A 42,750-nucleotide genomic window follows, 5' to 3' on the forward strand; every position below is an offset into this window, starting at 1 on the left:
AACGAAGCCCACCGTAGGCGTAGCCAACACGTCTTGCCACCATCGAACCTGTGATTTGACAACAAAGAGACTTATTTATCGGCGTTTCCGCTGTTGAGAACCCCTATATCTTTTCGATAACGGTTTGGAAATCGAGCCCTTGTGAGACTTTCCTTGGGCCTTTCTGCGTTCTTGCTGAGCCTTTGCTTTGTCGCGGGCGCTGCGCTTCTCAGCCGTGTTGCGGGAGGAATTCCGCGTCCTTCCCTTTGCCACCCCGACGAAATCCTGAATCTCGTCACCATCATCAGCCCGGCGCCACACCAAAGCGATTTCTGTGCGCACAACGGAAGAGTCCTCTAGCCCAAGTGCGACTACCTGCTTCTTGCTCAGCACCTTCAGCAGTGGTCGAGGCGCGATAGCCACGCCCACGTTGGCTGCCACGACCTGGAGGGCGGTGCGCAGGGCTGGAACGTCGACGCTGCCGTCCCGCGCAATCCGGTAGTTCACGATCTCTTCGGCAACATCCGCTGGCGCAATGTCCTCCCCCACCTCCGCATAGACCGAGTCTTTCGGCACCGCAATACCAGGCGCCTCCTCATAAAGACGAACCACATGGAAGCTGTCATCAACCCGCGAATCTGGCAGGCGGGTGAGTGCGAGGTCTGCCTCATGCGCGAGAAGAACCGCCAGCGCATCATCGGCGTCGATGGTCACCAGGGACTCGGGGGAATGCGAGTCACGGTAGCGGCGAAACCACTTACCGGGTTCTGTACCAGTGGAAAAGACAAGGCGGAGCATGCACCTCATACTACGGTGCTGCTAGCGTGGTGAGCGTGACTGATACCCCGAATAAGGAAACCCACAACAACGAAACCCATCAGCCTTCCGGTACCGCCATGCGCGCACAAACCGCAGCCAAGAAGCTGGGCATCTACCTGCCGGCCACCCCGGAGGAGTTTCGAGCCAACGCAGTAACCCACGCGCAACTGCGCGACTTGCAGGAGAATCCGCCGGAATGGCTGGCTAACCTGCGTCGAGAAGGCCCCCACCCGCGCCCAGTGGTGGCACAAAAGCTGGGAATCTCCGTGACCGCGCTGAAGAAGAACGAGATGGACCGTCCTCTCACCACCGCGGAAATTAAAGAACTCCTCAGCGCGATGCCCGAGTGGCTCGAAGCCGCTCGGAAAGCTCACGCTGAGGAGCGCTCGAATGAGCTCTCCCAAGAAGAGTCAGGAGAGCGCGGGAAAGCTTAGACCAGCTTCCAATCCTCAAGACCGTCGTAGAGCGGGAAGTCTGCGGCGACCTTCTCCACGCGAGCGCGCAGCTTGGCGACGTCCGCGTTCTTACCGTTTGCTAGTGCAGTACCGATGACATCGGCCACCTCGGTGAAGGCCGCCGCGTCGAGGCCGCGGGTAGCCAAGGCCGGGGTACCGATGCGCAGACCAGAGGTAACCATCGGCGGGCGCGGATCATTCGGAACCGCATTGCGGTTCACGGTGATGCCGACCTCGTGGAGAAGGTCCTCCGCCTGCTGGCCATCGAGCTCGGAGTTACGCAGGTCCGCCAGCACGAGGTGCACGTCGGTACCACCGGTGAGGACGTCGACACCTGCCTTGGTGCAATCCTCAGCGGTCAGGCGCTCAGCCAAAATGCGAGCACCTTCCAGGGTGCGCTCCTGACGCTCCTTAAATTCCTCGGTAGCCGCAATCTTGAGGGCGATAGCCTTTGCCGCGATGACGTGCATGAGCGGTCCGCCCTGCTGGCCCGGGAAGACGTTGGAGTTGATCTTCTTGGCAAAGTCCTGCTTGGCCAAGATGAGGCCAGAGCGCGGGCCACCAAGCGTCTTGTGCACGGTGGAGGACACAACATCGGAGTGCGGCACCGGGGAGGGGTGCAGACCGGCGGCCACGAGGCCCGCGAAGTGCGCCATATCCGTCCACAGGTACGCGCCGACCTCATCGGCGATGGAGCGGAAAGCCTCGAAGTCGATGGTGCGTGGGTAGGCGGACCAACCAGCAATGATCACCTGCGGCTTTTCTGCCAGAGCTTGTTCGCGCACCTTATCCATGTCGAGGCGCATGGTCTCCGGGTCAACCTCGTACGCGGCAACGTCGTAAAGCTTGCCGGAGAAATTCAGCTTCATACCGTGGGTCAGGTGACCGCCATGCGCCAAGGATAGGCCCATGATCTTGTCACCTGGCTGGATCAGCGAAGCCAGCACAGCAGCGTTGGCCTGGGCACCGGAGTGCGGCTGGACGTTGGCAAAATCAGCGCCAAACAGCGCCTTGGCGCGATCGCGAGCCAGATCCTCCACGACGTCGACGTGCTCGCAGCCGCCGTAGTAGCGGCGTCCCGGGTAGCCCTCTGCGTACTTGTTGGTGAGAACAGAACCCTGTGCCTGTAGAACCGCGCGGGGGACGAAGTTCTCCGAGGCAATCATCTCGAGGGTATCGCGCTGACGAGCAATCTCACCGGAGATAGCATCGAAGACCTCGGGGTCAAGATCGCGCATCTCCTGGTAGCGCACGTCTGAATTGTTCGTAGTCGTCATGAAAGCGTGGTGTCCCTTCCTAAAGATGGTCAAGATCGCCGGCAGTGCCCGCTCGCAGCACAACACCACCGGCTTGAGAAATCGCCGAAGCTAGTTCTACATCCTAACGCCCGCATCCCCCGCGCGGGGGCCTCTAGGAATCTTTTCATTCGGGGCAATTGCACTAGGCGCCCGATGCAGTGCGACAATAGTCGGCATGGCGCGAATGACCGATGCGAGCCCGTACCTCGATTTTGACCGTGATACGTGGCGTGCCCTACGTAAATCCATGCCACAGGTGCTCACGGCAAACGAGGTGGAAAAACTCCGCGGCATTGGTGACCGCATCGACCTCACCGAGGTAGCAGAGGTGTACCTCCCCCTTTCGCGTCTCATTCACATGCAGGTGGAGGCCCGCCAAAAGCTCACCGCAGCCACGGAGGCCTTCTTGGGTAACCCACCGACGCACGTGCCCTTCGTCATCGGCGTCGCTGGTTCCGTTGCCGTGGGCAAGTCCACGACAGCACGCCTGCTCCAAGTGCTCCTTGAACGCTGGGATTCCCACCCGAAGGTCGACTTGGTGACCACGGACGGCTTCCTCTACCCCACCGCCTACCTTAAAGAACACGGGCTAATGCAGCGCAAGGGCTACCCGGAGTCCTATGACCGCCGCGCACTGATGCGTTTTGTTACCGACGTTAAATCGGGCAAACCCCTAGTCACGGCCCCGCTCTACTCGCACGTGTCCTATGACATCGTCCCCGGGGAATTTCAGGAGGTTCGCCAGCCGGACATCCTCATCTTGGAGGGCCTCAACGTCCTACAAACCGGTCCGACCCTCATGGTCTCCGACCTGTTCGACTTCTCTGTTTATGTGGACGCCCGAGTCGACGACATTGAAAAGTGGTACATTGACCGCTTCCTCAAGCTCCGGCACACCGCTTTCCGCGAGCCGGGTGCGCACTTCGCCTCCTTCGCGGACATGACGGATGAGGAAGCCTACGTGCAGGCCCGAGAAATCTGGCAGTCCATCAACCTGCCCAACCTTATTGAAAATATTTTGCCCACCCGAGTGCGTGCTTCCTTGGTTCTACGCAAGGGCTCACACCATTTGGTGGAGCAAGTGCGGATGCGCAAGCTCTAGGCGGGCATTATCGGGCTAGCGCCCAAAACGGCGTGAGCGCTGCGAATAATCGCGCAAAGCGCGCAAGAAATCTACCCGGCGGAATGCGGGCCAATACGTATCCGTAAACCAAATTTCTGAATAAGCAGCCTGCCACAGAAGAAAGCCGGAAAGACGCTGTTCACCGGAGGTGCGGATCACGAGATCTGGGTCCGGCAAACCTTTGGTGTAGAGGTTGCCCGTGATGGCCTCTGCCGTCACGTTCTCCGCAATCTCCTCAGCGCTCAATCCCTTTTCGGCTTCGCTACGAATGAGACTCTGCACGGCATCAACGATTTCTTGACGCCCGCCGTAGCCCACCGCGATGTTAACGATGACGCCCTGGTGATCTTCTGTGGCTTCAGCAGCGCACTGCATTTTGGCGGTAACCTGTTCAGGAAGCAGATCTAGGTGTCCCACGAGACGGATTTGGCAATCCAAATCGCCCTGGGAAAGGTGCGTGACAACATCAGAAATGATGTCAAAAAGCAGCTGCACTTCCTGCTCGCTGCGCTTCAAATTTTCCGTCGACAACAGGTAAATAGTGACGACCTCAATGTCAGTGCCTTGGCACCAAGAGATCATCTCACTAATTTTCCGCGCTCCCTGGCGGTGACCGTGGCTAATATCCGTAAAGCCCGCCTCGCGCGCCCAGCGGCGATTGCCATCCGCCATGATTGCCACGTGGCGTGGCTGCGGTTTGTTCTTAATCTCACGCGTTAGACGCGCCTCATACAGGGGATATAGGAGCTGGCTTAGGAACTTCACGGTGGGGAAACGTCCTCTGCGTTAAAAGATGGACTTCTTACTGTTATCGAGGATGCCGGCTTCCTTCATAGCCGCATCGACCGCCTCATCATCGAAAGGATCAATGCCGTGATCCTGCGCGAACATGGTACGGCGGCGGAAACGCGAGTAGCGGCGGTGAAAATTCCAGCCTGCGAAGAGGACGGCAACGCCCATCAGGGCAAGGATGAGCAAACCGATGGGCGAGGCCTTACCGAACTCTGGTCCTACCGGCCCGCTTTGGCTCCCCTGGGCGAGCAGGGCGACGTCATGCGCTGCGAAGTACAAAGCGTTCATGTTTTAAGCCTCCCCTACTTCCGGGATTCCCGCAAATAAATCATCCTCCGGCAGCGCCGTCGAAACGCGGGTCTTAGCCAGCTCAAATTCCTCCGTAGGCCAGTGCTCCTGCTGCACGGACACCGGAGTCGCAAGAAAGGCACCGGCCGGATCAATTTGGGTGGCGTGTGCGCGGAGAGCGTCCTCCCGATTTTGGAAGTAGTCCGCGCACTCTACCTGCGTGGTCACTCGCGCCATGATGTCACCGAAAGCGGTATCCCACCGCGCAAGCATCGGCTCATAAGGGCTCACCTTTCCTTCCTTCACAAGGAGGTCGTGGAAAATCTTCATCCTTTGATAGACAAAGCCGTGCGTGTAGTAGAGCTTCAGCGGCTCCCACGGCTCCCCCAATTCTGGGTGGTACGCGGAATCGCCCGCCTTGTCCCACGCCAACATAGACGCTCGGTAGACCATGAGATGATCCGGGTGTGGGTAGCCGCCGTTCTCGTCATAGGTAATGATGACGTGGGGGCGGAAGTCACGGATAATCTCCACCAGCTCTTGGGCTACCTCATCATCTTTCTTGAGAGCAAAGCAGCCCTCGGGGAGCAGGTCCTTAATATTAGGCGCAAGCGGGTTGCCGGGAAGGCCCGAATCCACGTGCCCAAGCCAGCGGTGTTGCACGCCCAAAGCGGCGGCCGCTTCCGCCATTTCCTCTCGACGAATACTGCCCATATTCTCAAGGACGCCAGGGCGGTCCATGGCCGGGTTGATAATATCCCCACGCTCACCACCGGTACAGGTGACGACGAGGACCTCCGCCCCTTCCGCAGCATATTTCGCGGTTGTCGCCGCACCCTTCGAGGATTCGTCGTCAGGGTGCGCGTGAATAGCCAACAGGCGCTTTGTACTCACTGGGTGCTACATCTCCCTAGATTGCTTCTTTAAACAGACGCCCAGTCTAGTGGATAGTAGCTTCGCGGCGACCGTTGGATAGAATCAGACTCATGTCTGACGCCCAACCCGCTTCTCGCTCCGCACGTTCACAGTCTCGATACGGTTCCAAGACACGCACCCCGCGTACAGGAGGTTCCTGGACCAATCGGGCACTGGTGCTGGTGTTTTTGGCCATGTTTGTCGCGGCCATCGTCTTTGGCGTTCAGTACTTCCGCAGCCAGCAGAAGGTCAACGCAGATATATCCTATGTCACACACGAGATCCTCTCCGATGACTCCATGCGCATTTGGGTAGACATCACACGCAACCGCGTTGAAGAACCTGCTTATTGCATCGTGCAGGCTTTTGACTACTCCAAAGCGGAGGTCGGCCGCCGCGAAATTGCCGTGCCGGCCGGCGGCGAGTCTGCCCAGCGCGTCGCAGTGGACATCCCCACCAACCACCCGGCTGTCGCCGGTGGCGTCTACGGTTGTTCTGGAAATATTCCTTCTTATCTCGATACCAGCGCAATGGATACAGCGGGTGAGGCAACCGACAACTAAAAGCCCAGCTGTGCTAGTATGTTGAGCGTTCTGAATGGGCCGCGCCACCTGCACTTTTGCGCCCGTTCTTTGAGAAATAAAAGTGTTCATTAGAAACCGTATACGGAAGGTTGCACTATGGCTGAGCAGCAGAAGCAATACATCACCCCGGAAACCAAGGCCAAGCTCGAGGCCGAGCTGCAGGCCCTGATTGACCACCGCCCGGTCGTCGCCGCGGAAATTAATGAGCGCCGCGAGGAGGGTGACCTTAAGGAGAACGCGGGTTACGACGCCGCACGCGAGATGCAGGACCAGGAAGAGGCCCGCATCAAGCAGATCTCCGAGGTTCTGGCTAACTCCACCACCGAGCGCACCGCCGTCCAGGAGGGCGTTGCCCACATCGGTTCGGTGGTCCACGTTTACTACAACGGTGACGAAGAGGACCGCGAGACCTTCCTCATTGGTACCCGCGCTGCTGCTTCCGACAACAAGGACTTGGAGACCTACTCTGAGCAGTCCCCGCTGGGCGCTGCCCTTCTGGGTGCTGCCGAGGGCGAGACCCGCGAGTACACCGCGCCGAATGGCAAGACCTTGTCGGTGACCGTGGTCTCCGCTGCACCTTATGATTCCGCAAAGGCCGCAACTCCGCGCAAGTCCTAATTTATACTGCTCTTAGGTCACCGTTTTTCTGAGAAAGAGTTTTATCCCCATGAAGAAGTTCACTCGTTTCGCTGCTGCTGGTCTGGTTGTCTCTGCTGGTCTTACCCTTGCTGCTTGCCACCCGCCGAGCGAGCAGGATTCCACTGAAAAGGTCGACACCGGTGCTACCTTCACCGGTGAGGCCCCGGGAGCCGGCGCAGCCGAATCCTCCGAGTCTGCAGATGCCACCGACGTCGTTGGCACCGAAGCTGCCACCGAGACCGCAGTAGCTCCGGCTGAATACACCACTGCCCCGGTTCAGCAGTAAGCTCAACGGCATCTTAAAGCGAGAGCGGCGCCCCGAATAATCCGGCGCCGCTTTTAGCTTTTTGAGGGCACTTCCCCTCCACCGCCTTGCACCTAGTTTTCTTCGCGAGCCCAATCCCCAATAACCCCTGGCAGCACCGCAGGGGCTTCGCCTAATAGGTCGCGGCGGTTGGGATCGCGCTCTACCTGCGTGATAACGGATTTGATTCGCCGTTCACCATCGCCACCACGTACCATCCCACCCATCAACGGCATCATGCGCATCCCCGCACCACGGGCATTGCCAACACCCGGCTTCGCACCGTGCGCTCCGCCGGCAGCACCCACGACACCACCGGCGTTGCCGACGGCACCAGGACCGGCCACGCCGCCCATGCCACCCACACCAACGGCACCACTGCCTGCATTACCGCCCAGGAGGCCACTGCCGCTTAGCGACGCCCGCCCCTCCCGCTGCTGACCAGCCCCTGTTACGGCCCCGGGAAGTCCACCAAGTACCGGATGCGTTCCAGTCTGCGGCCCGCCAAAGGAGGAATTCAAGCCGCCCACGCCCGCCGCGGAAGTGGTTGGATTCGCTGATGCCTCCGGCAAACGACCATTGAGTCCCGCAATTCCTCCGGGAAGCTGGTTGCCACGTCCATCAGCGAGACCGACCGATCCCAACCCATTGAGACCACTCGCCGCATAAGGCGCACCGCCCGGGGCAGTCGTGGCTCCTGCCATCGTGCCGTGAACTGGGTTAAGAGCCCCGATTCCCGCACTAGCGGCCGACGTGTTTACCTCGGCTGCATTGATGGGTGCCAGCGCCTCACCAAAGCCTAGGTCGTTGAGGATACTGCGCCCACGATTATGTAAATCACCATGAAGCTTCGCGATATCCTCAGCGCCCATCCCGACGCTTTCAAGCCCTTGGATCTGGCCATTGGCGACATTGAAAGACCCAGGCCCCACAGCACCACTCTCGATTGCTTCAGCAATCTTTTCGGGCCAGGCAACCCCATCTGTGTTGTACCGGTTTCCGTCGCCCGCGACGGCTCCAAAGTGAGTGCTGGTGTCCCCACCGCCGCTGGGCGGTGCCGCATCCATGAGTGCATGCTGATACGGCATAGCCGAAATCACTTGCTGCTGCAGAACACCCTGCATATAGGTCAATGCTGCTTTTTCAGCAGCAGCGCGTGCAACAGGATCTGGAATTGCGGCCACCTCGAATGCCAGGGCAATGGCCTCGGGTTGAACGTTCACTAGCTGCGCTTGGAAGCCAAAAAGCTTCTGCTGCATGACATTTGCGTTGGCGATGAAGTGCGTTCCTGCCTGTGCGACCTCACGAATTTTTTGTGCCGCTCGTGTAGTAGCTTCGCTGTCATTCTCCGATTCTAAGGACGCGGCTGAGCGCTCAAGCCCAGCGACGATATCAGCGACTTCCCCACTTAGCGCTCCCCACCGCGCATTCGCTTCGGACACATCCCAGAAGCGAGTGCTGAACAGATTCGATGCCAGGCCCATAATGGACGCGCCGGTGTCCACGATCGGAACAGTAAACCCAAACGGACTATAGCCCGGATCCGGTTGCGAGACTATCGGCATCGACGCTGCACCGCCTCCCCCGCCAGCATCAGCGACATCCAGCCCCCGGCTGGTAAGTATGTCTTGTGATTCAAAGCTTGCTAGCTCTGTTTGAAGAGCTTCCCCGAGCCAAGAAACCTGCCCCCTAAATCCTTCCAAAGAATTCCGCGCGGACCCAGGGTCCGTTGCCAGCACACGCTGGTGGATTGCACCAACTTCACTTAGGCCGGTAACCGTGGAGAAGCCTCCATCGAGAGGGCTGTTTGCTCCAGTAGAAGCGTGTTGGAGTCTTTTTCCTAGTTCCGCTACGCGAGATATTTCAAGTGCAAGCGCGCTTTGATTGATGATCATTTCCCGAGCCCCTTTTTTTCCAAACCAGTTCTAATAGTAGTTTTCTTGACTGTTCACATTTTTCTGCCATAGAAACCTCGGAAGCTAGCTCCGTCCATGCAATCGAAACGACGCCACGGATGGTTTCAACATAAGAAGTGCAGGTTAAGCCCCTCATGAATGTGTCTTCCACGGTGTAGACATCTCCCTCTGCGTCATCCATCGGCTGAATAGCCTGAGGATAGATCGCACGAATGCTGTCCAGTCTCTCATCCTGGCTACCCAACGCTACGGCAGCCTCCCTACCGTTACCTAGGTTTTTGGAGAAGAAGCAGCTTCTGTACCCTGTCTGTCTTTCCGGTGCCGAAGTCATATACAGCTTCAGATTCGAAAAGGTTTCGGTAGGTATTTCAGTACATGGATCAAACACTTGGAATCCCGGCACCGTACGATCAAATTCACCAAGTGGCGGCAGCACCCCATCTCCCGCACGAGGCTCGCCGCGTGAAGCCTGCAACTCCCGCGACCTCGTGGCGGTGGCATCAGCGACCCCCGAGTCCCCTGAGCCACCGCCGGTGTTATCGCCAGGCACATTGTGAAAGTCCCCCGGATTATCACCATGGTCGCGAGCACCTAGACCTAGCGGAGATGCACAGTTTGACAGCACCCCGATACAAACTGCCACCAGCACTAGGCCCCCGATTCGCTTCATGGTTTCCTTTCAACCAATTTTCCTGACCATCAGAAGCCCCTCGCTGAAGCTGAAAGCTTCGAGCGGCTTCTGCGACCAGAATGCATGAGAACTATCAAGATGTCGCGCCAGAGCCAAATAAGATTCATGCAATATTTCCCGACAGAACACCCATTCGACGACATTAATAGAACTTTTATAAATAATCGCTGGTCGTAGCCTGTAAGAAATTTGGACGCCAGCAGTGATCTACATGTGACCGAGCTGCCGATTATAACCAAGTGGGGGTCCCCTAATTACAACACTGTTAACTTTTGGGTGTCGTTTTTCCAATCGGAAAGCAGGAAGCCAACCACCTCAGATGATCCCACTAGACAACATCTCAAGCTCCGCTTAAAAGCCCAGCTAGTTCTATCGACACGCAAGGAAATGGCAATGGCACAGCACCGCGACACTGCGGTTTAGCAACAGTCACACCATTGCCAGCAGACGAGCGGCAACCCACATAACCCCTGATTGACTTCTCTCAAGCTTCGATAAATCGAACATTTCGCCCATAGCCACCAGGAGAACCTTTGGCTTCACAAGCATAACTACGTGGATGGCCATCCACGTAGCGCGGGGAAAATGACTAACGCACCGAGCGGAAACAATACACAATCACACACGGGACTTTAGGAACATTCGTGCTAACAGCTGGCCAGCTTCGACGGTTTTAGCACTGACGCGAAAGAAAGAACGCTCCGCCTATAGCCGGCGCTGTGCCCAATAGAAGGTTCGCGGCTCAGAAAAGAAACCGGTGGCCGGAACCACAAAGATTGTGGTGCCGGCCACCGGTTCGCAATAGCGTTATGAGACTGATTAGTCCCTAAAGTAGCTCAGCAGACGGAGAATCTCGGTGTAGAGCCAGACCAAGGTCACAGCCAGACCAAGAGCGATACCCCAGGCGTACTGAGCCGGAGCGCCCTGACGGATAAGGCGATCAGCTTGGTCAAAGTCCGTCATGAAGGACAGCGAAGCCAAGACGATGCAGACAAGGGAGAAGATGATGGCGAGCATGCCGCCATCACGCAGCGGGTTGAAGCCGAAGAAAATAGCACCCAGCATGTTACCCAGCGCCAACACTGCCACACCGGCAATAAGGCCGAACATAATCTTGTTGAACTTCGGGGTGACCTTGACCGCACCGGTCTTGTAGACCATCAGCATGCCGATGAATACACCTACAGTGCCCATGATGGCCTGCCCGATAAGCGCCATACCATCGGAGTTACCGAAGGATACGCCGGCGAACATGAGCGAGAAGCCGCCCACGAAAAGGCCCTCAAACACGGCGTAAATCAACGTCGCCGCAGCGGAACCAAACTTCTTGCCAAACGTTGAGACGAGAACAGTAATGAAACCGCCCAGCGCACCAACCAGGGTAAGAATCATCGCAATGCCCGGGTTAATCAACTCACCAATGGCGAAGTTAAGTACGGCCATAACGATGATGACGCCAAGAGTAATACCAGTCTTGGTCACGACATCATCAACCGTCAGCGGACGATCGGCGCTACGGTTTCCTTGGTTAAACGGATTGTCGCTCTGACCGTAGGGGTTAACCTGGGTCTGGCTTTGGCTGGACGAGAGGGAACTCATGACGGGGTTGCTAGAACGCACGCGAATCCCGATTCCTTTCACAGTCGTTCTCTAAAAAGCGGCCACTCGGGGCCGCCTTGTCTTTCACTTCACTAGGATCAACGCTCCCCATTGCTAGGAAGTTCCCAAAATCCCAAAATTCGCAAAATTATCCATGCTTAACAGGGAATCGTCGACAAGCACTGCTCTTCCCCGCAACAACTGTTCTGATTAGATAGAGAGTTTTTTGGGTTTTCAACCTCCACCCCTTGATTGGACCATCGTTTCCGCTGGTCATGGTGCCCCCAGTGGGACTCGAACCCACACTGAATCGATTTTAAGTCGACTGCCTCTGCCGATTGGGCTATGGGGGCCAAACCGTGCCCACTTATCTTAGGGCACGGATAGTCATGAACTGAAAATAGGGTCGGCTTCTGCGTAGCCTTCCGGCCTTAGCCCGCTAATTTTGCTGCAAGGCCAGTAATGATGCCATCGAGGATGTCTTTCTCACTGATGAAGAAAGAACGTGCCTCGCTATTGCGTTCAATCATCGTCATGATGCCCTCGACTGCCACGCATCCACCGCCAATGACATCCGCGCGTCCAGGGTGGATGACGGGGTTGAGAGCGCGAACATCCGAAGGCAGACCAATCATCTGTCGGGTGAGCACCCGCAGGGCGTCGAAACGCAGCTCGGAGCCATGAATGGAATCGGCATCGTAGCGCTCCATTCCCTGGGCCAGCGCGGAAAGAGTCGTAAACGTACCGGCGCAGCCAACGAAGGTCAGGGCTTTATCGATAGGAACGATCTTCTCGACTTCGGCCATGCGCTCAGCCACATAATCCGTAGCGATCTCAATTTCCGCTTCGGTGGGCGGATCATTGCGCATGATGCGCTCGGTAAGACGCACACATCCCATTTGTGCCGAATGGGAGCCGAGAATCTCACCGTCGATGGTGCCAACGACGAACTCCGTCGAACCACCACCCAAATCGATAACGCAATATGGGCCCTCTTCAGAATGCAGGTCCCCCACCGCGCCGGTAAAGGACAGCAGTGCTTCCTCCTCGCCGGAGATAACCTCCGCACGAGCACCAGGCTGGACTTGACCGAGCAGTTCTTCAGTCATGTCAAAGAATTCGCGGTGATTTTTGGCATCGCGGGTGGCTGAGGTGGCCACCATCCGCACGCGCTCAACCTTCTCAAACTTCATCTGTTTGACGTAGCCCTCGAGCGCCGCGCGGGTCCGCGCAAGGGCCTCTGGTTCAAACTCGCCGGTGGCGTCGACGCCCTGTCCGAGACGAACGATCTCCATCGTGCGGGAGATATCGCGGATCTTTCCATCTTCCTGAATCTCACTGATAAGCAGGCGGATGGAGTTGGTTCCGCAGTCGACAGCAGCGACGCGTGTCATAAGGCTAGCCTTTCTCTTAACCGGCGTTAGAAAAATCGAACTGGGCCATATCAATGCCCAGGTCCCCCACGGTGGGCCAATCCTCTGGGATGGCGCTTCCTCGAAGTTTACCGTGTTCTGCGGCCATCGCTACGGCTTCGGTGCCGAAACGTACGCGGCCTGGCCCCTCCGCCAGGGCGTACGCAATGAGGACGTGAAGGCACTTCACGCGCTCAGGCATGCCACCACCGGAAAAGTCAGTACCTAGGTCTTCCATGGCGTTGCGGGTTGCCAGGTAGTGTTCATGCGCGGCTTGATAATCCTTCTGCAGGTCCTCGTCCTCTGCAAGGCGCTGCTCCATCCATTTCATGACATGGGCAACCTCAAGGCGCGATGCCTCAGCAGTCAAGCGCGGATCGGTGAGGTAATAAAGGGTGGGAAACGGGGTGCCGTCGGGAAGCTTAGGCGCGGTCTTAATCACCGCCGGGGCTCCGTCCGGAGTGCGGTATGCAATGTCCACGACGCCGCGTGGGGTGCGGCCCAGTTGTTCGCGGACGACTTCAAGATCAGTATCGGTCACGGTCATAGGAACCATTGTGACACGGAGGAATGGTTGAGTCCTATTCAGCAGGGGCCTGCGGTTGATTCTCTGCTTCTTCCGCTACAGAATCCCACAACACCGCGTACCACTCGCGGTCATCGGTATCCTCGCGGCGCTCCGAGGTTACCGTGTCACCCGAGTCCATGCGCGGATCCATAATGCGGAAGGCCGTTTCACCCTCATCCATCACACCGAACCGGCGACGCGCCTCTTGCTTGACGTACTCCTCCGAGTTGTACTTATCAATCTCGGTGAGGAGCTCATCCTTATGGGCCTGCTTGGCGGCAATAGAGCTTTCTAGGCGGGCAATTTCTGACTGGCCGTGGTAGTAATTGCGCAGCGGGACAGCAATGGATAACAAGACTACGAGAATAACGGCAATGATCACACCGACGCCCAGAATGTCCAGGCCTTTAGGCTGGACCGGGGTCTTCTTCCGCTTGGTGCGCTGCGCATCGCGGGCACGCGTGTGTACCGGAACGGTGTTCCGGCGCTTCGTACGAGGAGAAATAGTGCGTGCCATCGGGAAGCCATTGTATCCCGGACCGGCCCCAGTGCTGTGCGGCGCGCGTCGTGTCTCAGAAATAACACGTGTCACAGAAGTTCAAATTCCGTTCCGGTACGTGCTCCGCGTCAACTTGGGCTCTGCAGCTACCCTCCCAACGCAAAAGGTGCCACAGTTTCCTGTGACACCTTCTGAACTAGCGCTAGCTCAGCGGACAGTCCGAGAAGACTGCCACTAGAAGCTAGTGGCAAACTTAGCCCTGGAAGCGCGGAAATGCGGAGCGGCCGGCGTAAACAGCGGCATCGCCCAGCTCCTGCTCAATACGCAGCAGCTGGTTGTACTTGGCTACGCGCTCAGAGCGGGCCGGAGCACCCGTCTTGATCTGGCCACAGTTCAGGGCGACTGCGAGGTCAGCAATGGTGGTGTCCTCGGTCTCACCGGAGCGGTGGGACATCATGGTGCGGTAGCCGTTGCGGTGAGCCAGCTCGACGGCATCAAAGGTCTCGGTCAGGGTACCAATCTGGTTGACCTTGACCAGCAGAGCGTTAGCAGCCTTCTTGTCGATACCCTCCTGGAGGCGTGCCGGGTTGGTGACGAAGAAATCATCGCCGACGATCTGAACCTTGTCACCGATAGTCTCGGTGAGCTTCGTGTAGCCCTCCCAGTCATCTTCCTGCAGCGGGTCCTCAATGGACACGATCGGGTACTTAGCAACGAGCTCCTCGTAAACCTTGGCCATCTCCTCAGCAGTGTGCTCGCCGCCCTCGAAGTGGTACTTACCGTCCTTGAAGAACTCGGAGGAAGCAACGTCTAGTGCCAGAGCAACGTCCTTGCCCGGCTCGAAGCCAGCCTTCTTGATTGCGTCAACGATGAGGTCGAGCGCTGCCTTGGTGGACTCGACAGACGGAGCGAAGCCACCCTCGTCACCCAGACCGGTGGACAGGCCCTTGTCCTTGATGACGTTCTTGAGTGCGTGGTAAACCTCAGTGCCCTGACGCAGCGCCTCGGAGAAGGACTCTGCGCCAATCGGAGCGATCATAAACTCCTGGACGTCCACGCCGGAGTCAGCGTGGGAGCCACCGTTGAGAATGTTCATCATAGGAACGGGCAGGACGTGGGCGTTCGGGCCACCGACGTAACGGTAGAGCGGCAGGCCAGCGGACTCGGCAGCGGCCTTAGCTGCTGCGATGGAAACGCCCAGGATGGCGTTGGCGCCGAGGCGAGACTTGTTCTCAGTGCCGTCCAGCTTGATCAGGGCCTGGTCAATGAGACGCTGGTCATCGGCCTCGAAGCCGGCAAGTTCATCAGCGATCTCTTCGTTGACGTTCTCAACGGCCTTAAGAACGCCCTTGCCCAAGTAGCGGTCACCACCGTCGCGCAACTCGTGAGCCTCGTGAACACCGGTGGAAGCGCCAGACGGAACGCCGGCGACACCGCGTGCGCCATCGTCGAGGAAGACTTCAGCCTCAACGGTGGGGTTGCCGCGGGAATCAAGAATTTCGCGTGCCATTACGTGGATGATGTCAGCCATGCTGCTTTCACTCCTATAGAGCCAAATTGATCTTGGTTTGTGTTCTGGGAGGTGCTCCCAAACCACCTGCAGCCAATTGTTCCAGAAAACTTCGGAACGTGTCGGGCTTAAACGGACAACGTGACAAAGATCTAGGAAGAGACTAGGACGTCGCAGGCTGTTCAATGGCGTAGGAATTCGCCGCTGCCGCCACTTTACGCAGGTAGTCCTCCGATTGGTTGTAGTTGAGGACGGCTGAGCGCCAGCCTTCCGGCGTGGAAAGGTCCCTATCCCCAAAACACAACAATGCGGCGGCACCTAGCGCAGCATCATCAATCTGGTTGGGATCAGCCACCCCATCGCCATTGGCATCACGACCTAAATGCTCCCACGAAGAAGCGATAAATTGCATCGGTCCGACGGCGCGATCAAAGTCGGTATCGCCGTCAATCACGCCGCCATCACTATCCGGAACCATGGTGGTGTTGTTCGTACCATCGAGAGGTATACCCACGATGGGTGGGTCGGGGTAGCCGTTCTCATCGAGTGTAGAACGGTGAAAGAGGTTGCCGTTATAGGTCCCGTGACGGCTTTCAACCCAACCGATCCCCGCAAGGGTATTCCAGCGCAGATTACAGTTCGGCCAGGACTCCCGCGCAATCAACTCCGCATTGCCATAGGCCCGCAAGGCTTGATCGGGGATGCTGGTGGCATCAGCAAGCTGGTCGGACCACCACGTCAATTTATCCGCCGTGCGCCCCGGACCGTCGACATCAATATTGGGCACTTCTGCCCCGCCGACCGGTGGAAGATCCTCTGGGACAGGGGAAAGCTGCCGGAACGGGGATGGCTTATCCAGGAAGGAAAGACTCCAGGCCACCAGGGAAATGATCAGAATGATGGCTAAGACAATTCCAAGGCCACAGCCCCCGATCCTCCTAAGCCCCTGCGTCATAAAAGTGAATCCTACAGCCCGTTGCGCGAAGGGGGTCTAGCGACACAGAGGGCGCAACGAGGCGACTATATAGGCACGACCTACGAAATTTGCGAAACAAAAGTTATGTCAAAATGTTCCCACGCGTAACATTCTGCGCTACACTGCAGCGTTGAACAGAGAGCCGAGGCCCCGCTGGTGCTCCACGTTCTATCACTGTCCGTTCTAGAAACGTGCTTTTCTCTTAGTCAAGGAGTTCCATGTCCATCCGTCGTATCCTCGCTACTGCTTCCGCCATTGTTACTCTGGGTGCCATCGCACCCGCTACCGCCTCCGCCGCTTCCCTCACTGAGCTGGGCGGCTTCCTTTCCCAGGGCATCCAGTCCGCTGACTGCAACGCCCTGCGCAGCACCCTCACACTCATCGATCGAAGCACTGAAGTCGAGCTTCTGACTCCGGATACCACCCGCAACCAGCTTTCGAAGAACCTCACTGCACTGGGCACCACCGAGGAACTCGGCCCGCTGGCCTTTGCCGCGGTGAAGTACGCCGGCCAGACCGCTGACCGCGCTCTCGAGTGCAAGATTGTCAAGGAAGACACCATCGCCACCGGCGGCACGGGTCTATCCTCCAAGATTGCTGACTATGCTCCCCTGCTATCTTCCATGATCCAGAAGGACTAGTCCTTCTTTTCTCGGGCCTTACCTTCAGCCCACAGGCGCTCCTGTTCCTCTACCCCCACGATGTCCTCTGAGCCATCAAAAAGGTAGGGCGCGCGGGAGCGCATTTTGTTGACGAAAGACATCGCAACATCATCAAGGTTGAAGGCCCCACGGCGTGCCGCGATTTCGGCGTGGAAGAGGATCTGCAGGAAGACATCGCCCAATTCCTTAAGCAGCTCAGCATCCGAAACATGTTCCCGCACTGCCTCTGCAAACTCAGCGGACTCTTCCTCCATATATGGCAGCAGGGTCTCGTGGGTTTGATCGCGCTCCCACTCCCCTATGCGCCGCGCGCGCATCATCACCTCGCGCGCCTGCCACATCGGATCCTCCAAGGAAGGAGCGAGGATGAGCTCCGCGTGGGCGTCGATAAGCGCGCGCACCTGCGGATGGGAGGGGTCCGTGCTCACCACAACACCGTGGCCTGCAGGATCCTCACCGCTCAGTAACTGGTCGAAGTCCCAGCGAACTTTCACAGGAACTTCATCGGTAAAAACAACAGGTCCCTGCAGTTTTCCAACGGCCTCCATGGGTATTAGGGTGGGCCAGCGCGGATCTAACAACAGGACAGTCATAAGCAACGAGTATAGGTCCCGGGCCCTATGAACATTCGCTGCAGTTGCACAAAATCCCGCCTAAAGGGGTATTTTTAACCAATGACCACTTCCAATCTCACCGAATCGCCGCGCACGCACTCCGTGACGCTGTGGACGCTCGTCGCGCTCATCATCGGTTCCACGGTGGGCGCCGGTATCTTCTCTCTTCCTCAAAACATCGCCTCCGTGGCCGGCCCTGGTGCCATGCTCATCGGCTGGCTCATCGCTGGCGTGGGCATGCTCTCTGTTGCCTTCGTTTTTCAGATCCTGGCTCACCGCAAGCCACATCTCGACTCCGGCGTGTACTCCTATGTCCGTGCCGGCTTGGGTGATTTCATCGGCTTTACCTCTGGTTGGGGCTACTGGCTCGGCTCCGTGATGGCGCAGGTGGGCTACGCCACCCTATTTTTCAACACCATCGGCCACTACGTCCCTTTCTTTGACGCCGACCACCGCTGGGTTTCTGCCATCGCAGTGTCTTTGTTGTCCTGGGGTATCTTTGCTGTTCTCGCACGCGGGATTAAGCAGGCGGCCATCATGAACATGGTGACGTCCGTAGCCAAGATTGTGCCCATCCTGGCCTTCATCATCATCCTCGCTTTCGTGGGTTTCAGCTGGGACAAGTTCACCTTGGATATCTGGGGCAAGACTTCCGATAAGTCCCTCTTCGAGCAGGTACAGGGCATCATGCTCTTTACCGTGTGGGTCTTCATCGGTGTGGAGGGTGCATCCGTGTACTCGAAGCAGGCCCGCACCCGTTCCGACGTCGGCCGTGCCACCGTCATCGGCTTCATCAGCGTCTTGGCGCTGCTGGTCTCCGTGTCCACGCTGAGCTTCGGTGTACTCACCCAGGAGGAGCTCGCCGCGCTGCCGGATAACTCGATGGCCTCCGTGCTCACCGCCGCCGTAGGTGAATGGGGTGGTGCGCTCATCTCGCTTGGTCTGTGCCTTTCTGTGCTTGGTGCCTACGTGTCCTGGCAGATGCTGTGCGCGGAGCCGATCGTCATGATGGCTGTCGATGGCCTTCTCCCCCGCAAGATCGGCACCGTGAACATTGCCGGCGCGCCATGGGTAGCGCAGCTGATTTCCACGCTGACGATTCAGCTCTTCGTCATTATCTTTTTCCTCAACGAGACCTCTTATAACGCCATGGTGCAGCTAGCTACAATCATGTACCTGCTGCCCTACATCTTCTCCTCGCTGTACCTAGTTCTCTTGGCCGTGCGCGGCAAGGGCCTAACGCACCCACATGCCGGGGTGCGTTTCGACATCTCGGGCCCGGAGGTGAGCCGCCGCGAAAATCGCCGACACTTTTTCATCGGCTTGGTCGCCTTCATCTACTCACTGTGGCTCATCTACGCTGCTGACCCGGTCTACGTGCTGCTTGGTGCACTGGCCGTGGTCCCCAGCATGATTCCTTACGTGGCTACCCGCCTGTACAAGAAGGAACGCGTATTCAACACTTTTGAGTGGTTCGTGGTGGCACTGGTGATTATCGGCGCGGTGGCCGCGGTGTGGGGCTTGGGCACCGGCCGTTTGGTGCTTTAGAAGGCCTCGGGTTCCGAGCGATGTGACAGTACTGCATACGCGATGCAGCTGGTCAGCCAGAGCACGTGGCCGATGGCGCTGATAACGAGGAAAATGCCGCCGGTAATTTCGGCCGCTTCCTCGTTGCCGGACCACCACGTCGGCACGGTGGCTGGCCCAATATCCCCGAAATCGGGCAGGTTGGCATTGCCCACAATGAAGCCGATAAACAGCAATGCCATTGACACCCACGCCCACTCCAACCGGCTTGGGTAATCAGCGCGGATAAATAGCGGGAGTAACCCGAGCAACACCCAAATGCCAACTAGGAAGATCCCAAACATCACCAACATGAAGGTGAGCCAGCCGCCATTCTCACCGCTGAACTTGATAACCAGGGAGACGGGGATACTGAACAACGCCGCGAACATCCACACCACCATCATGATGATTCGGGGATTAGCTCTACTCGGCCCACTGTGGTTGTTCGCGGCGTTCATTATTTTTCTCCTACGCTAATGACGTTCTTTTTAGTCTTAGCACCGCTGACGTCAACGCGCTCGAGTTCGAACATCGATGCCAAGAAATCCGCCATCCACTGCAGGAGTTCAATGTCTCGCAGCTTGGGGTCAGTGACATTGCGGCCGGCCTTGGGGAAGTTGAGCTGGATGGCCTTGGCCGCCGCGCGGTAATTGGAGCCCGGGAAGAGGCGTTTGAGGCGTACCTGTTTGGAATCCGCCAGCTCCACCGGGTGAACCTTGATGCGGGTGCCCTGCACGGTAATATCGCTGACCCCGGCCCGGCGGGCCTGGTGGCGCAGGCGCGCTACCGCGAGAAGGCGTTCCACAGGCTCCGGGACAGGCCCGTAACGGTCCTGCATTTCTTCCACCACGTGTGCCAGGTCCGCGTTGTCCTTGGACGTTGCAAGCTTGCGGTAAACCTCCAGGCGCAGCCGCTCGGAGTTGATATAGGACTCCGGAATATGTGCGTCCACCGGCAGGTCGATGCGGATTTCCTTTGGCCCTTCGTCCGTGACCACGGGGGTCTCACCGCGGGCAAGCGCTTTGAAGGTCTCTACGGCCTCGCCGACGAGGCGCACGTAGAGATCGAAGCCCACGCCGGCGATGTGGCCGGACTGCTCGGCGCCCAGCACGTTGCCGGCACCGCGCATCTCAAGGTCCTTCATAGCCACGGCCATGCCCGCGCCCAGATCGTTGTTCTGGGCGATGGTGGCCAGACGGTCATAGGAAGTCTCCGTCAGCGTGGCGCCCTTCGGGTAGAGGAAGTAGGCGTAGCCGCGCTCGCGGGAGCGGCCCACGCGCCCGCGCAACTGGTGCAGCTGGGATAGACCCATGTGGTGAGCGTTTTCCACGATGAGGGTATTCGCATTAGCGATGTCCAGGCCGGTTTCCACGATGGTGGTACACACCAGGACGTCGAATTCGCGGTCCCAGAAACCTTGGACGGTGCGCTCAAGCACGTCCTCGTTCATCTGGCCATGCGCGACGACGATGCGCGCCTCCGGCACTAGGTCCCGCAGTTCGCGGGCTTTCTTTTCGATGTCAGCGACTTTGTTGTGGATGAAGAAGACTTGGCCGTCGCGCAGCAGCTCACGGCGGATAGCCGCGGCCACCTGCTTATCCTCGTACGCACCCACATAGGTCAGGACCGGGTGACGGTCCTCCGGTGGGGTCAAAATCGTAGACATTTCACGGATGCCCGCCATGGACATCTCCAAGGTGCGCGGAATCGGGGTCGCGGACATGGTGAGCACGTCCACGCTGGCCTTCAGCGCCTTGATGTGCTCCTTGTGCTCCACGCCAAAGCGCTGCTCCTCATCCACCACAATGAGGCCTAGGTTCTTCCAGTGCACGCCTGTTTGCAGCAGGCGGTGTGTGCCGATGACGATATCCACGGAACCATCCGCCAAACCGGCGAGAATCTCCTTGGACTCTTTGGCCGAAGTAAAGCGCGAGAGCACCTCGATATCCACTGGGAAGCCCTGCATGCGCTCGCGGAAGGTATCGGCGTGCTGTTGCGCCAGCAGGGTCGTGGGCACAAGGACCGCCACCTGCTTGCCATCTTGCACCGCCTTGAAGGCTGCGCGCACTGCCACCTCGGTCTTGCCATAGCCCACATCACCGACGACCACGCGGTCCATCGGCACCGTGGATTCCATGTCTTCCTTGACGGCATCGATGGCCAGCATTTGGTCTTCCGTCTCGATGAAGGGGAAGTTATCCTCCATCTCCGCCTGCCACGGGGTATCGGGCCCAAACTGGTGGCCCGGTGCTGCCTGGCGCTTGGCATAAAGCTCCACCAGCTCACCGGCGATCTCGCGCACCGCGGCGCGCGCCTTCTTCTTGGTGTTCTTCCAATCCGAGCCGCCCATCTTGGACAGCGTCGGTGCCTCACCGCCGGTGTATTTGCTTAGCAGGTCCAGCGAATCCATGGGTACCCACAGCTGGTCGGCAGGCTGCCCGCGCTTGGATGCCGCATACTCCAGCACGATGTACTCGCGGCGGGAGGTCTCATCACCGGATTGGACGGTGCGCTCGGCCATCTTGAGGAATTTACCGATTCCATGGGTCTCATGCACCACGTAGTCGCCCTGCTTCAAGGCGAGGGGATCCACGCGGTTGCGGCGCTTTGCTGGGCGACGCTTCGCCCCCGCAATATCGCCCACACGGTTACCCGTGAGATCCGTTTCCGTGATGACGACCAACGGCAACACCTCAGCGTCCTTGAGCTTACGCACCTTCGGGAACACCAGACCCGCATGGGACAAGGCCTGGTAGAGGGTGACCTCACCAGGGCTCGGCTCCCACCCAGGAGTGGCCACCTTGGTGGGAATGCCCTTTTCCGCGAAGCGCTCCACCATGCGTTTGATCGCACCCTGCGCAGGGGCAATGAAGGCGGCACGTCCGCCGGCGGTGGTGTGCGCCAGAAGCTGCGCCATCATGGCATCAATCTCTGGGATATCACCACGCGGAGTAGGTCCGGGCTCAAAGTCCAGTGGCAGGGTCTCCGATTCGGCGGCGGCGAACATCCCCGGCGGGGCAAAAGTCCACAGCGGGGACTCGATACTCCGGCACGTCGCCTCCAACGACTCATAGGAGCGGTAACTCGACGCCGAGGTGTCCAAGCCCTCGGCCGCCAGTGGACCATCCGCGCCCATCGCAGCAGCCTCCCAGCCGGCAGCCAAGAACTCCGCATCGGTGGATTCCAGGTCTGCAATGCGGGTGCGGATCTTTTCCGGTGCCACGAGCAACACATGGGTGCCTGCTGCAAGGAGCTCGGGGAGGGTGACGAAGGGCTCGGCGGCAAGCACCGCCAGCACAGCTTCCATACCTTCAGCCGGGATGTGCTCCCCTACTTTGGTCAACAGTTCTGCCAGCGCCGCATTGCCGCCGAACTTCTGCGCCAACTCGCGGGCACGTGCGGCGACCTCATTAGTGATCGGCAGCTCCCGGGCGGGATAGATGGCAACCTCGCCGACCTCAATCTCCGGGATGGCGCGCTGGTCCGCCACGGAGAATTGGCGAATATCCGTAATCTCATCGCCCCAGAACTCCACACGCACCGGGTAATCCGAGGTGGTGGGGAAAACATCGAGAATTCCGCCGCGCGTGGCGTATTCACCGCGCTTGGCCACCATATCCACGTGCTTATAGGCGCGAAACTCCAGCTCCGACAGGATATCAGAAAGCTCGTGCTCATCTTCTTCCTTCAGGAAGATGGGTGCACGCCCCTCCACCTTGCTCAGGATGGGCTGGCAATACCCGCGGGCAGAGGTCACCACCACCTGGGCTTTGCCCGCCCCCACCAGGTCGAGCACACGCGCGCGCTTGCCGACGATATCCGGGGCCGGCGACAACCTCTCATGTGGAAGCGTCTCCCAGGCTGGGAAGTAGGCGACCTTATCCCCCAGCATGGCCGTCAGCTCCGCGGTGAGGTCCTCCGCCTCACGCCCGGAGGCAGTCACCACCAGCACCGGCGCATGGTGTGCCAGCGTACCGATCGCCCACGGGCGCGCCTGGTCAATGCCAGTAATGTGCAATGAGGCTTCCCCCACTTGGGAGGCGAGGCCTTTAAGTTTCGGATCTGAGGCGGCTACCTTGAGCAGCCCGCCCAGCATCGGCGTTGCCACCTACTTAGCTCCCTTCAACTTCGGTGCTGCTTCCATGCCGGAAAGACCATTCCAGCACAAGTTAACGATGTGTGCTGCGACGGTCTCCCGCGAAGGCTCGCGCACGTCCAGCCACCACTGTGCCGTGGTGGCCACCATGCCGACGAGCGCCTGGCCGTAGAGCACTGCCAGCTCGGGGTCGAGACCACGGTGTTCGAAGGCCTCACCGAGGATGTGCGCAATCTGATTTACCGCCGTGTTCAACAGCGTGGAGAAACTACGCTCCTCCCCTGGCTTGGAGTCACGCACGAGGATCAAGAAACCATCGGTCTCCTCCTCCACGTAGGTCAGCAAGGCGACGACCCCCTGCTCGATGCGCTCGCGCCACGACCCTGTCTGCAGTGAATCCGTCACAACCTTCTCTAACGCGACAAGCTCGCGGTCGATGACGACAGCATAGAGGCCTTCCTTGCCTCCAAAGTGCTCATAGACCACCGGCTTGGACACACCAGCGCGTGCTGCAATGTCCTCAACGCTGGCGCCTTCGAAGCCACGTTCTGCGAAGGCCGCACGTCCTATGGAGATCAACTGCTCACGGCGCTCACGCCCGGTCATCCTTTGTCGAACCATGCCTTCTACTGTATCTCCCCCACTGGACATGGCCCGCACCAGCTAAAAGTCGGCCGTTAACCGCGCGCCCAAAAGTCTCGGGCACCTGTTTAGGTTTGGCCCACACCTGTCATGTAATATGTCCTCCAGCGCTCATAATATGTGCGCAGTTTCCCCATGGTGTAATCGGCAACACTACGGTTTTTGGTACCGTCATTCTAGGTTCGAGTCCTGGTGGGGAAGCTATTTTCGTTTTCTGCGCCCCCGTCGAAAGCCCCTAGTTTCAGCCCTCCGCGCAATCGATGCCACCTGGGCTGCGGTGTAGTTCAAGGGAGCAATACCGGCTCGCGGAAGCACCCACCCGCGCCAATACGCCATCACTGCTAGGCCAAAGCCCACGAAGGGCGAGATGATCATACCGAGGGCAAACTTATCGAAGTGGGCGAAGGACGCCATCACGATTCCGGTGAGCACAGCCGGCACGGCATAGAGCGGGCTACCGCCAAAGACCGAGGGAATCTGACCGGAAGCAACATCGCGCACCATACCGCCGCCCACGGCGGTCAGAACGCCTAAGAAAACGCAGGCGATAAACGGCATACCGTAGGCCAGAGCCTTCACGCAGCCAGTCGTGCACCACACCCCCAAGATGACGGCATCCGCATGCTCAAGAAAGATTTCCCAGGCCTTGCCTTTCAGGTCCGTCAAGAAGGCAATGAGCGCACCCACACACGCCAGAGTGAGATACCACGGATCAGAGATAGCGGCCGCCGGACCGTGCGAGATCAGCATGTCACGAATCATGCCGCCCGCCAGCGCCGAAAAGAGCGCCAGAAAGACGAAACCAATGATGTCGAATTCCCTACGGCGTGCAATCGTGCCGCCAATAATGCCGTTAAGCACCACACCGATGAGGTCAAAGACTTGGTATAGGGAATGGATGAGCGGGTCGACGTCCTGAATCACAGATACTGACCATAGCGCACTGCTCACATATTGATGGTGGATTTGTTTCAGTTCACACTATCGCCAGGCTCGTGTCGTCCCAGAGCGCCCTACTCGTCCCCCTCTTGGTGGCCGCTATTCCCAAAAGTGCAGACGTGGAAGTGCAGACATGCAGGGCGGAATCAAGCGGTGGATGCGCCACGCTTGAATAGTTCGTTAAGTATTTCACGTGGGGTTGCGCCGCCGAGGATTTGTCGGGGTGTTTCGTTGAGCTCATTTTGTACCCACGCGACATGTTCGGGTGTGACGGTGGCAAAGTCGGTGCCTTTTTGTAGAACCGGCCCCTCTTCCTTCTGTGGTGCTCACTGCTGTCTTGATAGTAGAAACGCAGTGCAGTGGGTTTACACTGTTAAGAATTTGTTCACTCTCTTCTCTCGAGGTAAGTCATGTCTCCTAACGATGCACAGCAACAGCCACAACAGGTACTAGGACAAAATCCTTTTTCCAACACACCACAGCCAGTTGATTCGAGCACGGCAGCCCAGCCGAAGACCCCCAAACCTGCATGGTGGATAGTTCCAGCCGCTGCCCTAGTCGGTGTAGCACTTGGTGCAGGAGCCACCTACGCATTCACTGGATCTAAAGAGGAACAGGTTTCCGCAGCCTCTGTAGAGCCAGCCTCTTCACAATCCGGAGAAGCGAACGATGCCGACACCTCAAATACACAGGAAGACAGCACCACTGGAGGCACCCTCGACGAACTCCCCAAGCTCGGCGAACCAGCCATGAGCGGAAACGAAAAAGTCATCATTGACTCCGTCGAGTTCGCTCCCAACGTTGAACTGAGAACTAAAGAATTCAATCCGGGTGCACCTGATACCGCCATGGAAGCTCCTAAGAACGAGGGTGCAAAATTCGTCATCGTTTCCGGAACGGTCTTCAATGAAGGGAAAACCCCATTCGACGCCGATTTCAGTATGTTCGCTTGGATCGCTGACCAGGAAGGTCGAATGTACACCCCGCTCGATGACCATTGGCGCGTTCAAGCCAACCGGGATGTGCAGAACAATTCCATCGGCCCCGGATTCTCCACGCCATATACCTGGGTATTCGAGGTTCCCGACGACTTCACACCCGTAGCTTTTGCATACGACGACAGGGCTGACAACGTGAGTGGAAACAAGCTTGCCTCCATCGACGTACGCAGCTAGTGCGCAAGTATACGAAACCGGGCCTCTGATATTAGCCAGATTTTTCCATCCGCTGAGGCTTAATTTGGTTCTTGGTTAGGCCTTCGCCTCCGGCGTCGCATAGGGGCTGCGGGAGGAGTCCACCACCTGGCCCGCGTGAGCAGAGTGCGCGGTGGCGGTTTGGTCGAAAACTAAGGCGGCGGGCTTCACGCGCACGTCGGGCTTTTCACCTTTGTTGACCATGACGTACTGCCCCATCATTCCCTCGTCCTCATGCAACAGCATGTGGCAGTGGTACATGTACGGGATGGTCTTATCCGGGAAATGGCCAAACTCCACCAGCAGGCGTGCGGTCACCTTCGGCGGAAGGTTGACAATGTCTTTCCACCCAGAATTGAAGACATCCATCTTCTCATCGCCGTCCCAGTCCAGAACCTTGAAGCGGGCGTTGTGGATGTGGAAGTTGTGCGGCCAATCAGAGTTCTCATTGGTCACGGTCCAGATCTCCGGGGCATCGTGGTCGATGACGGTATCCACGCGTGCCATGTCCATCTGCTCACCGTTGATCATGAAGGTGTTGAGCACGAACTCACGCTCTTCAAGGCCCTGCGTGGACGGGGTCTTCGCCGCAGCGGGGTCAAGCGTTGCCGGCAGGGCGGGGGCTTCGGGCGCGGACTCTTCCGGCCCGGAAATGGTGAGCAGGTCGAAGGAATCTTGGAAGCCGAAGTCAGCCGCATCCTTGTCTTTGGGCACCCCGAAGTTATCCTTGCGCGGCACCGAGCGCAGCTGCACTTCTTTGCTGGGCTCCAGGTCCACGATAATTTCGGCGCGCTCGCCGGGGCCGAGGAAGAGGGAGTCGACTTCCACGGGGGCGTCGAGAAGCCCCGTGTCCGTGGCGATGATGTGGAAGGGGCCGTTTGTAAGCTCCAGTGTGTAGAAGCGCATCGAAGCGCCGTTGAGCAGGCGCAGGCGGACCCGGCGCGTGGTGGCGTCGAAGCGCGCATTGGTGATGCCGTTGACCAGAGGCGTGGTACCCAGAAGGCCCAGGGTGTTATCGCTCTTTTCATCAATCTGGCCGTCATCGGTGAACTTGGCATCCATGATGACTACCGGGATGTCATCGACACCGTAGTCCTGTGGAATGTCGAGGTCATCGGCAACATCATCGTCGATAAGGAACATGCCCGCCAACCCGCGGTAGGCATGCGTGGCCGTGGCCATGTGCGGGTGCGGGTGGTACCACAGCGTGGCCGCGGGTTGGATGATCTCCCACTCGGGCTTCCAGGTCTTGCCCACCTCAATCGGCGAGTGCGGGCCGCCATCCGAGTAGGCTGGCAGCTTCATGCCATGCCAGTGCACCGTGGTCATTTCAATAAGGTCGTTGGTGATCTCCGCGCGGACTTTTTCACCGCGACGGGCGCGCAGCGTGGGCCCCAGGAAGGCGCCGTTGAAGCCCCACGTCCGCGTGCGGTCGTTGCCGAGGAGGATCTCCGAGTAGCCATCTTGGGCGGTGAGCTTGAATACGCGTGTGCCGTCGACAACCTCTCCTTCCTCCACGGGCGGGATGGGCAGAGCGCGCGGCTCGCCGTCGTAGCCCAGCGGCTCCGGCTGATTCTTCGATCCCGAGGTGGAACAGGCGCTCAGCCCCATCACGGCGGCACCGGCGACAGTGAGCACGGAACCCTGGACGAACATACGGCGGGATACTGTAGGGCGAGCGGAGATAGACATGCCTCCCAGGATAGAGATCAGGTGAACCTTAGGACCCAGATAAGGCCGAGCCGGGCTTAAGATCACAGTCATGGCTTCGCGTTCTGCATCTCCCCACGGCTCCTCACCCTCCAACGAGTCCGCCAATGCCCGCCGCTTCGTCTGGTCGAACGGCCTGCAGGGCGTGGGCGATCAATTGCTCTCTGGAAAGACAGTCCTGCCCTGGCTGTTCAGTGTGGCCGGGGTCCCAGGCTTCTTCACCGGCCTGCTGGTGCCCTTGCGCGAGTCCGGTTCCATGCTCCCCCAAGCCGCCTGGACTCCGTGGGTGCTCACCCACCCAGCTCGCAAGCGCCTGTGGGTGCTGGGCTCGGTGGGCCAGGGTCTGTGCGCGGCGATCATCGCGGCGGCTGCCGTGCTTGTCGAAGGCCCCCTCCTCGGCCTCATCGTCTGCCTCGCCCTTGCGGCGCTTGCCGTACTCCGCGCGCTGTGTTCGCTGACCGGCAAGGACGTGCAAGGCCGCACCATCTCCAAGGGGCACCGCGGAGTGGTGACCGGTCACGCTACACAGCTCGGCGGCGCAGTCACCCTTATTACTGGCGTCATCCTCGCTGTACTAGGTGAGCTCCCGCGCTGGGGTTTGGCGGCGTTGCTGGCCATCGGCGCAGCCACGTGGTTCCTGGCGGCAGCGGTCTTTCGCGGCATCGAGGAGCCGGTGCCAGAAAACTCCGGCCGGGAAGGTATGAACCGCAGCTGGTGGAAGGATACCTGGCAGCTATACACCCAGGATGCGCGCTTCCGCAGCTTCGTCAACGTTCGCGCCCTGCTGCTGGTGTCTGCCCTATCCACCTCCTTCATCGTGGTGCTTTCACAGAGCATCGGCTCGCAGGCTTTGAGTGGGCTCGGTGGCTTCGTCTTGGCCTCGGGCTTGGCCAGCCTCGTGGGCGGCCGTGTATCCGGTGTGCTCTCTGATAAGTCGTCGCGCTTGGTCATGTCCTGGGCCGCAGGTGCCGCGGCGATCATCTTGCTGGCCATCGTGGCCTGTGCGGCGTGGGCACCGACAGCGGTAAGCATGTGGGCGCTTCCCCTCGGATTTTTCCTGGTCAACCTGGCGCACGCTGCCATTCGCGTAGCGCGCAAGACCTATGTGGTGGATATGGCGGGCGAGGATAAACGCACCCGCTACGTCGGGGCCGCAAACACCATGATGGGTGTCATCCTCCTCGTAATCGGCGGTATCTCCGCCGTGATCGCTTTGGCTGGCCCCTCGGCGGCCATTTTATTCCTGGCCAGCATCGGACTACTTGGAGCATGGCGTGCCCGTGCACTTCCGGAGGTATCACGCGGAAAATAGGACGTACACGTTATGATGAAAAAAGTAAGTCCTGACATCCCCAATCACAGGAGAAGCACACACTCGTGGCTGAAGTAACTAACTGCGCCGCCATCGTCCTTGCAGCAGGCGCAGGTACCCGCATGAAATCCTCAACCCAGAAGACGTTGCATGAGATTGGCGGGAGGTCACTTCTCGGCCACGCCCTCCACGCAGCCGCTGGCCTGCACCCAGAGCACCTCGTGGTCGTCGTGGGCCACCAGCGCGACCAGGTCTCCCCTGCCGTCGATGCCATCTCCGAGGAGCTGGACTGCGCGGTCTCCCAGGCCATCCAGGAAGAGCAGAACGGTACCGGCCACGCCGTGCAGTGCGGCCTGAGTGCATTGCCTGATTTCGATGGCACCGTCATCGTGACTAACGGTGACGTTCCCCTGCTACGCCCGGAGACCCTGCGTCAGCTGTATGAGGCCCACACCGGCGAAGCTAACGCCGTGACCGTGCTGTCCATGACTCTGGAGGATCCCACCGGTTACGGCCGCGTGCTGCGCGCCGAGGATGGTTCTGTCACCGCCATCGTGGAGCAGAAGGATGCCTCCGAAGAGCAGCGCGCGGTGCGCGAGGTCAACTCCGGCGTCTTCGCATTCGATGGGGCTGTGCTTCGCGACGCCCTGACGAAGCTCAACTCCGATAACGCCCAGGGTGAGCTTTATATCACCGATGTGCTGGAGATCGCCCGCGAGGCCGGCCACCGCGTCGGCGCGTACGTTGCTGCTGATCCGGAGGAGCTCTCCGGTGTCAACGACCGCGTGCAGTTGGCCGCGGCCGGCCGCCTTCTCAACCGCCGTGTGGTCGAGGAAGCCATGCGCGGCGGCGCCACCATCGTTGATCCCGATACCACTTGGATCGGCGTCAACGTGACCATTGGCCAGGACGTTGTGATTCACCCCAATACCCAGCTGTGGGGTGCGACGACCATCGCCGATGGCGCCGAGATTGGCCCCGACACCACCCTGACCAATATGCAGGTCGGAGCAGGCGCCAGCGTGGTGCGCACGCACGGCTTCGACTCCGTCATTGGTAGCAATGCGCAGATTGGCCCGTTCACCTACATCCGCCCCGGCGTCATCGTGGGTGAAGAAGGCAAGCTGGGCGGCTTCGTCGAGGCGAAGAAGGCCCAGATTGGCCGCGGTACCAAGGTTCCCCACCTGACCTATATCGGCGATGCCACCGTGGGTGACTACTCCAACATTGGCGCCTCCTCTGTCTTCGTCAACTATGACGGCGTCAACAAGCACCACACCACCATCGGCAGCCACGTGCGCACCGGTTCGGACACCATGTTCATTGCTCCCGTTACCGTCGGTGATGGCGCCTACTCCGGTGCGGGTACAGTAATTAAGGACGACGTTCCCCCGGGAGCGCTCGCGGTCTCCGGCGGCAAGCAGCGCAACATCGAAGGTTGGGTACAAAAGAAGCGCCCGGGCACGCCGGCAGCGGAAGCAGCCGACAAGGCACAGGACGCCAAGGCTGACGACCAGACCACTAACTAACGACAAGTAAAGGGATATCTACTGATGACTGGCAAGGTTACCGGCAGCAGCAAGAACATGATGCTCTTCACCGGGCGCGCTCACCCGGCGTTGGCTGAGGCTGTGGCCAAGGAGCTCAAAACCGATCTGGTTCCGACCACCGCCCGCGATTTCGCCAACGGTGAGATCTTCATTCGCTTCGAGGAGTCCGTCCGTGGTGCAGACTGCTTCGTGATGCAGTCCCACACCCAGCCGCTCAACAAGTGGCTGGTAGAGCAGCTCATCATGATTGACGCGCTCAAGCGCGGCTCCGCCAAGCGCATCACCGCCATCCTGCCCTTCTACCCGTACGCACGCCAGGACAAGAAGCACCTGGGCCGCGAGCCTATCTCCGCCCGCCTAGTGGCAGACTTGCTGGCCGCTGCCGGTGCCGACCGCATCGTGTCCGTGGACCTGCACACCGACCAGATCCAGGGTTTCTTCGATGGCCCGGTTGATCACATGCACGCGATGCCGATCCTGACCGACTACATCAAGTCCAAGTACCCCATGGACAACCTGGCAGTGGTCTCCCCCGACGCCGGCCGCGTGAAGGTGGCGGAGAAGTGGGCACACGAGCTTGGTGACGCTCCACTCTCCTTCGTTCACAAGACCCGCTCTACCACCGAAGCCAACAAGACTGTGTCTAACCGCGTCGTCGGTGACGTGGAGGGCAAGGACTGCATCCTGCTCGATGACATGATTGATACCGGCGGCACCATCGCGGGCGCAGTCCGCGTGCTCAAGGAAGCCGGCGCCAAGTCCGTGGTTATTGCCTGTACCCACGGTGTCTTCTCCGACCCGGCTCGCGAGCGCCTGTCCGAGTGCGGCGCTGAAGAGGTCATCACCACCGATACCCTGCCGCAGTCCACCGAGGGCTGGGACAACCTTACGGTGCTGTCCATCGCCCCGCTGCTGGCCCGCACCATCCACGAGATTTTCGAGAACGGTTCTGTGACCACGCTGTTTGAGACTCACTAGATTTGGTTCTGCGACAACGCTGCTGCTAAAATCTTCTGCGTCTCGGCGAGGGAGAAATCCGTTATCGACGCGATAGCACAAGTTAAGCAGTGAATCTTGTATTTAAGCCTGCGATGACTCGTCCAAGACGTCCATCGGCAGGCTTTTGTCGTATCTACACGGTCCTTCAACAGCCCTTGCCGCACAACGATACTTTTAAGGAGATTTACTTATGGCTTCTGAGCGCCCCGTAGTGAAGGCTGAAGTCCGTTCTGAGTTTGGCAAGGGCTTCGCTCGCCGTCTGCGCGCTGCCGGTAAGGTCCCGGGCGTTGTCTACGGCCACGCCGTCGACGTTCTGCACTTCGCCGTTGACCGTCTGGAAATGACCGCAGTCGTCCGTAACCAAGGTGTTAACGCCGTGTTCGAGCTGGAGCTCGAGGGCGAGCAGCACCTCGTCATGGTCAAGCACATCGACCAAAACGTCCTGACCTTCGACATCGACCACATCGACCTGCTCTCCATTAAGCGTGGCGAGAAGGTTGAGGTTGAGGTTCCGCTCGCCATCGAGGGCGAGCCGGCTCCGGGCCTCATGTTCATCCAGGATGCCGACGTGCTGCTGGTCGAGTCCGACGTACTCAACATTCCGGAAGAGATCGCCGTGTCCATCGAGGGTCTCGAGGATGGCACCGTGGTCACCGCTGGCGACATCACCCTGCCGGAGGGCACCACCCTCGTGGCCGAGGAAGACACCGTCATCGTCTCCATCTCCGAGCCGGAGGTTGATGAGGACGTCGAGGCTGCCGCTGAGGCTGCCGAGGAAGGCGGCGCTGAGGCTGGCGCCGAGTCCACCGATGAGGGAGCTTCCGAGGAGAAGAAGGACGAGGAGTAAATCCTCCCCCCTCACCTATTTAGCGCACCGCGCCTGGCCCCTGCTTTCCTGGGGGCGGGCGCGGTTCGCCGTTTTAGCCCTCGCGCTGTTTAGAATGGGCAGCGTGACTTCTTCTCCCTTTCTCGTCGTTGGTCTAGGAAACCCCGGACCGAAGTACGCCGGTACCCGCCACAACATTGGCTTTGACGTGGCCGATGAACTAGCCCACGAGCTGCTGACTTCCTTTTCCGTTCATAAGAAGACAAACACGGATGTCGCCGAAGCGCGGCGTGGGGACGCCAAGGTGATCGTCGCCAAGCCGCGCAGCTTTATGAACCTGTCCGGCGGCCCCATCAAGGCCCTTGCCCAGTACTTCAACGTTCCGCATGATCACATCATCGTTGTCCACGATGAGCTGGAGCTTGACTTCGCCGCCATCAAGCGACGCCTCGGCGGCGGGGACCACGGCCACAATGGCCTGCGCTCCACCACGAAGTCTTTGGGCACTAAGGACTATCAGCGACTTTCAGTGGGTATAGGCCGACCACCTGGCCGCATGGACCCAGCCGCGTTTGTTCTCAAGCCATGGAGCAAACAGGAAGCCCAAGAGATTCCCATCGTCTGTGCTGATGCGGTGGATGAGATTCTTCGCGCGTTAGACTAGCCGGCATGAAGCTCGCTACTCTCCGCACCAGTTTTGGCACCTGCGCTATCCGTATTGACGGCCCCAACGTGGGCACCGAACTGGATTATGAGGATGTCGGCGAATTGCTGGCCAGTCCAGACTGGCGTAAAGCCGCGCAGCTCTCCGGCGAGCCGGTGGTTTTTGACAACGCCGACCTCGCCCCCGTCCTCCCGAACCCGGGCAAGATTATCTGCGTTGGCGTCAACTACGCCAAGCATGCGCGGGAGATGGGGAGAGAACTTCCCACACAGCCCACGCTCTTCATCAAGTTCCCGGAGGCTCTGACCGGCCCCTTCGACGATGTCTATATTCCGGACTATGCCACGAAGAAACTGGACTACGAAGGAGAGCTCGCCGTAGTCATGGGCCGCCGCGCGCACCGGGTGAGCGTGAAAGATGCGCTGGATTACGTGGCTGGCTATGCCATTATGAACGACTACACTCTGCGGGATTATCAGCGCGCAACTACGCAGTTCCACGCCGGCAAATCCTTCTACCGCACCGCTGGATTTGGACCATGGTTGACCACGGCTGATGAATGGGCCCCGGGCAAAGCCGCACGGCTTAGGACGAGCGTCGACGGCGACGTGCGCCAAGATGACAACACTGATGATCTCATCTTCTCCGTGGCCGAGCTCATCGCCTTCTGTTCCTCCCTCTACCCTCTTAATCCGGGCGATGTCATTGCCACCGGAACCCCGGAAGGCGTGGGCTTCGCGCGCGGTGAACAGGCGCTGCTGGGCGACGGCTCCCACACCCGCATCAGCATCGAAGGTCTTGGGGAAATCGAAAACATCACGCGCTTCGGTGAGCCACCCGCTGCTGGTGGCTGCGGCGACGACTGCTCTTGTCACGGCCGTTAACATTCAGGCCACATACAGGATCTTCAGCGAACACGGCCTGATTTCGATACGGTGGAGCCCACATTTCCCCCGATTAACTGAGAAGGATGAGCCTTAGTGACTCTTCGTTCCCGCTTTACCGCCGCCGGCATCGCGCTCTTCGTGAGCACCGCGCTGGTTGCGTGCTCTTCAGATAAAGAGGCCGATCCCGCCCCGACGCCGACTCCCGCGCCTGTGGAAACCGTGACGGAAACAGCCGCTGCAACTGGCGCGGCCCAGGGCGATGATGACGACGATGACCGCGATGACGACGCCCAGCAGCCTGCCGACACGGCTGGCGCCGGGGACGCCGGAAATGCAGAGAATTCCGGGAAACTCACCGGTGATGAAGCATTCGAGAAAGCTTTAGCCCATGCCGGCGTTGATGCCCAGGCCGTCACAGAGAAGGAAGTCGACTACGACGATGGTGACGACGGCAAGGGCCCGCACTGGGAGATTGACTTCAAGGCCAACGGCCAGGAACACGAGCTCGATGTTGACGCCACCAGCGGCGCGGTAACGCAACACGAAGTCGATTAAGCACACGCTTAATCCGGCTCCCATTCCTTAGCGCACGTTTAGGTATTTTCCCAGCTAAGAGGTAGATTTAAAGGTATGAGTTCACAGTCTAAGAAGTCTGCCACCAAGCCGCCGAAGCTAGACAAGCAAGCCTACGAGGACGAGCTTAAGCGCCTCCAAGCAGAGCTCGTCGAGATGCAGCAGTGGGTCGTTGAGACCGGCGCCCGCGTGGTCATCGTCATGGAAGGCCGCGACGCCGCCGGCAAGGGCTCCGCCATCAAGCGCATCACGCAGTACCTCAACCCGCGTACTTGCCGCATCGAAGCGCTGCCCAAGCCCACCGACCGCGAGGCGGGCCAGTGGTACTTCCAGCGCTACATTGAAAAGCTGCCCACCGCAGGCGAGATCGTCATCTTCGACCGTTCCTGGTACAACCGCGCCGGCGTGGAACGCATCATGGGCTTTTGCTCCCAGCAGGAATACGTTCGCTTCCTCCACCAGGCCCCGCTGCTGGAGCACATGCTCATCGAAGACGGCATTATCCTGCTCAAGTACTGGTTCTCCGTCTCTGACGAGGAGCAGCTCGCACGCTTTAAATCCCGTCGCAACGATCCGCTGCGCCGCTGGAAGCTCTCCCCCATGGACTTGCAGTCCATTACCCGTTGGGAAGACTACTCGCGTGCCAAGGATGAGATGTTCGTCCACACCGATACCCCGTCCTCCCCGTGGTACACGGTGGAGTCTGAGGATAAGAAGCGCTCGCGCATCAACGTGATCAACCACATCCTCAAGATGGTTCCGTACCAGCACGTAGAGCAAGACGTACCGGAGATCCCGAAACGCCCTGAACTCGAAGCCGAATACGTGCGCCCGCCGCGCAACGACTTTTCTTATGTTCCGGATGTCGCAGCCGACTTGGAGCGTGCCAAGGTCAATGGCAACGGCAAGAAGCAGGACAAGAAAAAGAAGGCCAAGAAGGACAAAAAGAAGAAGTAGTCCTCCCCTCAAGCTTCAGGCTTGAATCCCCCACTGGGTGCGCCACTGGCCCACTCACATACTGCCCGAGCTGACGAAAGATGGCCGGATTTTTCAATCTGCGCCGCTACTTTTGGCAGAACGGGCAGTTCCGTATCTAAGAAGGGGATGAGCCGGAAGCCGAGCAGAACCCTAAAACAGCGAAACACCGCCCACGCCATGCAGCGCGGGCGGTGTCTGCGTTTTAGTGCTTAGAGCTCAGAGACGTCAACGCGCTTCGGGTAGACCACCGGGCGGGCACCGGCCATGTCCTCGACGATGCGGATGACCTGGTTGGAGTAGCCGAACTCATTGTCGTACCACACGTAGAGCACAAGGTGCTTGCCGGAGGAGATGGTGGCGAGACCATCGACCACACCGGCGTGGGTAGAGCCCACGAAGTCAGAAGACACAACTTCCGGAGAAGCGATGTAGGAGATCTGCTGGCGCAAGTCAGAGTGCAAGGACACGTTGCGCAGGAAGTCATTGACCTCGTCGCGGTCAGCTTCCTTCTCCAGCTCGAGGTTGAGCACAGCCATGGACACATCCGGGGTGGGAACGCGGATAGCGTTACCGGTGAGCTTGCCCTCGAACTCCGGCAGAGCCTTGGACACGGCCTTGGCTGCACCGGTTTCTGTGAGCACCATGTTCAGGCCAGCTGCGCGACCGCGGCGGTCACCCTTGTGGAAGTTATCGATGAGGTTCTGGTCGTTGGTGAAGGAGTGTGCGGTCTCCACATGGCCATGAACCACGCCGTAGCGGTCGTTGATGACCTTGAGCACTGGGGTGATGCCGTTGGTGGTGCAGGATGCGGCGGAGAGGATCTGGTCGGAGTCCTCGATGTCGCCGTGGTTGATGCCGTAGACAATGTTCTTCAGATCGCCCTTGCCCGGAGCGGTGAGCAGCACGCGAGCCACACCCTTGGACTGCAGGTGCTGGGACAGTCCCTCACGGTCGCGCCACACACCGGTGTTGTCGACGACGATGGCGTTGTCGATGCCGTACTTGGTGTAGTCAATGTCCGCCGGGTCATTGGCATAAATCATCTGAATCTTGGTGCCGTTGGCCCAGATGACCTCGTTCTCCTCGTCAACAGCGATGGTGCCGTTGAAGGCACCGTGGACGGAGTCACGGCGCAGGAGGGAGGCGCGCTTGAAGATGTCAATGTCGCCCTTCTTGCGCACGACGATAGCGCGCAGGCGCACGCCGCCGTAGGCAGCCTCGCGGGCGATGAGGATGCGAGCCAGCAGGCGGCCGATGCGACCGAAGCCGTAGAGAACGACGTCGGTGGATTCCTTATCCACACCGGCACCGACGAGATCGACGAGGGTCTCCTCGAGGTAGTTGCGCAGGTTATCGGAGCCGAATTCCTCGAAGCCAGTGGCCAGGCGGCCCAGGTCAATGGAAGCGGTGCCCAGGTTCATCGAGCACAGTTCCTTGAGAATAGGCAGGGTCTCTGCGGTGGAAAGCTCGCGCTCAGCGATGCGGCGGGCGTAGCGGTGCGCCTTGATGATGTCGATGTCGGTCACGCCGATGAGCAGACGGCCGTAGATAGAGGTGACAACGTTATTGTTGCGGTGCAGCTGGTGGATGAGCGGGATCATCTCTTGGGCCAGCTCCAGGCGCTCGTTCCAATCCTCGTGCCCAATGTGCGCGTTCGAAGTCACGTGCTTTGTATCCTTTACTCGTCAAAAAGGGTGTAAAACTCTGTCCATCCGTAAATATTAACCCTTATTCATGCCCGTTTGGGTGTAGTTGAGCGAGGATCTCCGCCACACTACCCCCGCGAAGTTTCATTACATCGACGCCGACGAGGCAATAGTCCACGTCTGCGTCGAGCTGGGCACGGCGAGGTTTCAGTAGCGCGTTGAGATAGGGGTAGACCAAAGGCAGGTTCGGGTGTGCCCGTGTGTAGGCGGTCTCCAGCCCGCGGGCATAGCGTCCGGAGAACGCGCGGGTGGAAACCGTTTGGCCACCGCGGCGCAGAAGTCCCCGGTTGTGCTCACTCGTCCCGGCCTCCTCGGAGAGCAGGAAGGCGGAACCACAGCTGACTGCTTTTACCCCCGGCCAGGCCAGGGCCGTGGCAACATCCTCTGCGGTGCGCAGACCACCCGCGGCAATGAGTGGAAGGTCCGTGACCTGGTGGACCGCCGCGACAAGTTCTTTAAGTGGGCGCTGATCCGGTTCCGCACCCGGGTCCCACACGCCGCGGTGCCCGCCCGCTTCAGGCCCCTGCACGCACACAACATCGACGCCGCGGGCACCCGCGGCTTGCGCCTCCTCGGGGGTGGTGACCGTGGTCCACACCTCTGCCCCAGCGGCATGGATGCGTGCGATCTCTTCCTCACTAAAGACGCCGAACATCGACCACAGCACTGCTGCCCCGCCCTCCAGCGCGGCCTCGAACTTGTCCTGCCAGCCGAAGTTTAGGGAGACGTCGCCAAGCACGGCGCCCCCTTCCGCAGCGAGGGACTGCGCAGCCGCGAATTCCGTTTCGGTCAGTGCGCGCTGCGGGTGAAAGATATTGACCCCGAAACGCGTGCCGGCGCACGCAGCGATGGCCTCCCGCGCGGCGTCGACGGAGCAAGTTCCCAGCCCCAACGCGCTGAAGGAACCGGCGGCGTCGGCGGCGGCCACCAGTTCAGGCGTGGTGGGCCCGCCCGCCATCGGGGCAGGTAGGACGGGGCAAGTGATAGTCTCAAGAAGTTGACTCATGGTTACCCAGCCTAAAGAAAGCCATCAAGGGAGTTGTAGTGTCTGCCATCCGTGACTTTTTCACCCGCCTCTTTGGCCGCGCCGGTGAAGCACCGAATAAGAAAACACAGAAGGCCGCCACCTCCGGATTAAACCCAGCGGATTTAAGCGCCGAGTGGCTCATCGTCGGCTTAGGCAATCCCGGCGCGAAATATGCCGCAACCCGCCACAACGTGGGGTACATGGCGGTGGATGATCTCCTCGCCGAATCTGGTGACATGCTTGAGCCTGTCACAGGGCACCAACTCAGCGCTGCACAGCTTGAGCTCGGTGGCACGAAGGTCGTGGCGCTACGCTCACACACGTATATGAATCTCTCTGGCGATCCGATCGCCCCGCTGGCCACGCAGCTGGGGGTTGCGGCCGAGAACATCATCGTCATCCACGATGAGCTCGATCTGCCCGTCGGCAAGGTGCGCATTAAAAAGGGCGGTAACGAGAACGGCCACAACGGTCTGAAGTCGCTGAGCGAGCGCCTGGGCACGCGCGATTACCTGCGCGTGCGCATCGGTATCGGGCGCCCGCCGAAGGGTGGTTCCATCCCGGACTGGGTGCTCGCGCCTGTCGATGCCAGCGCTGAGCTCGATTCCACCATCGCCACTGCCGCTGAGGCCGCACGCCTCATCGTGACTGAGGGCCTCACCAAGGCCCAGCAGGAAATCCACTCCCGGTCGAAATAAACCCCGGCGCGCCTTGGCTCAACGTCCTACACTGTCCAAGTATGAGCCGCACGAGCCACAGCCTGCCATCGCATAACGCCCCTCGAACTATCGTCATCACCGGCGCCTCGGACGGCGTGGGCGCGGCCGCTGCCCGTATCCTTCACCAGCGCCGCCCGCAGGATTCGCTGGTTCTGGTAGGCCGCAATCCGGAGAAGACGCAGGCTGTGGCCGAGGAGATCGGCGCTGACTTTCATGTGGCCGATTATGAGTCTTTGGGCCAGGTGCGCCGGCTCTCCGAGGAGCTGAGCCAATACCCGCAGATCGATGCCTTGGGCAATAACGCCGGCGGCATGTTCGACGGCCCTTTTGCCACCGCCGATGGCTTCGAGCGCACGTGGCAGATCAACGTCGTGGCCCCATTTCTGCTGACCTCCTTGCTGCGCGATACGCTGCGTGCCAGCAACGCCACCGTGGTGCAGACCGCCTCGTTGGCCAACATGCTGTATTCCTCTTTCGACCCCGGTGACCCGAATACCTTTGAAAAGTTCAGCGCCGAGCGCGCCTATGGCAACGCCAAGTTAGGCGATATTCTGTTGACCCGTTACCTCGACTCCCACGGGCTTACCTCCGTGGCCTTCCACCCGGGCGTTTTGAATACTGGCTTCGGGCATAACTCGACGAGCAGGACGAGCAAGCTGTATTCGACCACTGCGGCGAAATACGTCTTGGGCAAGGCGGACAAGGGTGGGGAGAACTTGGCCTACTTCCTCAGCGGCACACCAGGCATCCATTTCAACTCCGGCGAGTACTACAACCAGAAGCGCAAGCCAGGCCTGCAGCGGCCGATTGCGAAGAAGCTCTCCGTGGCCCGGCGCATCTTTGATGATCTGGGCCGCCAGCTCAATGTGGAGTGGTAGCAGCCAGCGGCTAAACTAGCCCGCATGAGTATTGCCTCCGAAGCTTCCCGCCGCCGCACATTCGCCGTCATCGCCCACCCGGATGCTGGTAAGTCCACGCTAACGGAGGCGCTGGCGCTGCACGCGCACGTCATCAACGAGGCCGGCGCGGTGCACGGCAAGGGCAACCGCAAGTCCACGGTCTCTGACTGGATGGAGATGGAGAAGGAACGCGGTATTTCCGTGGCCTCCTCCGCGCTGCAGTTCGAGTACGCGCCCGAGGGCCATGAGGGCGAGCCCTACATGATCAACCTGGTGGATACCCCGGGCCACGCGGACTTCTCGGAGGATACCTACCGCGTGCTCACGGCGGTGGATGCTGCTGTCATGCTTATCGACGCCGCCAAGGGCCTCGAGCCCCAGACCCTCAAGCTCTTCCGCGTGTGTAAGGCCCGCGGCCTGCCGATCATCACGGTGATCAACAAGTGGGACCGCGTGGGACGGGAACCGCTGGAGCTTGTCGACGAAATCCTCAACGAAATCCAGCTGCAGCCCACCCCGCTGTACTGGCCGGTGGGTATCGCCGGCGACTTCCGCGGTCTAGCCCACATTAATGATGATGGTGAGGCTGACGAGTACGTGCACTTCCTGCGCACCGCTGGTGGTTCCACCATCGCCCCGGAGGAGCACTACGCGCCTGAAGACGCTGCCGCGAAGGAAGAGGATGCTTGGGAGACCGCCGTGGAGGAAGCGGAGCTACTGGCCGCGGACGGCGCCCTGCATGACCAGGAGCTCTTTGAGCAGTGCGTGACCTCCCCGCTCATCTTCGCTTCCGCGATGCTGAACTTCGGCGTACACCAGATTCTGGATACGCTGTGCGCGATTGCCCCGGCTCCGCGCTCCCGCGATTCGGATCCGCAGGCCATCGAGGCCGCTACCTCCGCCATCGATGAGGTCCGTGAGGTCACCGATGAGTTCTCGGGCGTCATCTTCAAGGTGCAGGCAGGCATGGACCGCAAGCACCGCGATAACTTGGCCTTCATGCGCGTGGTTTCCGGTGAATTTGAGCGCGGTATGCAGGTCAACCATGCCCAATCCGGCCGCAGCTTCTCCACCAAGTATGCGCTGACGGTCTTTGGCCGCACGCGTGACACCGTGGATACGGCCTACCCGGGTGACATCGTAGGCTTGGTCAACGCCGGTTCCTTGGCACCAGGTGACACGATTTACACCGGCAAGAAGGTGCAGTTCAAGCCCATGCCGCAGTTCGCTCCAGAGGCTTTCCAGATTTTGCGTGCAAAATCCTTGGGCGATTACAAGGCCTTCCGCAAGGGCTTGGACCAGCTGGCGGCAGAAGGCGTGGTCCAGATTCTGCGCAACGATACGCGCGGCGACGCCGCCCCAGTCATGGCCGCGGTGGGACCTATGCAGTTCGAGGTCATGCAGGCCCGCATGGAAGTCGAATACAACGTGGAGACCATCACCGAGCCCATCCCCTACTCGGTGGCGCGCCGCACCGATGCCGAGTCCGCGCCCGAGCTGGGCCGTCAGCGCGGCGTGGAGATCTTCACCCGCAGCGACGGCGAGCTCATCGCACTCTTTGGTGATAAGTGGAAGCTGGCCTTCATTGAGAAGGAGCACCCAGAGCTCACCATCGAAACACTCGTGGCGGATTAACTTTCACGCCCTTGTTGGGTGACCCACCCGACGGTACGATTGGATAGAAATTCGTACACCAATAGGTAGGTCACCATGAGCTCTCCACTCACCGGACTATCCGTCCTCTTCCTCGGCGGCATCGGCCCCGGCCCCTTTGCCGCGATGATGCTTGCGGATATGGGCGCTAGCGTTACCCGCGTGGTCCGCCCAGGAAATCCTCCCGCTGTGGTCCCGCACAGCATCCTCTACCGCGGGCAAGAAGTTCTAGAGGCAGACCTCAAGGATCCAGCAGACGTCGACAAGCTGCGTGAGCGCCTAGCCACGACCGATATCCTCATCGAAGGTTTCCGCCCCGGTGTCACTGAGCGCCTTGGTCTAGGCCCAGAGGAGGTGCAGGCGATCAACCCGGCGCTGGTCTACGGGCGTATCACCGGCTGGGGCCAATCCGGCCCGCTCGCCCACACTGCCGGCCACGACATCAACTACATCGCGGTCTCCGGTGCGCTGCACCCCATCGCAGCAAGCGACGGTACTCCTGTTCCACCGGTCAACTTCCTCGGAGACTTCGGCGGCGGCGCGATGTACCTGGTAACAGGCCTTCTGGCGGGCGTGCTTCAGGCAAAGAATACCGGCCGGGGCTGCGTGGTGGATGCCGCTATTGTCGATGGTGCCGCCAACCTCACCGCCATGCTGCATGCCTTCCGCGCCGAAGACCAGTGGCAGGAACGCGGGACAAACCTTCTAGACGGAGGCGCTCCGTTTTATAGCGTGTACCGCACGGCTGATGATCAGTGGATGGCCGCCGGTGCCATTGAGCCGCAGTTTTATGCGCTCATGGTGAAAGGACTCGGCCTTGAAGAGGAACTAGGCCGCTACGAGCAGAACGACCGCGACGCGTGGCCAGCCATGAAGGAGATCATCGCGCGGCGTTTTGCGAAAAAGACCCAAGCGGAATGGATCGAAATCTTCCGCGGCAGCGATGCCTGTGTCACCGAGGTTGTCTCCCCCGAACACGTTCTGGAACACCCGCACCTTGCCGCGCGCGACACTTATGTGGACGCCGAGGGCTACACGGAGCCGGCCGCGGCGCCACGCTTTCTCTAGCTCAGTTTTCTAACTAAGGCTGTGATGTCTAGCGACTTTTTGGACACGGAGTCCAGGATGTTTTTGGACGGGATGTCTAGTGGCTTTTTGGACGTTT

41 protein-coding genes, 1 tRNA gene and 1 pseudogene are annotated in these 42,750 nt (G+C 59.7%); 20 read left to right on the forward strand and 23 right to left on the reverse strand.

Translation table 11 applies throughout. The features are described 5' to 3' along the window. Positions 1–75 precede the first annotated feature (75 nt). Complete coding sequence (locus QP363_RS01750; protein ID WP_284762087.1) at positions 76–777, reverse strand: LysR family transcriptional regulator substrate-binding protein; 702 nt, start codon at positions 775–777, stop codon at positions 76–78. Between the two features lie 98 nt (positions 778–875). Between QP363_RS01750 and QP363_RS01755 the strand changes: the two genes are divergently transcribed. Beyond that, positions 876–1,232: a DUF5997 family protein gene (locus QP363_RS01755; protein ID WP_284762153.1), complete on the forward strand. Its 357-nt coding sequence runs from the start codon at positions 876–878 to the stop codon at positions 1,230–1,232. Here the strand turns inward: QP363_RS01755 and glyA are convergent. Further along, positions 1,229–2,530 (reverse strand): serine hydroxymethyltransferase, encoded by a 1,302-nt coding sequence (glyA, locus tag QP363_RS01760; RefSeq protein WP_010187360.1) that lies wholly within the window; start codon positions 2,528–2,530, stop codon positions 1,229–1,231. The two genes, QP363_RS01755 and glyA, sit on opposite strands and share 4 nt — an antisense overlap. Positions 2,531–2,726: 196 nt before the next feature. On the opposite strand from glyA, the gene coaA reads away from it, so the two are divergent. Beyond that, positions 2,727–3,653, forward strand: a complete 927-nt coding sequence (coaA, locus tag QP363_RS01765) for a type I pantothenate kinase (RefSeq protein WP_070447050.1) — start codon at positions 2,727–2,729, stop codon at positions 3,651–3,653. Positions 3,654–3,668: 15 nt separating this feature from the next. Here coaA and QP363_RS01770 read toward each other — a convergent pair whose 3' ends face one another. Genes QP363_RS01770 through mca form a run of 3 tightly spaced genes read right to left on the reverse strand, consistent with a single transcriptional unit; the run spans position 3,669 to position 5,648 of the window. Next, positions 3,669–4,439, reverse strand: a complete 771-nt coding sequence (locus QP363_RS01770) for an isoprenyl transferase (protein WP_070447051.1) — start codon at positions 4,437–4,439, stop codon at positions 3,669–3,671. A gap of 21 nt (positions 4,440–4,460) precedes the next feature. After that, the gene (locus QP363_RS01775) at positions 4,461–4,754 is read right to left on the reverse strand and encodes a hypothetical protein (protein WP_010187365.1); all 294 of its coding nucleotides are present in this window, start codon (positions 4,752–4,754) and stop codon (positions 4,461–4,463) included. A gap of 3 nt (positions 4,755–4,757) precedes the next feature. Next, positions 4,758–5,648 (reverse strand): mycothiol conjugate amidase Mca, encoded by an 891-nt coding sequence (mca, locus tag QP363_RS01780; protein WP_070710720.1) that lies wholly within the window; start codon positions 5,646–5,648, stop codon positions 4,758–4,760. A 92-nt stretch (positions 5,649–5,740) separates the two neighbouring features. Here mca and QP363_RS01785 point away from each other — a divergent pair, with 92 nt between their 5' ends. The 3 genes from QP363_RS01785 to QP363_RS01795 all read left to right on the forward strand — a co-directional run bounded on the left by QP363_RS01785 (position 5,741) and on the right by QP363_RS01795 (position 7,178). After that, entirely contained in the window at positions 5,741–6,232 is a 492-nt protein-coding gene (locus tag QP363_RS01785; protein WP_070447054.1) for a DUF4307 domain-containing protein, read from the forward strand. 117 nt (positions 6,233–6,349) lie between these two features. Then, the gene (gene greA, locus QP363_RS01790) at positions 6,350–6,871 is read left to right on the forward strand and encodes a transcription elongation factor GreA (protein WP_010187368.1); all 522 of its coding nucleotides are present in this window, start codon (positions 6,350–6,352) and stop codon (positions 6,869–6,871) included. Positions 6,872–6,920: 49 nt separating this feature from the next. Next, the gene (locus tag QP363_RS01795) at positions 6,921–7,178 is read left to right on the forward strand and encodes a hypothetical protein (protein ID WP_070447056.1); all 258 of its coding nucleotides are present in this window, start codon (positions 6,921–6,923) and stop codon (positions 7,176–7,178) included. Between the two features lie 92 nt (positions 7,179–7,270). On the opposite strand, the gene QP363_RS01800 is transcribed toward QP363_RS01795, so the two are convergent. From QP363_RS01800 to QP363_RS01840, 9 genes are all read right to left on the reverse strand, one after another. Then, a complete protein-coding gene (locus QP363_RS01800) occupies positions 7,271–8,761 on the reverse strand; it encodes a hypothetical protein (RefSeq protein WP_284762107.1) in 1,491 nt (496 codons plus the stop codon). A 298-nt stretch (positions 8,762–9,059) separates the two neighbouring features. Beyond that, on the reverse strand, positions 9,060–9,587 hold the full coding sequence (locus QP363_RS01805; RefSeq protein WP_284762109.1) for a hypothetical protein: 528 nt from the start codon (positions 9,585–9,587) through the stop codon (positions 9,060–9,062). Between the two features lie 1,035 nt (positions 9,588–10,622). Beyond that, complete coding sequence (locus tag QP363_RS01810; RefSeq protein ID WP_070646298.1) at positions 10,623–11,423, reverse strand: Bax inhibitor-1/YccA family protein; 801 nt, start codon at positions 11,421–11,423, stop codon at positions 10,623–10,625. A 255-nt stretch (positions 11,424–11,678) separates the two neighbouring features. Next, a tRNA-Leu gene (locus tag QP363_RS01815) sits at positions 11,679–11,755 on the reverse strand. 78 nt (positions 11,756–11,833) lie between these two features. After that, positions 11,834–12,796, reverse strand: coding sequence for a Ppx/GppA phosphatase family protein (locus QP363_RS01820; RefSeq protein ID WP_070646294.1), 963 nt, complete (start codon positions 12,794–12,796; stop codon positions 11,834–11,836). Positions 12,797–12,812: 16 nt separating this feature from the next. After that, on the reverse strand, positions 12,813–13,361 hold the full coding sequence (locus QP363_RS01825) for a DUF501 domain-containing protein (RefSeq protein ID WP_284762114.1): 549 nt from the start codon (positions 13,359–13,361) through the stop codon (positions 12,813–12,815). Positions 13,362–13,395: 34 nt separating this feature from the next. After that, on the reverse strand, positions 13,396–13,899 hold the full coding sequence (locus tag QP363_RS01830; RefSeq protein ID WP_070646291.1) for a septum formation initiator family protein: 504 nt from the start codon (positions 13,897–13,899) through the stop codon (positions 13,396–13,398). A 235-nt stretch (positions 13,900–14,134) separates the two neighbouring features. Next, positions 14,135–15,412, reverse strand: coding sequence for a phosphopyruvate hydratase (eno, locus tag QP363_RS01835; RefSeq protein WP_070447074.1), 1,278 nt, complete (start codon positions 15,410–15,412; stop codon positions 14,135–14,137). A gap of 142 nt (positions 15,413–15,554) precedes the next feature. Then, a complete protein-coding gene (locus QP363_RS01840) occupies positions 15,555–16,346 on the reverse strand; it encodes a hypothetical protein (RefSeq protein WP_070447075.1) in 792 nt (263 codons plus the stop codon). Between the two features lie 239 nt (positions 16,347–16,585). Here QP363_RS01840 and QP363_RS01845 point away from each other — a divergent pair, with 239 nt between their 5' ends. Further along, positions 16,586–17,008 (forward strand): hypothetical protein, encoded by a 423-nt coding sequence (locus QP363_RS01845; RefSeq protein ID WP_284762120.1) that lies wholly within the window; start codon positions 16,586–16,588, stop codon positions 17,006–17,008. Here QP363_RS01845 and QP363_RS01850 read toward each other — a convergent pair. Next, on the reverse strand, positions 17,005–17,622 hold the full coding sequence (locus QP363_RS01850; protein WP_284762123.1) for a MazG nucleotide pyrophosphohydrolase domain-containing protein: 618 nt from the start codon (positions 17,620–17,622) through the stop codon (positions 17,005–17,007). The two genes, QP363_RS01845 and QP363_RS01850, sit on opposite strands and share 4 nt — an antisense overlap. Before the next feature lie 81 nt (positions 17,623–17,703). Here QP363_RS01850 and QP363_RS01855 point away from each other — a divergent pair, with 81 nt between their 5' ends. Then, positions 17,704–19,191, forward strand: a complete 1,488-nt coding sequence (locus tag QP363_RS01855) for an amino acid permease (protein ID WP_070646282.1) — start codon at positions 17,704–17,706, stop codon at positions 19,189–19,191. Here the strand turns inward: QP363_RS01855 and QP363_RS01860 are convergent. From QP363_RS01860 to QP363_RS01880, 5 genes and pseudogenes are all read right to left on the reverse strand, one after another. Then, positions 19,188–19,670: a hypothetical protein gene (locus QP363_RS01860; RefSeq protein ID WP_070447088.1), complete on the reverse strand. Its 483-nt coding sequence runs from the start codon at positions 19,668–19,670 to the stop codon at positions 19,188–19,190. The genes QP363_RS01855 and QP363_RS01860 overlap by 4 nt on opposite strands. Beyond that, positions 19,670–23,308: a transcription-repair coupling factor gene (gene mfd, locus QP363_RS01865; protein WP_284762154.1), complete on the reverse strand. Its 3,639-nt coding sequence runs from the start codon at positions 23,306–23,308 to the stop codon at positions 19,670–19,672. The genes QP363_RS01860 and mfd overlap by 1 nt, the downstream gene beginning before the upstream one ends. A gap of 12 nt (positions 23,309–23,320) precedes the next feature. Further along, positions 23,321–23,929, reverse strand: coding sequence for a TetR/AcrR family transcriptional regulator (locus QP363_RS01870; protein WP_070646275.1), 609 nt, complete (start codon positions 23,927–23,929; stop codon positions 23,321–23,323). A 222-nt stretch (positions 23,930–24,151) separates the two neighbouring features. Then, positions 24,152–24,871 (reverse strand): trimeric intracellular cation channel family protein, encoded by a 720-nt coding sequence (locus tag QP363_RS01875; RefSeq protein WP_193394643.1) that lies wholly within the window; start codon positions 24,869–24,871, stop codon positions 24,152–24,154. 164 nt (positions 24,872–25,035) lie between these two features. After that, positions 25,036–25,185, reverse strand: a pseudogene (locus tag QP363_RS01880) (IS30 family transposase); the annotation flags it as partial. A gap of 114 nt (positions 25,186–25,299) precedes the next feature. Here QP363_RS01880 and QP363_RS01885 point away from each other — a divergent pair. Next, entirely contained in the window at positions 25,300–26,064 is a 765-nt protein-coding gene (locus QP363_RS01885) for a DUF4352 domain-containing protein (protein WP_284762127.1), read from the forward strand. Between the two features lie 75 nt (positions 26,065–26,139). On the opposite strand, the gene QP363_RS01890 is transcribed toward QP363_RS01885, so the two are convergent. Beyond that, positions 26,140–27,774: a multicopper oxidase family protein gene (locus QP363_RS01890; protein WP_049154285.1), complete on the reverse strand. Its 1,635-nt coding sequence runs from the start codon at positions 27,772–27,774 to the stop codon at positions 26,140–26,142. Between the two features lie 70 nt (positions 27,775–27,844). Here QP363_RS01890 and QP363_RS01895 point away from each other — a divergent pair, with 70 nt between their 5' ends. The 8 genes from QP363_RS01895 (at position 27,845) to ppk2 (ending at position 35,560) form a co-directional block, all read left to right on the forward strand. After that, on the forward strand, positions 27,845–29,104 hold the full coding sequence (locus tag QP363_RS01895; RefSeq protein WP_049154283.1) for a hypothetical protein: 1,260 nt from the start codon (positions 27,845–27,847) through the stop codon (positions 29,102–29,104). A 65-nt stretch (positions 29,105–29,169) separates the two neighbouring features. After that, positions 29,170–30,633 (forward strand): bifunctional UDP-N-acetylglucosamine diphosphorylase/glucosamine-1-phosphate N-acetyltransferase GlmU, encoded by a 1,464-nt coding sequence (gene glmU, locus QP363_RS01900; protein ID WP_284762129.1) that lies wholly within the window; start codon positions 29,170–29,172, stop codon positions 30,631–30,633. 24 nt (positions 30,634–30,657) lie between these two features. Further along, the gene (locus tag QP363_RS01905) at positions 30,658–31,632 is read left to right on the forward strand and encodes a ribose-phosphate diphosphokinase (protein ID WP_284762131.1); all 975 of its coding nucleotides are present in this window, start codon (positions 30,658–30,660) and stop codon (positions 31,630–31,632) included. 211 nt (positions 31,633–31,843) lie between these two features. Continuing rightward, positions 31,844–32,500, forward strand: coding sequence for a 50S ribosomal protein L25/general stress protein Ctc (locus QP363_RS01910; protein ID WP_284762133.1), 657 nt, complete (start codon positions 31,844–31,846; stop codon positions 32,498–32,500). A gap of 94 nt (positions 32,501–32,594) precedes the next feature. After that, positions 32,595–33,143 (forward strand): aminoacyl-tRNA hydrolase, encoded by a 549-nt coding sequence (gene pth, locus QP363_RS01915; protein ID WP_070447102.1) that lies wholly within the window; start codon positions 32,595–32,597, stop codon positions 33,141–33,143. A gap of 5 nt (positions 33,144–33,148) precedes the next feature. Beyond that, positions 33,149–34,027: a fumarylacetoacetate hydrolase family protein gene (locus tag QP363_RS01920; protein ID WP_284762136.1), complete on the forward strand. Its 879-nt coding sequence runs from the start codon at positions 33,149–33,151 to the stop codon at positions 34,025–34,027. 96 nt (positions 34,028–34,123) lie between these two features. Continuing rightward, a complete protein-coding gene (locus QP363_RS01925; protein ID WP_284762138.1) occupies positions 34,124–34,585 on the forward strand; it encodes a PepSY domain-containing protein in 462 nt (153 codons plus the stop codon). A gap of 75 nt (positions 34,586–34,660) precedes the next feature. Further along, complete coding sequence (gene ppk2, locus QP363_RS01930; protein ID WP_284762141.1) at positions 34,661–35,560, forward strand: polyphosphate kinase 2; 900 nt, start codon at positions 34,661–34,663, stop codon at positions 35,558–35,560. A 230-nt stretch (positions 35,561–35,790) separates the two neighbouring features. Here ppk2 and QP363_RS01935 read toward each other — a convergent pair whose 3' ends face one another. Together QP363_RS01935 and QP363_RS01940 are read right to left on the reverse strand one after the other, a co-directional pair. Beyond that, complete coding sequence (locus QP363_RS01935) at positions 35,791–37,245, reverse strand: glyceraldehyde-3-phosphate dehydrogenase (protein ID WP_284762143.1); 1,455 nt, start codon at positions 37,243–37,245, stop codon at positions 35,791–35,793. A 64-nt stretch (positions 37,246–37,309) separates the two neighbouring features. After that, the gene (locus QP363_RS01940; RefSeq protein WP_284762145.1) at positions 37,310–38,293 is read right to left on the reverse strand and encodes a nitronate monooxygenase; all 984 of its coding nucleotides are present in this window, start codon (positions 38,291–38,293) and stop codon (positions 37,310–37,312) included. Between the two features lie 161 nt (positions 38,294–38,454). Here QP363_RS01940 and pth (QP363_RS01945) point away from each other — a divergent pair, with 161 nt between their 5' ends. The 4 genes from pth (QP363_RS01945) to QP363_RS01960 all read left to right on the forward strand — a co-directional run bounded on the left by pth (QP363_RS01945) (position 38,455) and on the right by QP363_RS01960 (position 42,653). Next, entirely contained in the window at positions 38,455–39,012 is a 558-nt protein-coding gene (gene pth, locus QP363_RS01945) for an aminoacyl-tRNA hydrolase (protein WP_284762156.1), read from the forward strand. Positions 39,013–39,053: 41 nt separating this feature from the next. After that, complete coding sequence (locus tag QP363_RS01950) at positions 39,054–39,911, forward strand: SDR family NAD(P)-dependent oxidoreductase (protein WP_284762147.1); 858 nt, start codon at positions 39,054–39,056, stop codon at positions 39,909–39,911. 24 nt (positions 39,912–39,935) lie between these two features. Next, the gene (locus QP363_RS01955) at positions 39,936–41,567 is read left to right on the forward strand and encodes a peptide chain release factor 3 (protein WP_070447124.1); all 1,632 of its coding nucleotides are present in this window, start codon (positions 39,936–39,938) and stop codon (positions 41,565–41,567) included. Between the two features lie 75 nt (positions 41,568–41,642). After that, positions 41,643–42,653: a CaiB/BaiF CoA-transferase family protein gene (locus QP363_RS01960; protein WP_070710705.1), complete on the forward strand. Its 1,011-nt coding sequence runs from the start codon at positions 41,643–41,645 to the stop codon at positions 42,651–42,653. Positions 42,654–42,750: the final 97 nt, after the last annotated feature.

This window comes from Corynebacterium sp. UMB6689 (assembly GCF_030215295.1).
Classification (GTDB): domain Bacteria; phylum Actinomycetota; class Actinomycetes; order Mycobacteriales; family Mycobacteriaceae; genus Corynebacterium; species Corynebacterium aurimucosum.

Coding starts and splice junctions, on each gene's coding strand:
- QP363_RS01775 (WP_010187365.1), bottom strand. CDS start 4,754: ATGAACGCTTTGTACTTCGCAGCGCATGACGTCGCCCTGCTCGCCCAG.
- QP363_RS01895 (WP_049154283.1), top strand. CDS start 27,845: ATGGCTTCGCGTTCTGCATCTCCCCACGGCTCCTCACCCTCCAACGAG.
- QP363_RS01955 (WP_070447124.1), top strand. CDS start 39,936: ATGAGTATTGCCTCCGAAGCTTCCCGCCGCCGCACATTCGCCGTCATC.
- QP363_RS01800 (WP_284762107.1), bottom strand. CDS start 8,761: ATGCCGATAGTCTCGCAACCGGATCCGGGCTATAGTCCGTTTGGGTTT.
- QP363_RS01855 (WP_070646282.1), top strand. CDS start 17,704: ATGACCACTTCCAATCTCACCGAATCGCCGCGCACGCACTCCGTGACG.
- QP363_RS01785 (WP_070447054.1), top strand. CDS start 5,741: ATGTCTGACGCCCAACCCGCTTCTCGCTCCGCACGTTCACAGTCTCGA.
- QP363_RS01820 (WP_070646294.1), bottom strand. CDS start 12,796: ATGACACGCGTCGCTGCTGTCGACTGCGGAACCAACTCCATCCGCCTG.
- QP363_RS01755 (WP_284762153.1), top strand. CDS start 876: ATGCGCGCACAAACCGCAGCCAAGAAGCTGGGCATCTACCTGCCGGCC.
- greA (WP_010187368.1), top strand. CDS start 6,350: ATGGCTGAGCAGCAGAAGCAATACATCACCCCGGAAACCAAGGCCAAG.
- QP363_RS01905 (WP_284762131.1), top strand. CDS start 30,658: ATGACTGGCAAGGTTACCGGCAGCAGCAAGAACATGATGCTCTTCACC.
- ppk2 (WP_284762141.1), top strand. CDS start 34,661: ATGAGTTCACAGTCTAAGAAGTCTGCCACCAAGCCGCCGAAGCTAGAC.
- mfd (WP_284762154.1), bottom strand. CDS start 23,308: ATGCTGGGCGGGCTGCTCAAGGTAGCCGCCTCAGATCCGAAACTTAAA.
- glyA (WP_010187360.1), bottom strand. CDS start 2,530: ATGACGACTACGAACAATTCAGACGTGCGCTACCAGGAGATGCGCGAT.
- QP363_RS01950 (WP_284762147.1), top strand. CDS start 39,054: ATGAGCCGCACGAGCCACAGCCTGCCATCGCATAACGCCCCTCGAACT.
- QP363_RS01890 (WP_049154285.1), bottom strand. CDS start 27,774: ATGTCTATCTCCGCTCGCCCTACAGTATCCCGCCGTATGTTCGTCCAG.
- QP363_RS01830 (WP_070646291.1), bottom strand. CDS start 13,899: ATGGCACGCACTATTTCTCCTCGTACGAAGCGCCGGAACACCGTTCCG.
- QP363_RS01840 (WP_070447075.1), bottom strand. CDS start 16,346: ATGACGCAGGGGCTTAGGAGGATCGGGGGCTGTGGCCTTGGAATTGTC.
- QP363_RS01850 (WP_284762123.1), bottom strand. CDS start 17,622: ATGACTGTCCTGTTGTTAGATCCGCGCTGGCCCACCCTAATACCCATG.
- QP363_RS01960 (WP_070710705.1), top strand. CDS start 41,643: ATGAGCTCTCCACTCACCGGACTATCCGTCCTCTTCCTCGGCGGCATC.
- QP363_RS01750 (WP_284762087.1), bottom strand. CDS start 777: ATGCTCCGCCTTGTCTTTTCCACTGGTACAGAACCCGGTAAGTGGTTT.
- eno (WP_070447074.1), bottom strand. CDS start 15,412: ATGGCTGACATCATCCACGTAATGGCACGCGAAATTCTTGATTCCCGC.
- QP363_RS01920 (WP_284762136.1), top strand. CDS start 33,149: ATGAAGCTCGCTACTCTCCGCACCAGTTTTGGCACCTGCGCTATCCGT.
- QP363_RS01870 (WP_070646275.1), bottom strand. CDS start 23,929: ATGGTTCGACAAAGGATGACCGGGCGTGAGCGCCGTGAGCAGTTGATC.
- QP363_RS01885 (WP_284762127.1), top strand. CDS start 25,300: ATGTCTCCTAACGATGCACAGCAACAGCCACAACAGGTACTAGGACAA.
- QP363_RS01825 (WP_284762114.1), bottom strand. CDS start 13,361: ATGACCGTGACCGATACTGATCTTGAAGTCGTCCGCGAACAACTGGGC.
- QP363_RS01845 (WP_284762120.1), top strand. CDS start 16,586: ATGTCCATCCGTCGTATCCTCGCTACTGCTTCCGCCATTGTTACTCTG.
- coaA (WP_070447050.1), top strand. CDS start 2,727: ATGGCGCGAATGACCGATGCGAGCCCGTACCTCGATTTTGACCGTGAT.
- QP363_RS01940 (WP_284762145.1), bottom strand. CDS start 38,293: ATGAGTCAACTTCTTGAGACTATCACTTGCCCCGTCCTACCTGCCCCG.
- pth (WP_070447102.1), top strand. CDS start 32,595: ATGGGCAGCGTGACTTCTTCTCCCTTTCTCGTCGTTGGTCTAGGAAAC.
- QP363_RS01860 (WP_070447088.1), bottom strand. CDS start 19,670: ATGAACGCCGCGAACAACCACAGTGGGCCGAGTAGAGCTAATCCCCGA.
- QP363_RS01795 (WP_070447056.1), top strand. CDS start 6,921: ATGAAGAAGTTCACTCGTTTCGCTGCTGCTGGTCTGGTTGTCTCTGCT.
- QP363_RS01910 (WP_284762133.1), top strand. CDS start 31,844: ATGGCTTCTGAGCGCCCCGTAGTGAAGGCTGAAGTCCGTTCTGAGTTT.